Below are 57671 nucleotides of genomic sequence, written 5' to 3' on the forward strand. Positions count from 1 at the left end.
TAAAGAGGGATCAAAAGTTACTGTTACCATTGGAGATAAGAATTTTGACTTTTTTACAAAGGATTCATCTGCTTGGTTAACGTCATCAGGAATGGAAAAACAGCTTGTTGCGGCTATGCGTTCAGGAGCAAATATGACAGTGAGAGCTATCTCAAAACGAGGGACTCATACTACCTATACTTATTCTTTAAAGGGAGTAACTGCTGCGTTAAATATGGCGCAAAAATGTCACTAAACATTTGTAATTCTAAAATAGCTGATAAAATGGAAAACCATGGCTATTTCATATGACCTTAGATCTGTTGAAACAGATCAAATACTAAAAGCAAAGAATACTATAGTAACGAAACAACCTAAATTACCTTTAATTGGTTTATCGCAAGATGAAATGGCACAGGTTTTACGGGTGGTTGGTATTCCAGAACATCAAACGCGAATGCGTGTACGTCAACTTTGGCATTGGCTTTATATACGTGGGGTTTCTCATTTTGATGAGATGTTAAATATTTCTAAACCAATGCGGGAGATGCTTAAAGATCATTTTTCTATTGCACGTCCCGAAATTGTTGCGGAACAAATATCACAAGATGGTACTCGTAAATGGCTTTTACGATTTCCAGCTTATGGAGCTGGGAGACCTGTTGAAATTGAAATGGTTTATATCCCTGAAGAAGGGCGTGGTACTTTGTGTGTGTCATCTCAGGTAGGATGCACATTAACGTGTTCTTTTTGTCATACGGGAACACAAAAACTTGTTCGCAATCTAACAGTTGAAGAGATTTTAGTGCAATTATTGGTTGCTCGTGATTGTTTAGGTGATTTTCCTGATAAAAATACACCTGATGGTGCGATTATTCCAATTGAAGGACGTAAAATTACTAATATTGTTATGATGGGCATGGGAGAACCGCTTTATAATTTTGAAGCAGTTAAAAAAGCTTTATTAATTGCTTCTGATGGCAATGGACTTTCTTTGTCGAAACGTCGAATTACCCTTTCAACCAGTGGAGTGATTCCTGGAATTATACGAACAGGAAAAGAAATTGGTGTTATGTTAGCGATTTCACTCCATGCAGTGCATGATACATTGCGAGATATACTTGTTCCAATTAATAAAAAATATCCTCTTGCTTTGTTAATGGAAGCTTGCCGTAATTATCCTGGCCTTTCGAATGCTAAGAGAATTACATTTGAATATGTTATGCTGAAAAATGTAAATGATAGTTTAGATGATGCGAAAAAATTAATTCAATTGCTTAAAGGTATTCCTGCTAAAATAAATCTGATTCCTTTTAATCCATGGCCTGGAAGTAATTATCAATGTTCTGATTGGGAACAAATTGAACGTTTTGCTGATATCATTAATAAAGCAGGTTATTCTTCACCTATTCGTATGCCACGTGGACGTGATATTTTGGCTGCATGTGGGCAGCTTAAATCAGCTTCAAAGCGTTTATGTAAATCTGAACGTATGCGACTTGAAAATATAATTGATAATGTATAGATTCAATTTTTTCAGATAAGTAAGAGTAGAATAAAACTGGTAAAAATTCCTACAATAAATCAATTAAGAAAACGAATGCAAAAAGGATTGTGCAGAAAATTTTTAAAAAGTTTATTTGTCATAAAAACCATAGAAATTATAATAGGAAAAGAAATAGGAATATTAAGAAATTCCTTAAATAAGTAATTTTTGTGTAACCATAGGATCATTAACATTGATGAATTGTGGCAAGAAAGTTACTTTAAAAAACAACTTTAGGATTTAAGAGATTCATTCCAATACCGGTTAATTAATTGCGTTTAAGATTATAGCGTTCTGAAAATGTTTTTTTAAAGAAAATATTGAATATTAACGCAAAATTTGAAAAGTAAGCCATAAAAGCGCGTAGTAATGTGAAAAGAAGTGCTGATAAGCTGTAACTGCAACGATAACTTGGATAGTAAAACCTATTGCACTTCCGAAAGCGCATATCATTTCAGCTTATTTAGCTTATGCAATGATAAGCTCCACTGAAAAAATAATATCAGATTCTGGAATAATAACCAAAACTAACATTGCTAGGGCCAAATTGTACAACAATAGACCATTCTCGAGTAAAAATGATATACTAATTTCTTTTATGCTTAAAAATAAGTGGTCGTGACTTATATCTTTTATAGACTTTTTCTTTACACTTTTTCATTTTTTTGCATCTTTTGTATGTTGATTTAAAAAAGTTGTTTTAGCTTATTCAGGGGGATTAGACACATCAATCATTCTCAAATGGTTGCAAAGTCAACTAGAGGCTAAAGTTGTAACTTTTACGGCAAATTTAGGTTAAAGAGAAGAACTAGAACTTGCACATCGTAAAGCCGAAATGCTTGGTGTTAAAGAAATTTATATTAAAAATTTATGGGAAAAATTTGTGCGTAATTTTGTGTTTCCGATGTTTCGAGAAAATGCAGTTTATGAAGGAGTTTATCTTTTAGCAATGTCGATTGCTCGTCCACTTATTTCAAAATGTCTTGTTGAAATTACCAAAAAACCCAATGCAGATATTAGCGCTCATGGAGAAACGGGGAAAGGCAATGATCAAGTACGTTTCGAACTTTCTGCTTATGCTCTTAATCCTGATATTAAAATTATTACTCCTTGACGTGATTGGAATTTTAAAAGTCGAACAGATTTAATTGAATTTGCACATGCGCATCAAATTCCGGTAGAGAAAGATAAACAAGGTGAAGTGCTTTTTTCAGTGGATGCAAATTTATTGCACTCATCATCGGAAGAAAAAATTTTAGAAGATCCAGAAATTTCTGCTCCTGAATATTTCTATATGCGTACTTTTTCACCAGAAGCTGCACCAGTTCAAGCAACCATAATCACGATTGGTTTAAAAAAGGATATGCTATTTCAATTAATGGAGAAGTTTTATTTCCGCGGATTTGTTAAATCAATTAAATAGTTATGGGCGTGAAAATGGTATTGGCTGATTAGATTTAGTAGAAAATCGCTTTGTAGGTATAAAATCACGTGATATCTATGAAACACTAGGAGAAATTATTCTTTTAACAGCTCACCGAGCAATAGAATCCTTGACATTGGATCGTGGTGCAGCTCACTTAAAAGATGAATTAATGCCACGTTATGCGGAACTTATTTATTAAGGTTTTTTGTTTTCACCTGAGCGTAAAATATTACAAGCAACTATTGATTTATTTCAAGAAAATGTTGAAGGAGAAATAACACTAAAATTTTATAAAGGAAATGTGATTATTGAAGGTCGCTAAAGCAAAAAATCACTTTATTCTGATAAGCTAGTGTCTTTTGAAAATGACTAAGGTGCTTATGATCAAAAAGAGGCAGCAGGCTTTATTAAATTGAATGCATTGCGCTTACGAACATTAGCAGCGCGTTCCTCAAAATTATAAAATCCAAGTTTTATAAAAAAGGTTTTATATAAAAAACCTTTAATTCAGTGTTTTCTTTAACTTATTTTTTAGTAAATGTGTCATTATCCGATTTTTAGTTTGATGCTAGAGGATTTATTTCTTTTTTCATAAATATAATAGGAAAACTAAGATAATGATAATTAAAACATCAATAATTAAAATGAGTAAATTATGATTTATAATGCTTTAAGTTACATAAGATAAGGAAGCTATAATTAAAAATAGGGTATGTATTGATCATAATAAAAGTAAAATGAGAAGATTTTTGCTGCTTTTAAATGACTATTATTGACGAAAAAGTTTAACAATCATACACCTTGTCATTAAGTAATTTATTTTTAGGATAAAGATGATGGATAATCCGTATGGTACCTATAACCTTCCACTTGAATTAATAGATTCAGCAGCTCAATCAAAAGCTTGGCCGTTTGAAGAAGCGCGTAAGCTTATTAAGCGCTACGAAAAAACCGGCTATCCAGAGCATATTTTATTTGAAACAGGTTATGGACCTTCTGGTTTACCACATATTGGAACTTTTGGAGAAGTTGCACGTACAACTATGGTGCGTCATGCGTTTCATATTCTTACCGAAAACAAAATTAAAACAAAACTTCTTTGTTTTTCTGATGATATGGATGGTTTGCGCAAAGTTCCTGATAATGTGCCTAATCGAAAAAAAATGGAAGACTATCTTGGTCAACCGCTTAGCCGTGTCCCTGATCCTTTCGGAGATGTGTATCCTTCTTTTGGGGCTGCTAATAATGTACGTTTACGTACTTTCCTTGATCGTTTCGGTTTCGACTATGAATTTGCTAGTGCTACTGATTATTATAATTCAGGCTGTTTTGATGAAACACTTTTAAGAATACTTGCCTATTATGATAAGGTTATGGAAATTATTCTACCAACATTGGGTGAGGAACGGCGAACAACTTATTCACTTTTTTTACCTATTTCTCCATTTTCTGGAAAAGTATTACAAGTCCCAATGATTGCTCGAAATGTTGAGAAAGGAACTGTGACCTATATCGAACCTGAAACAGGTGATCTCATTGAAACAGAAATTACAGGTGGAAAAGTTAAGTGTCAGTGGAAAGTGGATTGGGCAATGCGCTGGACTGCACTTGGAATTGATTATGAAATGGCGGGAAAAGATCTTATCGACTCAACAAATCTTTCTTCTAAAATTTGCAAAATTCTTGGTGGAAAGCCTCCTGAGGGATTTAATTATGAGCTTTTCTTGGATGATAAGGGACAGAAAATTTCCAAATCTAAAGGAAATGGTTTGACTATTGATGAGTGGTTAACTTATGCACCAACAGAAAGTTTAGGACTCTATATGTTTTTAAAACCAAAAACAGCAAAACGGCTTTATTTTGATGTTATTCCAAAAGCTGTTGATGAATATTATGCACATCTTTCAGCTTATGAGCATCAGCAATGGAAAGAGCGTCTTAATAATCCCGTATGGCATATCCATCATGGGTGTCCTCCTCAGGTCAACTTACCTGTTTCTTTTGCTATGCTGTTAAATTTGGTCAGTGCTTCTAATGCTGAAAATAAAGAAGTGCTTTGGGGATTTATTTCTCGTTATGCTAAAGAAGCTAACGCGCAAATACATCCAATACTTGACCAGTTAGTGGAATTTGCTCTTAAATATTTTGATATTTTCGTAAAACCAAATAAAAAATTTCGTATACCCGATGAAAATGAACGTTCAATATTGATTCAAATTGATGCAAAATTGGCTAGTTTGTCAAAAACTGTTGATGGAAATACCCTTCAAAATGCACTTCTTGATATCGCACGCTTGACGGAACGTTATCAAGATCATAGCAAAAAAAGTCCAGAAGGAGGGCCTGGTGTTTCAAGTGTGTTTTTTCAAATGCTTTATGAAGTGCTTTTAGGACAGGAACGAGGACCACGACTTGGATCATTTATAGCGCTGTACGGAATTGATGAGACACGCGCACTCATTGCTTCAGCACTCGCGCGATCGGTGGAGGAATAATGGAACGTAGAGTGCAAGAAGTAAAACGACGACGTACATTTGCGATCATTGCGCATCCTGATGCGGGAAAGACAACCCTAACAGAAAAGCTGTTATTATTTGGTGGTGCTATTCAGCTGGCTGGTGAGGTAAAAGCAAAAAAAGACCGTATTCAAACCCGTTCTGATTGGATGAACATTGAACGTGACCGTGGTATTTCTGTTATCACATCAGTAATGACATTTGAATATCAAAATCATATTTTTAATTTGTTAGATACCCCAGGTCATGAAGATTTTTCTGATGATACATATCGTACTTTAACAGCTGTTGATAGTGCGATTATGGTACTCGATGGGGCACGCGGAATTGAATCGAGAACACTCAAACTGTTTGAAGTATGCCGAATGCGCGATATTCCTATTGTTACTTTTGTTAACAAAATGGACCGTGAAGCACGTGATCCCTTAGAAATTTTAGACGAAATTGAAGAAAAACTTGCGCTTGATACTGCTCCAATTACTTGGCCTATTGGTATAGGAAAGAATTTTGTTGGCACTTTTGATCTTCATCATAATTGTTTTCGCCAACAAGACCATGAGGTTATTTCACAAACGATTTCTGATCTTCATGAAGTCGCAAATTTGCTTCCTGAAAATCAGCAATCACTCTTTGTTGAAGGAGTAGAGCTTGCTCGCAGTGCTTGCAAAAAATTTAATCTTAGAGCTTTCTGTGAAGGGCATATGACACCTGTTTATTTCGGCTCAGCTTTACGAAATTTTGGTGTTCGTGATTTGATTAATGCATTAGTTGATTTTGGTCTAAGCCCTCGTGATCAGGTAGCTGATCAACGTAATGTAATGGCTACTGAACCCAAAATGACCGGTTTTGTCTTTAAAATTCAAGCTAATATGGATCCCAATCATCGTGATCGTATTGCATTTTTGCGGGTGTGTTCAGGAACACTTGAACGCGGCATGAAGACGAAGTTAGTGCGGACAGGAAAATCAATGACAATTTCAACACCGCAGTTTTTCTTTGCTCGTTCACGCCAAATTGCTGATAAAGTGTATGCTGGTGATATAGTAGGTATCCCTAACCACGGAACTTTGCGTATTGGAGATACCTTGACTGAAGGAGAGGATATTCTCTTTAAAGGTGTACCAAATTTTGCACCAGAAATTTTACGTCGCGTTCATTTAAGCGATCCCATGAAAGCAAAAAAACTAAAAGAAGCTTTGCAACAAATGGCTGAAGAGGGAGTAGTACAATTATTTATCCCTTATGATGGTTCGCCCGCTCTTATTGGTGTAATTGGTGCTTTGCAAATTGATGTTTTGACAGAACGGCTTAAAGCAGAATATTCTCTACCTGTGAGCTTTGAATTATCGCGCTTTAACGTATGTCGTTGGATTTCTGCAGAAAATAAAGAAGAACTTAAAAATTTTCTTACTTGTCATCAATCCGCTGTTGCACATGATTTGGACAGTGATCCAGTTTTTTTAGCAGAAAATCATTTTTCGTTAAATTATGAAGCAGAAAGAGCGCCAAAAATTAAATTTGTAGCTTTTAAAGATTATCAGGTACGTTATAAATAAAAAAGGTGCTTTGATTAAAAAAATAAATTATTATAAATAAAAAAAGTCAAAAATGAGCTATTTGAGCTATTATTTTTTTGTTAAGTTTAAAAAGTTTATAATTAACTAGACTATTATTTTTCTAATCTTTATGAAACACTGACACTTTATACGACAATACTTTTATTAATTTTAACATTTTAACGATAGCATCACGATTTCTTACAAAAATATATATTTATATTGCTTCTATTAAAACAGAATAAAGTCCCCATTAAAATCAATAAATACTATTGACTACAACAAAAAATTGTATCCATTATAAGATTTTTAAATTTGAATATTCTTCAGAAACGGAAAACTAAAGAGAAAACTGATTTCCCAAATAAATTTTACGAACATCAGCATTATTGATAATGTCGTCCGGACAACCATGAACTAATACTTTTCCTGCGTGAATAACATAAGCACGATCAACAAGCTCCAATGTTTCGCGCACATTATGATCCGTTACTAAAACGCCGATACCACGTTGAGTTAAATAACGAACAAGCTGTTTAATATCAGAAATAGCGATGGGATCAATTCCTGCAAATGGTTCATCAAGTAACATAAAATTAGGGCGAGAAGCTAAAGCTCGTGCAATTTCAAGACGCCTGCGTTCACCTCCCGATAAAGAAAGAGCTGGCATTTTGCGTAAATGATCAATTTTAAATTCATGCAAAAGCGCATTCAACTCTTCACAGCGTTTAAAGCGATCCTTTTGAATCAATTCCAAAACAGCTTTAATATTATTTTCTACTGAAAGACCACGAAAAATTGAAGCTTCTTGAGGTAAATATCCAATCCCTAAACGAGCACGCCGATACATTGGCAAATGGGTAATGTCAAACCCATCAATCTCGATTGAACCGCCATCGGATTTAACTAAACCTGTAACCATATAAAAACAGGTTGTTTTGCCAGCACCATTAGGACCTAAAATACCGACAATCTCTCCAGCACAAATATTAAAAGAAACACGATTAACAACCTGTCTTCCTCGATAAACTTTAATTAAATTATGAGCAACTAAAGTCCTATGTGAGTTTTTTTTTAAAGCCTTATTCATAAGGTTGTGTTTAATTGTCTGCTTTTCTCTTTTGATTCCAAACATGAAATGTTAACGACCATTCTTGCTTGATTCTAAAATAATCGAAACACGATTCTTCTTTCCAGGCTCCTTACATCCTTCAAGAGAAGCTTTTCCTGTTTTCATATTAGCTGTTAATATGCACCCTTCAGCTACATTATCTCCATCAGTTAACACAACATTATTACCTGTTAAGATTATCATATTCGATTGTCCATCAAAAATAGCTTTATCACCCTTAGCAATTTGTGTTGCCATTTTGATGTAAACTTCACCTGAAGCTTCTACTTTTTTAATATCTGTCGAACCAATTTTTTCAGGAAAAATTGATTGTGTTCTCAACTGATCTATACCACCTGTTATATGCGCTTTATTATAATAAATAGCTAATTTTGACGTTTGTAAAAGCCGCTCACCCTGCATCACTGAAACATTGCCATTAAAAATAGCAATGCCTTCTTTATCACGTATTTCTAAAGAATCTGCGTAAAGCTCCATTGGCTCTTTTCCATTTAATCGATCAATTGCGAAATGAGTTATTGCGGCATATCCATTAATTGGTCCCAATATTGCCAAACTTAAAGCTAAGATACTTACTCGCTCTTTACATGATTTGTTTGTCTTCATTCTTGATTTTTTTTCTCGTATAAACCTACATATGCCTTCTATAAACACTACTCCAAATTCCTTCTGTTATTTTTCCTTCTGATCAAGAACAATACGTACTCCTTTTTGAAAATACATAATTTGCTCTTTCTCACAAATTTGCAGAGCATTCGCCATAAGATGAAAACCCGCACTTTGAATATTTACAGGTTGATCTGTATTAAATTGACTTTTAGATAAATCAATTTTTGCAGCTGTAAATTTTGCAATTATTCCATCTTTCGTTGTAACCGTAAAAGGTTCATCCAATTGTAAATGACTCCTAATATTATCATAAACTCCTTCTTGTGCATCAATAAAAATTTGCCCCCGTCCCTTTGTAGGCACTTCAGCTGTAATATTCTTTAACCCAATAATTCCAGAAGACTTATGATTTTGAAACGCTTTTTCTGCTTTAATCCTGTAAGGCTTATGAAAATTTGTATAGCCTTCTAATCTCGGATTAAGCATTGTTAATTGTGTTATTTTCTCTTCTTCATGATTCAAAAGCGCCTTATCAAAAGAAACAAAAATAGAAAAAAATGTAAACCAGCAAAAAATTAACGCTATAATCAATGCAAGAAGTGGTAAACAAATTTTTAGCAAGCGAACTTGATGGGAATGAAAATATGTTTTTTTTAAAACATCGCTAAAAGATGATTCTATCGAAAAAAATTCATATTGGTTATGCACAGTCATGTTTTTAATTTCTCAGATATTTCGTTTTTTTTATTTATAGAGTTTTTATAAGACATATTTTAAATTTTATTTATTGCAATCTTCCTTTTACTGGCTTTATTTTACTTTTAATGATTTATATATTGGAATATGCATATTATATATATGTAACGTGCATATATGAAACACACAATTGCAATAAAAAATCTTTTTTCGTATGAATATGAAAGAGAGGCTATTTTGGTTAAATCGGAACTTGTACAAATCATTGCTCGTCATAATCCGCATCTTATGCAACGCGATGCAGAAAATGTTGTAAGTGCTATTTTTGAAGAAATTTCAGCAGCTCTTGCTAATGGTCAACGTGTTGAACTACGTGGTTTCGGTGCTTTTTCTATAAAAGCACGTTCAGCCCGCAATGGTCGCAATCCACGAACAGGTGAAACTGTTATGATTGAAGAGAAATGGGTTCCTTTTTTCAAAACAGGAAAAGATTTACGTGACCGGCTTAATAAATGAGCAAATCCATGATCATTAAACGCTTTCTCTTAGCGGTTATTTTGGTGCCTATTACAGCTTTTTTGATTGGCTTCATCGTTGCTAATCGCCAAACCGTTACATTAACCCTTTATCCTTTTCAAAACAACTCTGAATATTTTACTTATCAAGCCCCTCTTTTTGTTTGGCTTTTTATTTTTTTTTGTTTCGGTATTTTGTTGAGTAGTATAACCAATTGGTTTGCACAACATAAAAACCGCAAAGCCTTAAAAGAAAGCAAAACTGAGATAGAGAAATTAAAAATATCAATTGCTAATAAATCTAATATAACGGCACTCTAGGAAAATTTCCTCTATAGTACCCGAAAGATAACAAATCTAGAGATATTTTCTCTTGTTTCCTGTACATAGTTTAATTAACTTACAGCTCTTAACCTTATAAGGACTTTAGCAAATATTTAAAATAATCCTTTTTTAGAACAATATATTACGACACTCAATATGCTTGCACAATGTTTCCAACCACGCTTTAGTAAAGTATACTCACGAGAGAAATTACCTTTTATTTTAGAAACAAAAACGAGCCCAGATTATGCTTTAATTGATTCTGGTAATGGAAAAAAACTAGAGCGTTATGGTTCCTACCGTATTATTCGACCAGAAAGTCAAGCACTATGGCAACCAGCTTTATCACAAAAAAATTGGGCTAATGTCGATGCAATTTTTACAGGTAACCGAGATGAAGAAGGAATTGGTCGTTGGTATTTCCCTAAAAAGCCTCTCGCTGAAACATGGCCACTTTCTTGGAATGGTTTATCTTTTCTAGGACGTTTTACTTCCTTTCGTCATGTCGGTGTTTTTCCTGAACAAGATGCTCATTGGCGTTCACTAGAAGAACAAATTATTAAAACCAACCGTCCTGTCAAACTGTTAAATCTCTTTGGCTATACAGGCATTGCTTCTCTAATTGGTGCACGTTCAGGCGCAATTGTCACCCATGTTGATGCTTCTAAAAAGGCTATCATTTGGGCGAAAGCTAATCAAGAAAAAGCAGGATTATTAGATCGTCCCATTCGTTGGATATGCGACGATGCAATAAAATTTGTTGAACGTGAATTACGCCGTCAAAAAAGCTATGATTTGATTCTCCTCGATCCTCCTGCTTATGGACGCGGACCTAATAACGAAATTTGGCAATTGTTTGATCACTTACCAACCATGATTAAAAACTGCCGCAAACTCTTATCGAACAAACCGCTTGCTGTCGTTCTCACAGTTTATTCTATTCGTGCTTCCTTTTATACATTTCATACTTTAATGCGTGATGCATTTACAAATCTTGGTGGTACAATAGAATCAGGAGAATTGATTTTGCGTGAAGAATCGGCTGGACGTGCTCTTTCTACTTCTCTTTTTAGCCGTTGGATTGCTTGAACATGTGTAAACAAAAAATCGGCAAAGTCAAAGAAATCACATCCCTTAGCAATCCTATCATTAAAGATCTTAAAGCGCTAAACAAAAAGAAAAATCGCAATCGAGAAGGTATCTTCATAGCAGAAGGACTAAAACTGGTCATTGATGCTTTAAATCTTGGTTGGACAATTCACACACTTATCGTTTCTAAAAATTCACTGAGTAATTCCATCATTGAAAATACCGCTGCAAACACTATAGCCAATGGTGGTTCTGTAATTAAAGCCTCACAAAAGGTTCTAGAATCCATTACCCACCGTGACAATCCACAAACAGTTGTTGGTATTTTTAAGCAACAATGGCACTCTATTGAAAAAATAATAAGACGAGTCGACGATGTCTATATCGCACTTGATCGTGTGCGTGATCCTGGAAATCTTGGGACTATCATCCGTACTGCTGACGCAGCAGGAGCAAAAGGAATTGTTTTGATTGGAGAAACAACAGATCCTTTTTCACCAGAAACAGTACGTGCAACGATGGGATCTATATTTTCCATACCACTTTATCGTTGTAATGAAAGTACTTTTCTAAATTGGTCTACCCATTTTAGAGGTATGATCGTTGGTACGCACCTTAAAGGACCTGTCGATTACCGCACAATTGATTTTAAAAATGGTCCGATTATACTTTTAATGGGAAATGAACAACAAGGTTTATCGGACGTTCTCGTAAATCACTGTAATAATCTGGCGCGCATCCCACAATGTGGACATGCAGATTCACTTAATTTAGCAGTCGCAACAGCTATTATGCTCTATGAAATTCGCCGTTCTTATTTAACTTTTGAATCATACAAGGATAAAAAATGACACGCAAGTCATTGCTCTTTCTTTTTTTCACCTTAATCTTTACAGTGGGGCTTGATCAGGCAATTAAATATTGGATTATGCATACCTTACAATTAGGGGCAGAAATACCGATTTTTTCTTTTATTTCTCTCTATCATGTCCGAAATTCTGGCATTGCATTTTCATTTCTTTCTTCGTATCCTCATTGGGGAATTGTTGCTCTTACGCTCATTATTATTGTTTTTCTTTTATGGTTGTGGAAAAATACTGAAAATGACAAATTTTTATCGCATTTTGGTATTACTCTTATCATTGGCGGAGCGATTGGTAACCTAATTGATCGCGTTCGCTTTCATTATGTCATAGATTACTTATTATTTCATATTAGTGATATTTTTTCTTTTGCTGTTTTCAATCTTGCTGATACTTTTATCACGCTTGGTGCTGTTGCTGTTTTAATTGACGAATTTTGTATACGGAATAAAAAAAATTAGATTCTTTAAATTCTACATTATCAGTTCCTGGCGTTTTTTAAAATTCTATGGGATTATAACAACGTAGGAAAGAGTTGTTTTTCAATGTTAGTGCGTAAACAGAAGTAAATAGAAAGGGTGTACTTTCTCGTAGATTTGTTAAGCTTCTTATGATTATAGGATATAGATAAAAGCTATTTAAAACCCTTTTACAAATTCTAAAACTAAAGATTAATGCTCACAGAAATCATCATTACAACTAATTATAAAAATTAATAGAGTTTACTTAAAAGAAAAAGAATTTAAAAGCGTTCTTTCCCCTTTGAATTGTATTGTATTCACTTTTTTCATTTTACAAGTGGTATAGAAAACATCAACCATATTATATTTATTTGATTATCCATTTTATTTTTCTTTAGGCATTAAAACTGACAAAATCCGTATCATTATCATGATATCGTTTTTTACATCAAGCACATTATAATTTAGACAAAAATAACCTTTCACTACTAATTTTTAAACTTTATTTCCAACAAAAAACTCTTGTAATTTTCAAATAAATCCCCATAATAGGGAGAAGTGTGCTAGAATTCCGCTAGGCCTTTAAGAGTATTTATATTTGCTTAATAAATAAAGGCTTATATTAAGAGCATAAAGGAGTGTAAGCTTCTTTTAACTTGAGTGCCTTACGGAAAATATGCTAAAGGACTTATATTATGGCTGATTTTAAAAATTTACGTTCGGCGTCTGTTTCTCATGCCGATGCATCAATTGATCAAGGGTTGCGCAGTTACATGCTGGGCGTCTATAACACGATGGCCATTGGTTTGCTTATTACAGCTGTTGCCGCTTACGCAATTGCGTCATTGGCTACAACAACAAATATGAGTCAAGCTGCAGCTCAAATTAATGGAAGTGTTTATTTAACATCATTTGGTGTGACGTTTTATATGTCACCGTTTTCTTATGTTATTATGTTTGCACCGCTTGTAGCCGTATTATTTCTCAGTTTTAAAATTAATACACTTAGTACTGGTGTTGCACGAAGCCTCTTTTTTGGCTACGCTACTCTTGTAGGACTCTCGCTATCGTCGATTATTCTGCGTTATACACCAGAAAGTATTGTACAGACATTTGTTATTACTTCTGCTGCTTTTGGTTCTTTATCACTATACGGTTATACTACAAAACGTGATCTCACAGCTGTAGGATCATTTTTGTTTATGGGTTTAGTTGGTTTAATGCTTGCTGTGGTTGTGAACATTTTTCTTGAGTCAAGCGCCTTGCAATTTGCGATCTCTGTAATTGGTGTTCTCGTTTTTGCTGGTTTAACGGCTTACAATACACAAAACATAAAGTTGATGTATTATGAAGGAGATGGATATGATACTCGTGGCCGTAAAATTATCATGGGTGCGTTGAATCTGTATCTTGATTTCATTAATATGTTTGTTTTTTTGTTGCAATTTCTTGGTTCAAACCGCGATTAATAAAAATTATAATTTAATCTAAAAGCCTTGTTTTCTTGGGAAAGCAAGGCTTTTTGTCTTTAATACTAAATGCTGTTTTTAAGCATACTAACACGACTAAATACTAGAAAATAAAATTTTATTGGCTTTTTACATTGATCCAGAAAAAATTTCATAACTCTTTATTAAGAACAACTTATAATCACTCTGGTTATCATAAAAATGTAATCAATCGTAATGATAACTACGATCTTACTGTAGCCTCTTATAATATTCATAAATGTGTTGGTGTTGATAAAATTTTTAATCCAACTCGTATTGTGCGTGTTATCACTGAATTACAAACAGACATTCTTGCTCTTCAAGAAGCCGATAGGCGTTTTGGAGAACGCACGGGTTTGATTGATCTTCAACTCTTAAAAGCTGAAACAGGGTTAATTCCAGTACCTCTAAAGACTATGTCACCGAATGGCCATGGTTGGCACGGCAATGCTCTTTTTTTGCGCCAAGGACGTATACATAATATCTCACAAATTACTTTACCTGGTTTTGAACCCCGCGGTGCTATAATTGTAGAATTAAAAATGAAATCAGGTTTTATTCGTGTTATAGCAGCTCACTTTGGTTTGTTCCGCCATTCTCGTAATAAGCAAGTAAAAATGCTTCTTGCGCTTCTTAAAAAATATTCTGTTATGCCTACACTTATCATTGGTGACTTAAATGAATGGCGTAAAGGTAAAGGCTCATCATTGAATTTTTTTTCCCCTTACTTTGATATCACATTTGGTAGCGTACCAAGCTTTCCTTCTCTCTTTCCTTTTTTAGCTCTTGATAGAATTTTTGCTTTTCCTCATCAATTAGTAATAAATGTTGAAAGCCATTATTCACCACTCGCGCGTATTGCCTCTGATCACTTACCCATCAAAGCATATCTTAACCTTTCAAAAGCAATGGCTACTCTTAAACATAAAATAAATGAAACAAATTAATGTGCTTCATCCCAATTTTGAGCCGCTATAACTTTCACTTCAAGCGGTACAGATAAAGATAGTGCCGGCATTGTAGCATTTTCCATAACTTTTCTAACGAGAATCGCAGTTTTTGTACTTTCGGATTTGGGTACTTCGAAAATGAGTTCATCATGTACTTGCAATAACATTTTAGCCGATAATTTTTCTTTTTCTAAAGCATTTTCTATTTGAATCATAGCACGACGAATAATGTCTGCTGCTGATCCTTGGATTGATGCATTGATAGCAGCTCGCTCATTAAAGGCACGAATTTGTGGATTAACTGCTTTTATTTCAGGATAGTGGATACGACGTCCAAAAATGGTCTCTACATAACCATGATGACGTGCAAATATTTTTATTTTTTCCATATAATCCTCTATTCCCGGAAATCTTTCAAAATATAGCTGAATATAATGGCTAGCTTCCTTGCGCGAAATTCCTAATTGATTTGCTAATCCAAAGGGCGAAATGCCATAAATAATACCAAAATTAATAGCTTTCGCACGCCGACGTATCTCTGAGGACATTCCTTCAACCGCAACTCCAAACATTTGCGATGCAGTCATAGCATGAATATCCTGACCTTGTGCAAATGCTTCTTTTAATGCCGTTATATCAGCAACATGTGCAAGGATACGTAATTCAATCTGACTATAATCAGCTGATAATAATAAATGTCCTTTTGGAGCAATAAAAGCTGTTCGGATTTTTCGTCCCTCAGCAGTTCGTACTGGAATATTCTGCAGATTAGGTTCTGATGATGACAATCGTCCTGTCGATGTCGTTGCTAGAGAATAATTTGTATGAACACGACCAGTTTTGGGCAAAATATAAGAAGGTAAAGCATCTGTATAGGTAGATTTTAGTTTTGTAAGTTGACGCCAATCAACAATTTTTCTTGGTAAAATATGGCCTTCAGCAGCTAACTCTTCTAAAGTTTGCGCCGATGTTGACCATTGGCCACTTTTCGTCTTAGCACCGCCAGGTAAGCCTATTTTACCAAAAAGGATATCTCCTAGTTGCTTTGGTGAAGCAATATTAAACTTTTCACCAACGAGCTGATAAATTTCCTCCTCTAAATTTAAAGCAGCCTGTGCCAACTCTCCTGAAAGGCGTGATAAAATCTGTCGATCAACAAGAATTCCACGTTCTTCCATTCTTGCGAGAATTTCTATTAATGGACGATCAAGACGTTCATAAATTTTTGTCATCTTTTGTGCAACAAGCTGTGGTTTTAATACTTGCCATAAACGAAGTGTTATATCAGCATCTTCTGCTGCATACAGAGTTGCCTGTTTCAAATCTATTTGTGCAAAAGAGTTTATTTTTCTTCCATTATAAGTCAAATCTTTATAAGTGATTGGCTTATGTTCAAGCCAACGTTCAGATAAAATATCCATACCATGTGTTGAAATTCCAGCCTCTAAAGCATAAGATAAAAGCATTGTATCGTCAAAAGAATGCATTACAATATCGTATTGTTTCATCACTAACCAATCATATTTTATATTTTGGCCAATTTTTAATACGGCTTGGTTTTCCAATATAGGTTTTAAAAGTGCTAAAGCTTTTTGTGTCTCAATTTGTGGAACAATACGCCCACCTCCCAAAAGATCATTCTCTCCTGCAACATGTTCAAGTGGAATATAGGCTGCTTTTCCAGGCTGTAAGGCCAATGAAAAACCAACAAGTTTTGCTTGCATAGGATCGAGAGAAGTTGTTTCTGTATCAAAAGCAAAATAACCTTGTTCTTTTGCTTCTAACAGCCATTCTTTTAGAGTTTCCTCATCAAGAATAGTCTTATAGGCATCTCTTGCAATTTTTTGAGTGAGAACTTGATCTTTGCGTTTTTGTGCTAAAATCTGTGGGGAATTCTCAGAAAAATCGTGAAATAAGGCTGTATCATCTTCCTTGGCACTCAAATCAGCCTCGAACGTAGTTTTTTTCCACTCAATATCTATCTCTAACGCATCAATAACCGCAGCATTACATGATGTCTCTTTTGCTACACGACGTGTTAGTGCTGTAAACTCCATAGCTTTCAAAAAGGCGATCAAACGCGGACCGTTTTGTGGTTCCAAAATAAAATGATCTAAGTTTTTATCTATAGGAACATCTGTTTTAAGTTTAACTAGTTCACGAGAAATTTTTGCTTGCTCACTATAAGCTTGGATATTTTCACGTCGCTTTATTTGCTTAATTTCTGTCACACGTTGCAGTAAAAGATCAAGAGAACCAAATTGATCTAATAATTGTGCTGCAATTTTTGGACCAATACCTGGTATACCTGGTATATTATCTGTTGGATCTCCAGTTAAAGCCTGCAAATCAATCATTTTTTCAGGAATTACACCCCATTTCTCTATGACTTCAGAGACACCTATATGCTTATCTTTCATGCTGTCATATAAAGACACATGCATGTTTACTAATTGCATCAAATCTTTATCAGAAGAAATAATAGTTGTTTTTGCTCCAACCTGTGTTGCTAATTGCGCATAGGTGGCAATTAAATCATCTGCTTCAAATCCTTCTTTTTCGAGACAAGGTAAATTAAAAGCTTCTGTTGCTTGTCGGATTAGTGCAAACTGAGGAATAAGATCCTCTGGAGGTGCTGCTCTATTGGCTTTATATTGAGGATAAATTTGCTTACGAAAAGTGTTAGATGAATAATCAAAAATGATAGCAATATGGGTTGGGACAATACCAATAGCGGTATTACGAGCATCACAGAGTAATTTCCATAGCATATTACAAAAACCAGCCACGGCTCCTACAGGAAGCCCATCCTTTTTGCGTTTTAAAGGTGGTAGAGCATGATAAGCACGAAAAATATAGCCTGATCCATCAACTAAAAAAAGGTGATCACTTTCTTTCATAACGATTTTATCTCTCCTTTTTCATACAAAGAAAATATACTTTTATGTTTTTGTTGATCCTATTTTAAAATTTGCTGGTTTTGCCTCTAAAAAGCCATTTTTTATTGTCATAGGTTTAGAATATCGTTGCGTTTTATGTTCAGTACCTAGAGCTTTTCTTTGCTGTTACAGGATATAATAGCTTTGTTTTGTTCCTCCTATGATAGCTGGGGTACAATGTAGCGATGAGGTCGTTGTGGTGTTCCCCTCCCCACAACGGCCGTATTTTTTTGAGAAATTTTTTGACAAAAACGCAGAACAGTTTTTGTTTTAAATGATTTCGAAGCGATTCCACAAAGCCTTATCACCTATCTTTTTAATTAAATTAGCATGCATATTTTTTTCCTGTTTACTTAATCTTTGAGGTAAAGCTTGAGAGCGAATTTTGACTGTATGAAAAGCATTCTTGCTATCTTGAACACTCATAACATCAAAACTTTCATAATTATCAAAACTAAATATACCTTGTTTTCCACCAATTAACTCAATATATACATCAGCGAGAATTTCTGCATCAAGTAGAGCCCCATGGAGTACACGATGACTATTATCAATTCCAAAACGTTTACATAAAACATCGAGGGAATTAGGTCCCATAGGAAATCTACGCCGTGCTATAGCTAATGTATCAATGACATTATCACTACTGACAAGAGGTTTATTAATTCGTTCTAATTCTGCGTTAAGAAAACCGATATCAAAATTTGCATTATGAGCAACGATTGTTGCATTATCAATAAAATCCAAAAGCGCATCAACGATATCATCAAATTTTTTTTCATCTTTTAAGCGTTCATTAGTTAATCCATGAATAGCGATAACTTCATCAGGAATGACAACTCCTTGTGGATTTAAATAAACATGAAATCGGCGTCCTGTAAGATAACGGTTGATCATTTCTATACAACCGATTTCAATTATGCGATCACTTTCTTTATTTAATCCTGTTGTTTCAGTGTCAAAAATAATCTCACGCATTGCTTTAGCTCTCTTTAGAAGCATCTTTTAATAGACTTTTTATCACCTGTAAAACTTGTTGACGAGTATCTTCTAAATCTTTCCCCGTATTAATAACAAAGTCAGCGTATTTTCGTTTTTGTTTATCAGATACTTGTCTAGTATTGATAATTGAAAATTTTTCTTCGTTCATATTTGGGCGATTCATTGCACGTGCCTTTTGTATTTCTGGTGGAGAAGATACAACAACTATACTATCAACACGGTTTTCACTCTTTGTTTCAAAAAGAAGAGGAATATCAAGAACAACTAATTTTTTTTTTTGTCGACGTGCTATATTAATAAATTCCTTTTCTTTTTTTTGTACCAAAGGATGAATTATTTTTTCTAAAATCTTTAATTTTTCACTGTTATTGACTAAAATCTCAGAGAGTTTTATACGATTAACCACGCCGTTTTCAATAACACCAGGAAAAGTGCGTTCTATAAGAGACACCGTTGGTTCACTGTTATAAAGTTGGTGTACAGCTTCATCTGCACTGAAAACAGGAATACCTGCTTGTTTAAAAAAATCAGCCGCTGTTGATTTTCCCATTGCTATTGATCCAGTTAATCCTATAATTTTCATAATTTATCTTCACACATGTTTTCTAAAATCGCTTTCCTCAATTTCTTTGTTATCAATGGTTTCATTCCAAACTATCGTATCAGTAACAACTTAATGTAAGAGCATTCTAAATCCATCGACTATTTTTATTTACTTGTTGTAAAGGATGTTATTAATAGAGTATGAACAATACCTGTTACCAATATTATTGGATAAGTTTTATAAAAATCACAATTTTTTTTCATTTTCACAAATGCTTGGCATAGTCTATATACTTCCCAAAATACTAACCAAATCCTCTGCATGTTGTTTTACACTACTAAGTAAAAAATTTGTTCAATTTTATGTTTTTTAAGAGTTACAGAATAGCATTTGCAACCACTACCTGTACTAAAAACGAAAGCTGTTTCTCCAACCCATTTAGGAAGAAACCGTAAGTATCATAATTTGTGGTGTAAAGTCTTTTTCTTAAAACTATATTGTATTAACAACACTGGCAATTACAGCTATCTGATCTTTATTAAGTTATTAAATTGAAAGCATTCTACTTATATAGTAAAGTAATATTACTTTCATAATAGTTTCTTCTTTTTATAGATAACAAGGGAATCTTTGAATTTTCCAAAGATTATCTTTTTTCCAATATATTCACTTATCAAATAGTATTGCTTGAGCCAAAAACTTTGAGATTTTAGTGATTTTGAATGATAAATTAAATAATCAACAGTAAAAACACTTAGATACATTTCCTTTTTATAATTTATTACCAAATTAGGCATCAATAATTCCTAAATGGCGTAGTTTTGTTAATAAAGGTAGTAAAGGTAAACCAACAATAGTAAAAAAATCTCCTTCAATTTTTTCAAAAAGGCGGATTCCTTCTCCTTCAATCTGATAGATTCCTGTACTTCTTAAAACATCTATTCCTACAAGTGCTAAATAACTTTCAATAAATTTTAGTGAAAGAGAACGTACTGTCATGTAAGCACTAAAAACATCGGACCAAATTTCTTCACCATTTTGAACTAAAGCAATAGCACTATGAAGAGTATGTTTTTTTCCTGATAAAATAAGTAAACGTTGATGTGCTTCCTTATCGTTTTTTACTTTATGAAGAATTTTACCTTCAAAATCAAAGATTTGATCACAACCAATTACTAATGCATTGGGAAAACGATCAGAAACATTTTTCGCTTTCATATTTGCAAGAAAACAACTGAGTTTTTCAGGATTCTTTATTTTTGTTGTTTTTTCTATTTCTCTTTCGTCAAAAGAAGCTCCTTCAACAGAAAATTTTAAACCAGCTTTTTTTAATAGTTGGGCGCGATAAGGACTAAGAGATGCTAATATTAATGTTTTTTTTATCATTTTTTTCTTTTTTTCCTTCGCGAAATTGTGATAAAAGTCCAAGAACAGCTGCGGCTGTCTCTTCAATGGAACGCCTTGTAACATCAATAATAGGCCAACAAAAACGTTCACAAATACGTTTTGTATAAATAAGTTCTTCTGCTATACTAATACGATTAGTATAACTCTCTATAAAAAAATCATCTCCTAAATCTCTATTTTCACGAATATGTGAAATTCTTTCAGCTGAAGCAATAAAACCAACAATTAAAGAATTACTTGCTTCAAAAATGGTTTTGGGTAAATCAATTCCTTGAATAAGAGGAATATTAGCAGTTTTTATTCCACGATTTGCTAAATAAATACTTGTTGGTGTTTTAGAAGTCCTTGAAATACCTATAAGAATTACATCCGCATCTAATAAACTATTAGGAGATTGTCCATCATCATGCTCTATTGTAAAATCTAAAGCTTTAATACGACGAAAATAATCTGCATTAAGTTCATGTTGTGCACTCACACGTAAATTTTTAGGTGTTCCAATATAAGATTGAAAGACGTTAAAAATAGGATATAATATATCAACACAAGGAATAGATATTTTTGCGCAAGTCTCATCAATCAACTGTTTAATTTCTTTATTTATAATCGTGTAAAGAACAATCCCTGGTTCTTTTTTTATCTCATTAATAACTCGCTGCAACTGCATTTTACTGCGAATCATCGGATAAACATGTTCTATAGCTTGCCTTATCTTATACTGCGATGCTACAGCTCTTCCAGCAGAAATTAGTGTCTCTCCCGTTGCATCAGAAATCATATGCAAATGGAAAAATTTTTTTTCACCCACAGAAAATTTAATCCCTTGTTAATCAATGTGTATAAAAATTTATAAATTTTTTAAAATTAAAATTTAGAAAAATATTATTATTATTATGCACAAATTCAAAAAAAATAATAAATAAATCTACCCTGTGGGAAAAAACAAGGATAATACTCTTAAAAGTTTATTTATTATTGTTTTTTTTTATTTTTCCCTGTTAATCAATCTGAGGATAAATAATAATTCACACTAAACACAGGTTTTAATAAGAAGAATCCTTTTAAATTTCAAGTTTATTTATTAAATGATATAATTACCTAAAATAACTTATGAAAAAATATTTTTAAAAGACAAATCTGTTTTTTCCTTAATATTTATGATTGAGTAATGCTTGCAGTTTAAAAGAGTTGAGTATATAATGTCTTTGTCTATAGGAATATTCTTTTCCTTTTAAAATTCTAGAAACATTTCCCCCATTAATCAAAGAGCATATTTTATGCAAGAAATGAAACTACAAGAACTCAAAAGTAAAAACCCAGTTGAACTTGTTTCTTTTGCTGAAACATTAGAAGTTGAAAATGCTTCATTAATGCGCAAACAAGAATTAATGTTTGCTATTTTGAAAAAACTTACCTTACAAAAGGTAGAAATTATAGGTGAAGGTGTTGTTGAAGTTTTACAAGATGGATTTGGATTTCTTCGATCTGCTGATGCTAATTATCTTCCTGGACCAGATGATATTTATCTTTCACCAACACAGATACAAAATTTTTCATTAAAGACAGGAGACACCGTTGAAGGGCCAATACGAGGGCCAAAAGAAGGAGAGCGTTATTTTGCTCTTCTTAAAGTTAATACAATTAATTTTGAAAATCCTGAAAAAATTCGTTATAAAATTCATTTTGATAATCTTACTCCTCTTTATTCAAATGAGCGTTTCCAGATGGAAGTACAAAATCCTACAGATAAAGATATGTCATCGCGAGTAATTGATTTGATATCTCCTTTAGGAAAAGGACAAAGAGGTTTGATTGTTGCACCACCGCGAACAGGAAAAACAGTTTTATTGCAGAATATTGCTCATTCTATTACAACGAATCATCCTGAATGTTATCTTATTGTTTTATTAATAGACGAGCGTCCAGAAGAAGTTACTGATATGCAACGTTCTGTGAAAGGAGAAGTTGTTTCTTCTACTTTTGATGAACCAGCAATACGTCACGTACAAGTAGCCGAAATGGTTATTGAAAAAGCTAAGAGATTAGTTGAATATGGACGTGATGTCGTTATTCTTCTTGATTCAATCACACGTCTTGGACGTGCATATAACACTGTTGTTCCTTCATCAGGAAAGGTTTTAACAGGTGGTGTGGATGCGAATGCTTTACAACGTCCTAAGCGTTTTTTTGGTGCAGCTCGTAATATTGAAGAAGGAGGATCTTTAACTATTATAGCAACAGCTTTAATAGATACGGGAAGCCGTATGGATGAAGTTATTTTTGAAGAGTTTAAGGGAACTGGTAATTCAGAAATTGTTCTTGATCGTAAAGTTGCTGATAAGCGTACTTTTCCAGCTATGGATATTCTTAAATCAGGGACACGTAAAGAAGAACTTTTAGTAGCTCGTCAAGATTTACATAAGATTTTTGTTCTTCGTCGTATATTAGCACCTATGAGTGTAACAGATGCTATTGAATTTTTAATTGATAAATTAAAACAAACAAAAAATAATAGTGAATTTTTTGATTCAATGAATACATGATTTTTAAAAATTAGGATTAAACTTGTGGATACAATCTTTGCTGTCTCAAGTGGGTTGTTACCTTCAGGAGTTGCAATTGTTCGACTTTCTGGTCCTCATGTTAGGAATATTGTTAAGACACTTTGTGGTTGTTTGCCTAAAGCGCGATTGATGCATTATGGAGATCTTATTGCTCATGATGGAAGCTTTTTAGATTCTGCTCTAACAGTTTTTTTTCCTGCACCTCATAGTTTCACAGGAGAAGATTGTGCAGAATTTCATTTACATGGAAGCAAAGCAGTTGTTAATCGTTTTCTTGATGAATTAACTACTTTTAAAAACTGTCGTCTTGCAGAAGCGGGAGAATTTTCACGTCGAGCATTTATTGAAGGTAAATTAGATTTAATACAAGCAGAAAGTCTTGCTGATTTAATACAAGCAGAAACGGAAAGTCAAAGACGTTTAGCTATTATAGGGACAAATGGTACTTTAACGAAACTTTATCGTGATTGGCGCCAAAAACTCATAACAGCACGTGCTTTAATAGAAGCAGATCTCGACTTTTCTGATGAAAGTGATATTCCTAATTCCGTATCTGATAAGGTTTGGCAAGATATAGAGAAACTTCGTCATTCACTATATGAACATATTTCTGCAGGAGAGCGTGCAAGTGTTTTAAATGATGGAATCAGAATTGCTATAGTAGGTGCTCCAAATTGTGGAAAATCAAGTATTATCAATCGTCTTTCTGGAAGATCTATTGCTATTGTTTCGGAAGAAGAAGGAACAACACGTGATGCTTTAGAAGTTAGATTAATACTTGGTGGTCTGCCTGTTTTTTTTACCGATACTGCTGGTTTAAGAAAAACAGAAAATAAAATAGAATTATTGGGAATAGAAACTGCAAAAAAACACATTATAGAAGCTGATTTAGTTATTTTTGTTTATGATATGAATAATCCTCAAGAAGTTAATTTACCAAAGACTTCAGCTGAAATTTGGCATGTGGGTAATAAACTTGATCTTTGTGAAGGGGATAAAACACGCTGGCCAATACAATTTTCGACATTAAATGGTTTAAATTTTGATTATTTTATAAAAGAAATTGAATTATTTTGTCTACACCGTAGCACTGAAATTGGAAATGTTATTCCAGCAAGAAAAAGGCAACTTCAATTATTGAAGGAGGTTTTTGAAGAAATTAATGCATCATTGAATTCTTTTTCTCTTGATTTAAGTTTACGTGCAGAACACCTTCGTCGAGCGAGTCATGCGCTTGGACGAATTACAGGTGATATAGATATTGAAGATTTACTTGATACTATTTTTTCACGATTTTGTATCGGTAAATAATGATTCACGTGAAACATTTTAATTTGTCTGTAATTATTTGATAGACAGATTTATGATATAATATTATGTATTTTATAAATTACTCTTTTATGTTAAATTTAAAATTAATTCTCTATGGAATGAATTAAATGCAATCATATGATGTCATTGTTATAGGAGGTGGACACGCTGGTTGTGAAGCAGCTTCAGCTTCAGCACGTGTTGGAGCAAGGACAGCACTTGTTACATATCAAGTATCAACACTTGGAGCGATGTCATGTAATCCAGCTATTGGTGGACTTGGAAAAGGACATTTGGTTCGTGAAATAGATGCTTTGGATGGTTTGATGGGGCGAGCTGCAGATGCTGCTGGAATTCAGTTTAGACTTCTTAATAGACGAAAAGGACCAGCAGTGAGAGGTCCACGTACACAAGCTGATAGAGAATTGTATAAAAATAAAATTCAACAACTTTTACAGGAACAAGATAATTTAATTCTTATTGAAGATGAAGTTATTGATTTAATTGTTAAAGATGGCCATATATCAGGAGTTTTTTTAAAAAAACAAGGAAGAGTTTTTTCGAATGCAGTTGTTTTAACAACGGGTACATTTTTACGCGGATTTATCCATATTGGTAATAAAACATGGCCTGCTGGTCGCATGGGTGAAAAATCAAGCATACAACTTGCTGAACATCTGGAAAGTTATGGTGTGAATCTTAGACGATTAAAAACAGGAACACCTGCTCGCCTTAGCAAAAAAACAATTTCTTGGAATAAACTTCCTAAACAACAGGCTGATGAAGAACCTACTCCGTTTTCTTTACTAACAGAAAAAATTGAGCAACCTCAAATTGAATGTGCAATAACACGAACGAATGAAAAAACGCATCAAATTATTCGTGAAAATATTCATAAATCAGCGTTGTATTCAGGAGCTATTGAAGGACTAGGACCACGATATTGTCCTTCAATTGAAGATAAAATTATCAAATTTGGTGATCGTGATGGACATCAAATTTTTCTAGAGCCAGAAGGATTAAATAATGATACGATTTATCCAAATGGTATTTCCACATCTCTTCCTGAAGAAATACAACTCTCTTTTTTGAGGACGATTGAAGGACTGGAAAATGTCGAAATTTTACAACCTGGCTATGCAATTGAATATGACTTTGTTGATCCTAGACAACTTTCCAAAACTTTAGAATTACGATCTTTGCCAGGTTTATTTTTAGCAGGACAGATTAATGGTACAACAGGCTATGAAGAAGCGGCTGCTCAAGGTCTTTTAGCTGGGTTAAATGCTGCTCGTCAAGTTGGTGGTTTGGAAGAAATTATTTTAAGTCGTTCTATAGCTTATATAGGTGTCATGATAGATGATTTAGTTTCACGAGGTATTTGTGAACCTTATCGAATGTTTACATCACGGGCTGAATTCCGCTTATCACTTCGAGCTGATAATGCGGATACTCGTTTAACACCTTTAGCCCAAAAATGGGGAATTGTTAGCCAGACTCGTTGGATTTGTTATCAACAAAAACAACAGCTTCTTGATCAAGCACGTTTAATGTGTCAAAAACTTTTTTTAACACCTAACGAAGCATCTATTCATGGTTTGCAAATAAATCATGATGGAATTAGACGTTCTGCTTATGATCTTTTAGCACGTCCTCATATGAGTGTAGCACGTCTTGCACATTTTTGGCCACAATTACGTTCAATTGATGCTAAAACAGTTGAAGCTTTGGAAATTGAAGCTCAGTATGCGGTCTATTTAGAAAGACAAACACAAGATATTATAGCTCTTCAACGAGATGAGCGTTTAGAAATACCTTCTTCTCTTAATTTTCAAGAAATTTCGGGTCTTTCGAATGAGTTAAAAACAAAAATTCAACAAATATCACCGCGGTCAATTGCTGATGCACAGAAAATCGATGGAATGACACCAGCAGCATTATCACTAATTCTTACATATATTCAACGCCAACGACGTGAAAAAGCAAAATTAGCTTAATGGTTATTTCTACTGAACAAAGATATCAAGATACTTTAAAAATAATACCCTCCGTTTCACGTGAAACGATAAAACATTTAATAGAATTTGAATCTCTGGTAATTCAATGGAATATACATATTAATTTGGTCTCTGCTACAACAATACCAGTTTTATGGAAACGTCATATTTTAGATTCTGCACAAATTTATCCTTTAAAAAGTCAATTTTTACATTGGTGTGATTTTGGATCAGGAGGAGGTTTTCCTGCTATTGTTATTGCTATTTTTCTCAAAGAGAAAAAAGGTGGACATATTGATTTAATCGAAAGTAATGGAAAAAAAGCAGCTTTCTTACGAAATGTTATTGCACAACTTAACCTTCCAGCAACAGTTCATCATTGTAGAATCGAAGATGTATACAAAAAAATAAAAACACCGGATATCTTAACAGCAAGAGGTTTAGCTTCATTAGACACTCTTTTACACTTTATGTCACCTTGGTTAACGCAAAAAACAATTGCTCTTTTGCAAAAAGGTAGGGATTATGTTAAAGAAATAAAAAATGCTACTGCCAATTGGCACTTTGATCTGCTAAAACATGAAAGTAAAATTGATGAAAATTCTGTTATCTTAGAAATTTCTCATGTTCGATCATGTAAAAAGGGTAAAGCAAAATGAGCGAAACACGAATTATCGCTATTGCAAACCAAAAAGGCGGGGTAGGTAAAACAACAACAACAATTAATCTTGCAACAGCTTTGGCTGCTGTTGGTAAAAACATTCTTATTATGGATATTGATCCGCAAGGAAATGCAAGTACAGGATTGGGAATCGATCGTAATAGTCGTCCTTTATCATCTTATGATGTTTTAGTTTCTGGAATTTCAGTTGCAGATGCTGCTTTGAAAACAGCTGTACCTAATCTGCATATTGTTCCGTCTACACTTGATTTATTAGGCATTGAAATGGAAATTGCTTCTTCACAAGATCGTATTCAACGATTGCGTAAGGCTCTTTGTCATGATTCCAAAATAACCACAAAGTTTAATTATATTTTAATTGATTGTCCTCCTTCTCTTAATCTTTTGACATTAAATGCTATGGGAGCCGCAAATTCTGTTCTAGTGCCAATGCAATGTGAATTTTTAGCTCTTGAAGGCTTAAGCCAATTACTTGAAACTGTGAGACAAGTACGGTCTGTTTTAAATACATCTTTAGAAATTCAGGGTATTGTTTTAACAATGTATGATGGGCGAAATAATCTTTCAAATCAAGTTGTTGAAGATGTTCGCTCTTTTATGGGAGAAAAAGTTTATCGTACCGTTATTCCACGTAATGTACGTGTATCTGAAGCTCCTTCTTTTGGTAAACCAGTACTACTTTATGATCTCAAATGTGCTGGCAGCCAAGCCTATTTGCGGTTAGCATCAGAAGTTATTCAACGTGAAAAACAAGGGCAAGCTGCAGCTTAGAAAGTGTAAAAAATAATTGTAAAAAATTAAAGAGAAAAATTATGAGTGATGATCAATCAAAAAAAAGACTAGGACGTGGGTTAGCAGCATTGATTGGGGATATCAACTTAAACGGCAATCCTGCATATTCAGCAAGTTTTGACAAATTCACGTCGAAACCAAGTGTTGCTCCTATCGCTTCTGAAAGGTTTATTCCTATTGAATTTATTTCTCGTAATCCAAATAATCCAAGACGCCAGTTTACTGATTCGGAACTTGATGATTTAGTACAATCAATTCGCCAACATGGTATTGTCCAACCAATTATCGTTAGACCTTCACGTACTCACCCTAATCAATTTCAATTAATTGCTGGTGAACGAAGATGGCGGGCTGCACAACAGGCCAATTTAAATCAATTACCGGTTATTATTCGCGATGTAGATGACAAAACTGCTTTGGAATTAGCAATTATCGAAAATGTTCAACGGACTGATCTTAATCCTATCGAAGAAGGAATGGGATATGAACTTTTATTAAATGAACATGGATATACTCAGGCGGATTTAGCAGAAATTATTGGAAAAAGTCGTAGTCATGTTACAAATACTCTCCGCTTGTTAAAGTTACCGCAAAAAGTGCAACAATTTTTGATAAGTGGTCAAATTTCGGCTGGTCATGCACGTTGCCTTATTACTGTTGAAAATCCACAAGAATTAGCTGAAAAAATTATTCGTGAAGGACTCTCTGTACGTCAAACAGAAATACTTGCACAAGAATATGGAAATTCTAAGATAAAAAAACAAATTCCAGTAAGAAAAGATATAGAAACACAATCCTTAGAAAAATTGCTTACCGATGTGATCGGAATGAAAGTCATCATTCGACATGGTAAAAAAGGTGGTGATTTAAAGATTCATTATTCTTCATTAGAGCAATTAGATGATATTTGTCGACGTTTGCAAAGCTAATCTAAAGATGTAAATCCAATTAGATGTATTTAAAACTGAATTTCAGATTGTTCTGTTTTAAGTAAGGGAGGATAATTATCATAAATATAGCTAAAAATGATCTTTTCTTTTACGGATTTCAGCAAAAACTTCTTCATCTGTTGCGTTTTCCATTGCAAGATTTTTTCGTAAAATAGAAGCATCCCAACGAAGAAATGGATTTGTTTCTTTTTCTTGTCCTAAAGTTGTTGGTAAGGTCATAGCATTTTGTGCACGTAAAGAAAAAACCTCTTCTACTCTTTGATGGAGCTTTCTATTTTGGGGGTCAATAGTCAATGCGAAAAGAGCATTTGTTTGGGTGTATTCATGTCCGCAATAAAGGGTTGTTTCGTCAGGAAGTTGACGGAGTTTTTTTAAGGATGTTAACATTTGTAAAGGTGTTCCTTCAAAAAGACGCCCACAACCGAGCGAAAAAAGTGTATCTCCAGCAAAGAGTAAATTAGCTTGAGGAAAATAATAGGATAATGCTCCTAATGTATGGCCAGGTGTTGAAAGAGCCGTAAGAGTGTATGTCCCAAAACAAAAATTTTCATCAGGTTGTAGTGCATAATCAAGAGGGGTGATTTTTTTTCTTTCTGCTTCTGGTCCAATAATCACAGCATTATAAGCTTGTTTTAATTCTGCCAGTGCTTCTATGTGATCATGATGATGATGAGTGACAAAAATAAATTGAAGTGTCCAATTACGCTGCTTTAACATGTCGTGAATTGCGTTGCCTTCAGGCGCATCAATCGCAGCTGTATAACCGCTTTTTTCATCATGAATGAGAATACCGAAATTATCTTCTCGACAGATAAATTGTTCAATTAACATCTATCTTCTCTACAGTATATGTTAAGCTTATGAAGCAATTCATTGTGATGAATTCGTGATGTAAAAATAAGATTGTTAATCTTCTTTTGTTAAATTTTTTGAATGTTTTATGATAAGAGGCATTTGTGTAAGCATAAACAGAAATGTTATAGGCATAACACCAAATACTTTAAAATTGGTCCAAAAATTATCACTAAAATTGCGCCAAATGATTTCATTTAAAACAGCAAGAAAAATAAAAAAATATGCCCAACGATAGGTAAGTTTATTCCATCCACAATCATCAATTTTCAGACCGGAATCAAAAACATAACGCAAAAGTGGTTTTTTAAAAAATAAGCCACCAAACAAAATAAAAGAGAATAAGCTATTAATGATCGTAGGCTTCATCTTAATAAAAGTATCATCGTGAAGCCAAAGAGTTAGAAAACCAAAAACAAGAATGAATATTCCTGAAATAAGTGGAATTACAGGAATTACACGCGCAAGAAACCACGATAAGCTTAAGGCAAAAGTGATTGCTATCATAAAAAGAGCTGTTGCGGGAAAAATCGGTTTATCAAAGTTTTTAAAAAGCTCGATATTATTTATCAACCACTCACCTTTATAGTTCGCAAGGAAAAAAACAACTAGTGGTCCCATTTCTAAAATGAATTTAAGAATTGGCAAAGAGGCTTTTTTTTGAGTGTTATCATTTTTTTTAAAATTAGAGTCATTAGATGAATTCGGTTTAAAAAGAGAAGTTTTCATACATATTTTCCTATAATAGCCTTTGCAAAGTCAGAGGCAGAAAAAGGCTCAAGATCCTCCACATTTTCGCCTATACCAATAAAATGAACAGGTAGTTTATATTTAGATGCAATGGCAACAAGAATTCCCCCACGGGCAGTACCATCAAGTTTTGTCATAACTAAACCATTCACACCAGCAATATCACGAAAAACATTTACTTGGTTGAGTGCATTTTGCCCAGTGGTTGCGTCAAGTGTTTGAAGAACTGTATGAGGTGCTTGAGGATTATGTTTACCTAAAACACGAATAACTTTTGCCAGTTCATCCATTAATTCAATTTTATTCTGCAAACGTCCTGCTGTGTCAATAATTAAAACATCACTATTTTCTTTTTTAGCTTTTTCATAAGCATCAAAGGCTAAGCTTGCAGCATCTGCACCAAGTTTGGCTGAAATAACAGGAGCTTTTGTGCGTTCACCCCAAATATGTAATTGTTCAATAGCTGCAGCGCGAAATGTGTCTCCAGCAACAAGCATAACTTTTAGGCCTCCTGCAGTTAGTTTAGCAGCTAATTTTCCTATGGTTGTGGTTTTTCCAGTTCCATTTACGCCGACTAGTAAAATCACATGGGGTTTATGATTAAGATCGATTTCTAATGGAAATGCAACTGGTTCGAGTACTTTTTTGATTTCGTCAGTTACAATAGTATAAATATCTTTTGGAGAAAAATTTTTTTCATAACGACTAGTAGCTAAGATATCAATAATACGTGTGGTTGTTTCTATACCAAGGTCTGCTTGAATGAGGATATCTTCTAATTCTTGTAGTGTGTTTTCATCGAGTTTTTTCTTGACAAAAAGTGTACCAATTGAATCACTTAATTGCTGTGAAGAGAGAGATAATCCTTTTTTTAGGCGTTCAAACCACGCTACTTTTTTTTGTTCAACAGTTGAGATGGATAAAGACGCTTCAATTTTTTTTTCTATAATCGTATCAGAAACAATCACTTTACGAGGAGATTCCTCAGAAGGAAATTTTTTTTTGCTAGGTTTAGTGAGTGTGGTCTCTTCTATTTTCTTTTTCTCTTGTTTTTCTTTTTTTACATCTATGGAAGAAGCTTTGCTTTTTATGTTTTTATTTTTATATTCATTTTGTTTTTCCTCATCGATTTTATGAGGGGTAAGAATCTGCTCTTTTTCAATTGTTTTTTCTTTAGATGTATTAAAGGAGAATATTTTTTTTATAAAAGATTTTGTCATGAAGACTTTCCCGCTTTTAGGCTGCATTCGATTCAGGAAGTACGGCAATTAATTTATTTCCATCGTGATCAATAATGAGAGCTTTAACAATTGTTCCAGGTTTAGCACCTTTTATTTGTGTAAGTGTATAATCCTCTGTTCGTCCAATTTCGTCTTTTTCAACAAGAATTGTTTGTTGACTATTTTTTAGATGAATAAGATGTTTTTTGTATGCTTTTTCTCCCTCTTTACGTAATTTTTCTGCGCGAATTTTGATTGTTTCATGGTTAATTTGTGGCATACGCGCAGCTGGTGTTCCCTCCCTTGGGCTGAAAGGGAATACATGGAGATGCGTCAAACTACATTCATTAATTAAATTTAGGCTATTTTGAAACATTTCTTCTGTTTCAGTAGGGAAACCAGCAATTAGATCAGCACCATAAACTATTGTGGGACGTTTAGTACGTAAGTCTTGGCAAAACTGGATAGCATTTTCACGCAAATGTCGTCGTTTCATTCTCTTTAAAATCATATTATCGCCTGCTTGTAAGGATAAATGCAAATGTGGCATTATTCTTTTTTCATAAGCTAAAAGATTAATCAACTCTGGATCGACTTCAATGGAATCAATGGATGAAAGACGCAATCTTGGTAAATCGGGAACATGGTGTAAAATAGTTGAGACTAGTTTTCCTAAAGTAATTTTTCCAGGTAAATCAGGGCCATAACTTGTTAGATCAACTCCTGTTAAAATAATTTCTTGAATACCATTGTCTACGAGCTTTTTAATTTGTTCAATAATGACTCCCATGGGGACAGAACGTGATGGTCCGCGGCCATAAGGGATTACGCAAAATGTACAACGATGATCACATCCATTTTGCACTTGGACAAAGGCACGTGTACGTCCTTCTAATGCATTAATCATATGTGGAGCAATTTTATGGACTTCCATAATATTATTGACGCGGAGTTTCTCATCATGATTAATACCAAAATCAGGAAGTTGACGGTAGGAATCAGCGTGGAGTTTTTCTTCATTGCCTAAAATCAGATCGACTTCTTTCATAAGAGCAAAATTTTTTGCTTCTGTTTGTGCTGCACATCCCGTAACAATAATGCGGGCATGAGGGTTTTTACGTCTCGCTTTTCGAATTGCTTGTTTCGCTTGTCTTACAGCTTCAGCGGTGACTGCGCAAGTATTGAAAATAATGGTGCCATCTTTAAGTTTATCAAGACCAGCGGAAGTACTTTCTTTGCGTATGATCTCCGATTCATAACTATTGAGTCGACAACCAAAAGTCATAATTTCTATTGTCATTAAAAAGAATCCTTTTTGTAGTCTCCCGTTAAAGGGTTTAAAAGACCGCTAAATTCATGTTCTACTGGGCCTGTCATAATGATATGATTATTTTCTTGATAAAAAATAGAAAGATTTCCTCCCAATGAATTAATATCAATACAGCGTTCTGTTAATCCGCGGCGATAGGCCGCTACTGCACTAGCGCAGGCTGCACTGCCACATGCTTTTGTTAAGCCTACTCCACGTTCCCATGTTCGTAAAATTAAACTGTTTCGTGATGTTACAAAGGCAATAGAAATATTACACCGTTCTGGGAAAAGTGGATGATGTTCGAGTTTGGGTCCGTATTTTTCTAAAGGAATATGCTGAATGTTGTTTTCAACGAAAAAAATAGCATGAAGATTTCCAATAGAAATAAGAGAAGCATCTTTTAAAGGTCCAGCTGTTATTTCTACGTGATTTGTATCAGCTATTTCATGAGCAATAGGCATGCTTTTTGCATCAAAATTTGGGCACCCCATGTTAACAGAGATCAGACCATTGGTTTGACGTTTTCCTTCAACAATACCAGCAGGTGTTTCTAATTGAAAACTTTCACCAAGATTATGATTCGTAAGCCATTCGATAACGCAACGCGTACCATTACCACAAGCTTTTGCTTTTGAACCATCGGCATTCCAGATTTCAATGCGAAAATTAGTTTTACTTTTGGTTGACGGGTGAATCGTCATGATTTGATCAAAGTGAGTTTGTGGATTTTTAGCTAAAGTGAGAATTGCTTGCAGTGTAATATTATGTGTGCTTCCACGCATATCAGCAACAATAATTTTGTTTCCAAGACCGTTCATTTTGCTGAATGGTGTTTCCATAATATTTCTCTATTTTTTATGCAAGAGTAAGTCTAGTAGAAAATATAATGACTGAAAATTTTCAAAATTACCAGCATTGACAGAAATAAAATGAGTAGGAGTGAATATGTTATTAAAGATGAACAATTTTCGTTGTGATCACATATTTTTTATTAGGTTTTTCTAATTTATTAATTTATCTTTGTAAAATGGCATATTTATATAAAATATGCTCACTTAATTTTTTTGAGTGAGTTGGTTGTTGTCATGAGAAAGAGTAAAAATATGACATTTTCAAAAATTTCATTTTTCGTTGCATTGTCGATTATAGCGATCTTAAGTGGTTGTTCAACGTCAAGGTTCGGTAAAAGTGATAGAAATAATGTAGCGGAAGTTTTTTATCCTGTTCAGCAATTATTAGAACCTGAAACATCTGATACATTAACATCTGATACATTAAAGTCTGAAGTGCTAACTTCCTCAGGTTATGAAAAGGAATATACTCAAACTGATGCACAGTTAACTCGCTTTGAAGTACCAGACAATGCGGTTGATTTGTTGCCTGCAAATATTGGCGGTGTATGGAATCTCTCTATTGGTGGTAAGTCTTGCCGAATAGCAACCCCACAAACAAAGTTTGGTTTAGGGTATCGTGCTGGTCCTTTAAATTGTCCAAGAATATTTGCTAAAGTTAATTCATGGGCTGTTAAGGGAAAAAAATTATATTTTTATGATCGATCTGGAAGTGTTGCTGCAGTTCTTTATTCCTTTGGGAGAGATTCTTTGGAAGGACATACGTTCGATAATCAACCCGTTGTTTTAGATCGTTAAATTCTTTATAAAAAGGGAAGTATATGTACACAAATTTGTATCATTTAATCACAGAATGATGCAAAAGGAAATGTTTATGTCTATGAAATTTGTATTTGTTCAGAATGATTTGAAAAAAGGATGTTTGGATGGTTTTAGTTTCAGAGCTTTATGAAGAGCTTGTTTCCAAAGGAGAAATTAGTTTTGATGCAGCTCAACGGAATTTAACAAAACATTTTGATTATTTATTACAAGAAATTTCAGCACAAAAGATTTCTCGACCTTGGATGTTCTGGCATTTTTTCAAAAAACAAACGCATTCTCATGGCTCAAAACAATGTGGTACTGATGATTTTGTTCCGGGATTGTACATTTATGGTGAGGTTGGGCGAGGTAAAACCATGCTCATGGATTTGTTTTTCTCTTGTTTGCCAGAAGGGAATAAAAAACGCGCTCATTTTAATGATTTTATGGCTGATGTACATGAACGTATTAATGCACATCGGCAAGCGCTTAAACATGCAAAATCCGGGCAAAATGATCCTATTTTAGTGGTTGCAGAAAATCTTGCACGAGAAGCACGTGTTTTTTGTTTTGATGAATTCACAGTAACAGATATTGCGGATGCGATGGTTCTAGGTCGTCTAGTTACCGCTTTATTCAAGCAAAGAGTTATTTTTGTTGCTACGTCAAATGTCGCTCCTGATAATCTTTATTACAATGGTTTGAATCGAGAGCTTTTTATACCTTTCATTCAAATTTTGAAAAAACATGTTCGTGTTATTAATCTTAATGCAAGGACGGACTATCGTCTTGAAAAATCAAATCCACAACATGTGTATATAACCCCATTGGGGAAAGCAGCAGATGAAAATATGGATCAAGCATGGACATTAGTTTTACAAGGTCAAAAAGAAATGTCTGATGATCTATCTGTAAAAGGACGTTCTATTCATATTCCACGTTTTGGTGCAGGATGTGCACGCTTTGATTATCAAGATCTTTGCGCAAAGCCTTTAGCGGCAGTAGATTATTTAGCGTTAGGAGAGCATTACCATACGATTTTTATTGATCATGTTCCTGTTATGGATGATGCACATCGCAATGAAACTAAACGATTTATCTTGCTCATTGATGTTCTTTATGAACGCCACATAAGACTCTTTATGTCGGCGGAAGCAGAACTTGAGCAGTTATACAAAGGGCAGGCACAAACAACAGAAACATTTGAGTTTCAAAGAACGCAATCACGTCTTTTTGAAATGCAAAGCCAGAGTTATCTCAATATTTGGGCAGAACAATTTTTAAAGGAATAAATGAATCTTTACTTTACCTTTACGTAAACTGCTAAAGTAATAACCCATTGAATTTAAAAATGTTGTAATAATTCTGTTGTATTTTTTTTTAATTCATTTTATCGATATGATTGTAATCAGTCACTAACTTTAATATTCAGGAATGGATTTCTAGCAGTTAAAAGGGAGTTTGATGAATTTTGATCATCTTATTTCTAAGTTTATTCTTAAGTGGTCTTATTAAAAAAGGATTAGATTTAAGGGAAAATATTTAATCTGTTAGCGCAGGGGATTTTGCGTTTAATAAAAGGAAATAAAATGGCACGAAAGAAAATAGCTTTAGTCGGCTCAGGTATGATCGGTGGTACTTTAGCGCATTTAATAGGACTCAAGGAACTTGGAGACGTTGTTTTATTTGATGTCGCAGAAGGAATGCCGCAGGGTAAATCTTTGGATATTGCGGAATCATCACCAATTGAAAATTTTGATGTAAATTTAACAGGGACCAGTACTTATGAAGCTATTGCAGATGCTGATGTTGTTATTGTAACGGCAGGTGTTGCGCGTAAACCTGGTATGAGTCGTGATGATCTTTTGGCTACTAATTTAAAGGTTATGGAGCAAGTTGGTACCGGAATTAAGAAATATGCGCCTTCAGCATTTGTGATCTGTGTTACCAATCCTCTTGATGTAATGGTGTGGGCATTACAGAAGTTTTCTGGTCTTCCAACACAAAAAGTTATTGGTATGGCTGGTATTCTTGATTCAGCACGTTTTCGTTATTTTTTATCTGAAGAATTTAAAGTTTCTGTTAAAGATGTGACAGCATTTGTTTTGGGAGGTCATGGTGATTCGATGGTACCTCTGATTCGTTATTCCACTGTTGCTGGTATTCCTTTACCCGATCTTGTGAGGATGGGCTGGACAACACAGGAAAAGCTTGAGCAAATTATTCAGCGTACAAGGGATGGAGGGGCAGAAGTCGTGAATTTGCTAAAAACAGGTTCTGCTTTTTATGCACCGGCTTCTTCTGCTGTTGTGATGGCTGAGGCTTATTTAAAAGATACTAAGCGTGTTGTTCCGGTTGCTGCTTACCTTTCAGGTGAATATGGAGTTAGGGATATGTATGTTGGTGTTCCTGTTGTTATTGGTGCTGGTGGTGTTGAACGAGTTATTGAAATTGATTTTAATGACAATGAAAAAGCTGCTTTTGAAAAATCAGTGAATGCAGTGCACGAGCTTTGTAAAACATGTACTGCTATCGCACCTAATCTCGGATGACTCAAAAGAATTTTGCTAGGTAAGGTGTCTTAAGTGTTTTTAGGATCAATTTAGTTTTTCATAGAAGAAAAGGACAAATAAATGAATATCCATGAATATCAGGCCAAACGTCTGCTTCATGAATATGGTGCACCAATAGCGAATGGTGTTGCTATTTATTCTATAGAACAGGCTGAAAAATGGGTGAAAAAATTACCAGGACCACTTTATGTGGTTAAAAGTCAAATTCATGCTGGAGGTCGTGGGAAGGGGAAATTTAAAGAACTTGGTCCTGATTCGAAAGGTGGTGTTCGGCTTGTAAAATCAATTGAAGAAGTTATTACTAATGTAAAAGAAATGCTTGGTAAAACTTTGATAACTAAGCAAACAGGTCCAGAAGGTAAACAGGTTAATCGTCTTTATATTGAAGATGGAGCCAATATTGAACGGGAGCTATATCTTTCACTTTTAGTTGATCGTACAATTGGTCAAGTTTCTTTCGTTGTATCGACAGAGGGGGGAATGGACATTGAAACGGTTGCTGAAGAGACACCGGAAAAAATATTCACTCTTCCCATTGATCCTACAAAAGGTGTTACTTCTACTGATTGCACGAAACTTTGTGACTCATTAAAATTATGCGATAGTGCACGTGAAGATGGCGAAAAGCTGTTTCCAATACTCTATAAGGCTTTTTATGAAAAAGATATGAGCCTTCTTGAAATCAATCCGCTTATTGTAATGGATAATGGCCGTTTACGTGTTCTTGATGCGAAAGTTTCTTTCGATAATAATGCTTTATTTCGTCATCCAGATATTTTGGAGTTACGCGATATTTCAGAAGAAGATCCAAAGGAAATTGAAGCATCAAAGCATGATCTTGCTTATGTTGCTCTTGATGGGACGATTGGTTGTATGGTGAATGGTGCTGGTCTTGCTATGGCAACAATGGATATCATCAAACTCTATGGGGCTGAACCAGCAAATTTTCTTGATGTTGGTGGTGGTGCTTCGAAAGAGAAAGTAACTGCTGCTTTTAAAATTATTACCGCTGATCCGAATGTAAAAGGCATTTTGGTCAATATTTTTGGTGGGATTATGCGTTGCGATGTTATCGCTGAAGGTGTGATTGCTGCTGTTAAGGAAGTTGGTTTAAAAGTTCCTTTAGTTGTTCGCCTTGAAGGAACTAATGTTGAACAAGGTAAAGCAATTATCAGTGAAAGTGGTTTGAATGTTATTTCTGCTGATGACTTAGATGATGCTGCTCAAAAAATTGTTGCAGCAGTGAAGGGAGCTTAAGCCATGTCAATTCTTATTAATAAGGATACAAAAGTTCTTGTTCAAGGACTTACGGGGAAAACGGGGACATTTCATACAGAGCAAGCGCTTGCTTACCATGGTACACAAATGGTTGGTGGCATTAATCCCAAAAAAGGGGGAGAGATATGGAAGGGGTTAAAAGGTGAAACTCTTCCTATTTTTGCTAGTGTTGTGGAAGGTAAGGAAAAAACTGGAGCTGATGCTTCTGTTATTTATGTTCCTCCTGTGGGGGCTGCTGATGCTATTATAGAAGCTATTGAAGCTGAAATTGGTTTAATTGTCTGTATTACAGAGGGTATACCGGTTATGGATATGGTTAAGGTTAAAGCTAAATTAGAGCAATCAAAATCACGTCTAATTGGTCCTAATTGTCCAGGTATTCTCACTCCTGATGAATGTAAAATTGGTATTATGCCAGGTTCTATTTTCAGAAAAGGTTCTGTTGGAGTTGTGTCGAGGTCAGGAACTCTAACGTATGAAGCGGTTTTTCAAACGAGTCATGAAGGACTTGGGCAAACGACAGCTATTGGTATTGGGGGGGATCCTGTTAAGGGAACTGAATTTATTGATGTGTTAGAAATGTTTTTGGCTGATGATGAAACCCAATCTATTGTTATGATTGGTGAAATTGGTGGTTCTGCTGAAGAAGAAGCGGCACAGTTTTTAAAGGATGAAGCAAAAAAAGGCCGTAAAAAACCAATGGTTGGTTTTATTGCTGGTCGTACAGCTCCTCCGGGACGAACAATGGGACATGCTGGTGCAGTGATTTCTGGTGGTAAAGGTGGTGCAGAAGATAAAATTGCGGCAATGGAAGCAGCAGAAATTCGAGTTTCTCCTTCACCATCACAAATAGGCAAGACTTTAGTTGCAGTGTTGAAAGGTTAAAGGAAAATTTTATCTGAATGGGTAATATCCATTGAGATAATATAGATTAAAAATAAAAACTTTTTTATAATTTTCCGGTTCTTATTTTAAAAAGGAAAGCCGGTATATTAAGGAGACGGAACAGTTGTTCCGGAAATATATATGGCAAGGCAGGATGAGAAGAATGATCTTTTTACACAAACATCGTTTTTATATGGTGGAAATGCGGATTATATAGATCAACTTTATGCTGAATATAAAAAAAATCCTACCAATGTTGATCGACAATGGCGTGATTTTTTTGAATCTTTTCAAGATAGTAAAGAAGATGTGTTCAAAAATGCTGAAGGAGCAACATGGCAACGGAATCATTGGCCATTAAAAGAAAGTGGGGAGCTGGTTTCTGCTTTAGATAACGATTGGTCTGCGCTTGAGAAACATTTTGGGGATAAATTAAAAGAGAAGGCAGCTGTTAATGCTGTACAAAATGGAAAGACGTCTTGCAAAGAAGATATTATTCAAGCAACACGTGATTCTGTTCATGCACTTATGATGGTTCGTGCTTTCCGAACTCGAGGACATCTTCATGCGCAGCTTGATCCGCTTCAACTAGCTGAAAATTCAAAAGACTGTAAAGAATTATCTCCAGAAGCTTATGGTTTTAGTCCTGCTGATTACGAACGTTCGATCTTTATTGATAATGTTTTGGGATTAGAGTACGCAACCATCCCGCAGATGCTTGAAGTTCTTAATCGTACATATTGTTCGACGATTGGTGTAGAATATATGCATATTTCAGATCCTGCTCAAAAAGCATGGATTCAGGAGCGTATTGAGGGACCAGATAAACAGATTGCTTTTACACAAAAGGGTAAAAAAGCTATCCTCAACAAGCTTATAGAAGCGGAAGGCTTTGAACAATTTTTGGATACAAAATATAAAGGAACAAAACGTTTTGGCCTTGATGGGAGTGAAGCACTTATCCCAGCTCTTGAACAGATTATTAAATGTAGTGGTGCTTTGGGGGTACAAGAAATAGTTTTTGGGATGGCTCACCGTGGTCGTTTAAATGTTCTTGCTCAAGTTCTTGAAAAGCCGCATCGGGCTATTTTTCATGAGTTTAAGGGTGGTTCTTATAAACCTGATGATGTGGAAGGATCAGGTGATGTAAAATATCATTTGGGGACTTCTGCTGATCGTGAATTTGATGGTAAAAAAGTTCATTTGTCGCTTTTGCCTAATCCATCTCATCTTGAGATTGTTGATCCAGTTGTGATTGGAAAAACACGCGCTAAGCAAGATCAACTTGTTGGTTCTGAGCGTACGGAAGTTATACCGTTAAGTGAACGTTCAAAAGTTTTGCCGCTTCTTATTCATGGTGATGCAGCTTTTTCAGGACAAGGCGTTATTCAAGAAATGTTTGGTCTTTCAGATCTAAGAGGTTACCGTGTTGCTGGCTCAATTCATGTGATTATCAATAATCAAATCGGATTTACAACTGATCCACGCTTTTCACGCTCGTCACCTTATCCATCAGATGTCGCGAAAATGATCGATGCACCAATTTTTCATGTGAATGGAGACGATCCTGAAGCTGTTGTGTTTGTAGCAAAAGTAGCAACAGAATTTCGTCAAATCTTCCATAAACCGGTGGTTATTGATATGTTCTGTTATCGTCGTTACGGACACAATGAAGGCGATGAACCTTCTTTTACACAGCCGCTTATGTATAAAGCGATTCGTAATCATAAAACAACAGTTCAACTTTATAGTAGTCAGCTAATAGCTGAAGGAGTCAGTGATTCTCAAGAAATTGAACAAAAGAAAAAAATGTGGCGTGATAAGCTTGAAAGCGAATTTGAAGCCAGTGCTTCTTATAAACCTAATAAGGCTGATTGGCTTGATGGGAGCTGGACAGGTTTTAAAGCTGCCAGTAATAGTGATGAACAGCGCTGTGGAACGACAGGTGTTGAATTAAAAACTTTAAAGGAGATTGGACGAAAACTTGTCGAGGTTCCATCAGGTTTTCATATACATAAAACGATTCAACGTTTTTTAAATAACCGTGTTCAAATGTTTGAAACTGGTGAGGGTTTTGATTGGGCAACAGCTGAAGCTTTAGCTTTTGGTTCTTTGTGTTTAGAAGGGTCACCTGTTCGCCTTTCTGGTGAAGATGTTGAACGTGGAACTTTTTCGCAACGTCATGCGGTTCTTTATGATCAAGAAAATGAAGACCGTTATATTCCTTTAAATAATTTACAACAAGGGCAAGCTATTTTTGAAGTTGTAAATTCCATGCTTTCCGAAGAAGCTGTTCTTGGTTTCGAATATGGATATTCACTTGCTGAGCCACGTGGTTTAACACTTTGGGAAGCGCAATTTGGTGATTTTTCTAATGGTGCACAGGTTATTTTCGATCAATTTATTTCATCTGCTGAGCGTAAATGGCTTCGTATGTCTGGTCTTGTGTGTTTATTACCTCATGGTTTTGAAGGACAAGGGCCAGAGCATTCTTCAGCACGTTTAGAACGTTTTCTGCAACTTTGTGCAGAGGATAATATGCAGGTTGCAAATTGTACGACTCCTGCGAATTATTTTCATATTTTGCGTCGCCAAATCAGACGTGATTTTCGTAAACCATTGATTTTAATGACACCAAAATCACTTTTGCGTCATAAACGAGCGGTTTCTTTTTTAAGTGAAATGGGGCCCGAAACAAATTTTCATCGTTTGTTATTTGATGATGCAGAATGCCTTAAGAGTTCTGTGATTAAATTACAAAAAGACAATAAGATTCGCCGTGTTGTTCTTTGTACAGGTAAAGTTTATTATGATCTTTATGAAGAACGTGAAAAGAGGGGAATTGATAATGTTTATTTATTACGTGTTGAACAGCTTTATCCTTTTCCAGCAAAAGCTCTGGTGAATGTGTTGTCGCGCTTTTTAAAAGCAGAAATTGTTTGGTGCCAAGAAGAACCCAAAAATATGGGTGCGTGGTCATTTATTGAGCCTTATTTAGAATGGGTTCTAACTCATATTCGTGCACGTTATTCGCGTGCACGTTATGCTGGGCGCCCTGCAAGTGCATCGCCTGCGACTGGTTTGATGTCGAAACATCTTGAACAGCTTGCCGCGTTTCTTGAAGACGCGTTAGGTTCTTAATTTATTATTATATTTATTATTACTCTGATGTATGGAAAAATATTATGGCTACTGAAATCCGTGTTCCTACTTTGGGCGAATCAGTTACTGAGGCAACAATTGGCAAATGGTTTAAGAAAATTGGTGAAGCCGTGGCTATGGACGAACCTTTGGTCGAGTTAGAAACTGATAAGGTAACTGTTGAGGTTCCTTCTCCTATTGCTGGAAAGTTATCTGAAATCATTGCAAAAGAAGGTGATACGGTTGAAGTGAATGCTCTCTTAGGGATGGTTGAAGCGGAAGCTGGTGGTGTTTCTGCATCATCTGAATTGTCATCTTCTGTAACATCTACGCCAACATTTGCTCCTATGGCAGCGTCTGTATCAGCCTTCTCTTTAGGAGGAACAATGCCTCCTACACCTTCAGCAGCAAAATTAATGGCTGAAAATAATATAGAGAAAAGTGATCTTTCAGGTTCTGGAAAGCGTGGACAGATTCTCAAGGGAGATGTTCTTGATGTTTTAGCACAAGGGACAAAGACATCAGCTTCTGTTTCTTCTGTTGCATCTGTGGATGCAGTGAATGAAGAACGTGTTCGTATGACAAAATTGCGTCAGACAATTGCACGCCGTCTTAAAGATGCGCAAAATACAGCAGCAATGTTAACCACATTTAATGAAGTTGACATGTCTACTGTGATGGATTTGCGTAAACGTTACAAAGATCTTTTTGAAAAGAAACATGGTGTTAAGCTTGGCTTTATGGGCTTTTTTACCAAAGCTGTTTGCCATGCGTTAAAAGAACTTCCTGCTGTTAATGCAGAAATTGATGGAACGGATATTGTTTATAAAAACTATGTTAATGCTGGGATTGCTGTTGGAACAGACAAAGGACTTGTGGTTCCGGTTGTGCGCAATGCAGATCAAATGTCAATTGCAGAAATTGAAAAAGAAATTGGTCGTTTAGGACGTCTTGCTCGCGATGGAAAATTGGCGGTCGCGGACATGTTGGGTGGAACATTCACTATTACTAATGGTGGTGTTTATGGGTCGTTAATGTCGACACCGATTTTGAATGCACCACAATCTGGTATTTTGGGAATGCATGCGATTAAAGAACGTGCGATGGTGGTTGGAGGACAAATTGTCATTCGTCCAATGATGTATTTAGCGCTTTCTTATGATCACCGTATTGTAGATGGGCAAGAAGCTGTTACTTTCCTTGTGCGTGTTAAAGAAAGTTTGGAAGATCCGGAACGTCTTGTTCTTGATTTATAAAAAACCAGTTTTTGAGGATGAAAGGGGAGACAAATGTCTTATGATATTGTTGTGATTGGAGCTGGTCCAGGTGGTTATGTAGCAGCAATAAAAGCTACTCAATTGGGTCTCAAAACTGCGATTATCGAAAAACGTGCAACATTCGGTGGTACGTGTCTTAATATTGGCTGTATTCCTTCTAAAGCATTATTACATGCCTCAGAATTATTTGCTGAAACACAACATGGCTTTGATAAGCTAGGTATTTCTGTTTCTCAAGTTAAGCTTGATCTTGATAAGATGATGGCACATAAAAAGGCTGTTGTGACAGCCAATACAAGTGGCATTTCTTTTTTGATGAAAAAAAATAAAATTGATACTTTTCATGGCCACGCAAAAATTTTAGATGCAGGTCAGATTGAAGTTCTTGCCAAAGATGGGAATCAACACAAGATTGCAACAAAAAATATTATTATCGCTACGGGTTCGGATATATCAGGTATTCCAGGTGTGAATGTTGAAATTGATGAAAAGGTGATTGTTTCTTCGACAGGAGCGCTTGCACTTGAAAAAGTTCCTACACGCATGGTGGTTATTGGTGCCGGTGTTATCGGTTCAGAGCTTGGTTCAGTGTGGAGTCGTTTAGGTGCTAAAGTTACTATTGTAGAGTTTCTTGATAAAGTTTTAGGATCAATGGACGGTGAAGTTTCACGGCAATTTCAGAAGTTAATGGAGAAACAAGGAATTGAATATAGGCTTGGTGCGAAGGTAACAGCCGTTACTCAATCTAATTCAGTTGCTAAGATAACTTTTGAAGCTGTTCGAGGTGGTGCTGCAGAGACTTTAGAAGCTGATGTGGTTTTGATTGCCACAGGGCGCTCTCCCTATACAGAGGGGCTTGGTTTGGCTGAAGCAGGTGTTCAGATGGATGAACGCGGTTTTATTAAGATAGATGCACAGTGGCAAACCAATATTCCAGGAATTTATGCGATTGGTGATGTCGTCAAAGGTCCAATGTTAGCCCATAAAGCTGAGGAAGAAGGTGTTGCTGTGGCTGAAATTCTAGCTGGTCAAAGAGGTCATGTTAATTTTAATGCTATTCCCAGTGTTGTTTATACACAACCAGAAATTGCTAGTGTAGGTAAAACAGAAGAAGAACTTAAAGCGGTAGGTATTAATTATAACGTTGGAAAGTTTCCCTTTATGGCAAATGGGCGTGCTCGTGCAATGCAAAAAGATGATGGATTTGTTAAAATTCTTGCTGATAAAAAGACAGATCAGGTTTTGGGTGGGCATATTCTTGGGTTTGGTGCGGGTGAAATGATCCATGAAATTGCAGTTCTGATGGAATTTGGTGGTTCATCAGAAGATTTAGGGCGTTGTTGTCATGCGCATCCTACCTTATCGGAAGCTGTGCGGGAAGCAGCCTTAGCGACGTTTTCTAAACCTATTCATACCTAAAATTATTTTTTGATAGGGTTTCATAGTATTTTTTGAAAGCAGGATGAGAGAGTTTTTCCCCTAATATCTTTATGTTTTGATAAAACCGCCTTTAAAAAAGCGGTTTTATTGTATTTTCGTTATATGAATAAACTAAAATTGTAATTTTTTATCGTCCTGTTGTTCTCTTACATAAGTTGGAAGTCCCATATGATCGAGATATTTTAGAAAAGGATATGATGGTAGTTCTTCCACATTCACCATAGTTTTTACATCCCATTCGCCTGTAGCAATAAGGATAGCAGCAGCAACCGCAGGGACTCCAGCTGTATAAGAAATTCCCTGTGCACCAGTTTCATTAAAAGCTTGTTTGTGGTCAGCTATATTATAAATAAAAACTTCTCTTAGATTTCCATTTTTTGTGCCTTTCACAAGATCTCCAATACAAGTTTTTCCTGTATAATTTGGCGCTAAAGAGGCTGGATCAGGTAAAACAGCTTTCACAACTTTTAAAGGAACAACTTCTTGACCTTCTGCTGTTTTGATGGGCTGTTCGGATAAGAGACCAAGATTTTTAAGAACGGTAAAGACAGTAATATAACGTTCACCAAAACCCATCCAAAAACGAATATTGGGAACATCAAGATTTTTGGACAATGAATGGATTTCATCGTGTCCTGTCATATAAGCTTTTTGTTTTCCAACGATAGGTAAATCCCATTCACGACTGATTTCAAACATTTGGTTAGAAGTCCATTGTCTATTTTGCCATGACCATACTTGTCCTGTAAATTCCCGGAAGTTAATTTCTGGATCAAAATTTGTAGCAAACCAACATCTATGATTTCCAGCATTGATATCAATAATATCAATATCGGTAATCATATCAAAATAATTATCACGTGCTAATGCTGCATAAGCGTTAACAACACCAGGATCAAAACCTGCTCCTAAAATAGCAGTGATGCCAGCTTTTCTGCATTCTTGACGTCTGGGCCATTCATAATTGCCGTACCAAGGGGGTGTTTCACAAATTTTCAAAGGGTCTTCATGAATTGCTGTATCGATATAAGCGCATTTGGTTTCAATACAGGCTGAAAGAACTGACATATTAAGAAAAGAGGAACCAACATTGATAACGATTTCGCATTTTGTTTTTTGAATAAGTTTGACAGTTTCTCCGACATTCATCGCATTGAGTGCATGACTTTTAATTGTGTCCTCTATTTTCATAGCTTTTTTTTCTTGAATGGAAGAAATGATTGCATCACATTTTTTTTGTGTTCGTGAAGCAATATGAATTTCACCAAGAAGATCATTGTTTTGGGCACATTTATGTGCAACAACTTGTGCAACACCGCCAGCACCAATAATGAGAACGTTTTTTTTCATTGTGAGTTCATCTCCTTTTAATATTGCTGCATGATGATTTTTATCTGTTATGTTTATTATGAAAGGCTATTTTTATAGTCGTTATAGCTAAATTTACGTTGAAGTGTTAAGACCCCATTACATTCTTTAATGACAATGGCAGGCATTGCAACACCATTAAACCAATTTTTTTTAACCATTGTGTATCCTGCAGCATCTTGAAAGGATAGTTTATCACCTATTTTCAGAGGTTTAGGAAATTGAAATGTTCCAAAAATATCTCCAGCAAGACAGGATTTACCGCAAACCATAATCTCATAAGGACCATGATTTGGTTCTAATTTGGCATTTTCACGATAGATTAAAAGATCAAGCATATGCGCCTCAATTGAGCTGTCAACAATAGCGAGATTTTTTTTATTATATAATGTGTCAAGAACGCTAACTTCTAATGTGGTGCTTTTGGTAATAGCGGCTTCTCCTGGTTCCAAAAAAACAGTTATACCATAAGTTTGTGAAAAACATTTTAAACGTTCTGCTAAATCTTCTAAAGGATAATTTTCAGCGGTAAAGTGAATTCCCCCGCCGAGGCTAACCCAGTCAACTGCAACAAAGAGGTCTTTAAATTTTTCCTCAATTTGGTTAAGCATTTGATTAAAAAGATTAAAATTACTGTTTTCGCAATTGTTATGGATCATTAAACCGTTAATGAGAGGTAAGACTTCTTTAATAGCATCCTGATTAGTTTCTCCTAAACGACTAAAAGGGCGAGAGGGATTTGCAAGATCAAAATTTGAAGCACTAATCCCTGGATTCAATCTTAAGCCTCGTTGAATAGTTTTTGTTGTGTTAGCAAAGCGTTGCAATTGTTGAATTGAATTAAAAATGATTTTATCTGCATAACTACAGGCTTCGTCAATTTCATCATTGGCCCATGCAACTGAATAAGCATGGGTTTCTTTGCCAAATTTTTCTTTTCCTAAACGGAGCTCATAAAGGGATGATGATGTAGTGCCATCCATATACTGGGACATAATATCAAAGAGACTCCATGTTGCAAAACATTTTAAAGCGAGTAAAATTTTCACTCCTGATATTGCTCGTAAATGGGCAATAGTCTTCATATTTTTTATGAGTTTAGATTTATCGATAAGATAATAGGGAGTCTCAATCATTTGTTATTTGTTCTCATTTGAAGGATCTTATTGTTCATATTAACGTTTAGTACATATAGCAACAGAATGTCTCAAGGAAAAAAAGCAGTGAGAAAATCTATTTTCATTTGGCAGTAAGAAGACTTTCTGTAATTTTTTTTTATTCAGTTGTTTTGAGATGTATATTATGTTTAATATTAAAGACTTATATTCCATTTTGTCTATTGTAATGATTGTCAGTATTTTCATTATAGCGACCGATATTTCTAATGTGGTGTACAAGAATGGTGCTAAGGCAAAAGCAGTTGATGAGCTTTCTGTTCAAAATGACACACCTCTTTTGAAAGTTACTGGGCGTAAGGAATTGAATGGTTTTAAAGGTTATCGTCATTATCGGCATGGTTATCGCAAATATAGCGATGGCTGGTGGTATCCTGAAAAAGCATTTGTTGCGTATACATCTTCAGATGTGAAAAATATGCCCCTAAAAATTATATCAACCCAAAAAGATAAATTCATTACTTCTTTTGCTTTAGAGAAAAAGGAGCTATGGAATGTGAAGGAACATATTGCTTATTGTAAAGCTCATTATCGTTCTTATACTCAAAATGATAATAGTTATCAACCTTTTCATGGGCCCCGTAAGCAATGCTTTTCTAGCTTTTTCAAAGGGTAAAAAATATAAAAGATAAAAACTTTGAAATATTTTATATGGGTTTTATGCGTGAAGTGATCATTTTGTAAGAATTTTTTACATTTTTAAGTTTTATTTAAATCTATTATTGTAAGTGTGAAGGGAAAAATGATTTTACATTTTTTATTTTACCAATGATAGAATATTAAAAATAAAATGGAGTTTAGCTAATGACAACACGGGAAGCAATATTAATATTGCTTGTTTTGCTTCCTTTTAGTGGTAGTGTTATCATTGGTTTTTTTCGTTCAACTGCTAGAAATAATGAAGCCTGGTTTGCTGGAGCTGTTGCACTTTTTAGCCTTCTTTTGACAATTATGCTGTATCCAACAGTTTGTGGAAACGGTGTGGTACGTTTAGATCTTGCTTGGATTCCAGAATGGGGAGTTAATCTAACCCTTCGTATAGACGGTTTATCGTGGCTTTTTTGCCTTTTAATTACAGGGATAGGATTTCTTGTTGTTGTTTATGCGCGCTATTATATGAATCCAGCAGATCCAGTTCCACGATTTTTTTCCTTTTTTCTGGCCTTTATGGGATCAATGACAGGAATAATTTTATCAGGAAATCTCGTGTTTTTGGTGATTTTTTGGGAGCTTACCAGTATTTTTTCTTTTTTATTGATTGGTTACTGGTATCATAATGCCAGTGCACGTGATGGTGCGCGTATAGCTTTAACAATTACCGGTTTAGGCGGTTTTGCACTGCTGATCGGAGTTTTGTTGATTGGCCATATTGTTGGCAGTTTTGATCTGGATAAGGTGTTAGAATCTGGAAATCTCATTCGGTCGAGTTCTCTTTATATTCCGGTTCTTATTTGTGTTTTATTAGGAGCATTAACAAAAAGTGCACAATTTCCATTTCATTTTTGGTTACCCAACGCAATGGCTGCTCCAACACCCGCATCGTCTTATTTACATTCGGCGACAATGGTAAAAGCAGGTTTATTTTTGCTTGTTCGATTATGGCCTGTTTTATCTGGAACAGAAGTTTGGTTTTGGCTTATTGGGATTTCGGGATTGATAACATTGATTCTTGGTGCTTATTGTTCAATGTTTCAGCAAGATTTGAAAGGTCTGCTTGCTTACTCAACGCTTAGCCATCTTGGTTTAATTACCACGCTTTTGAGTCTTGACAGTCCCCTTGCCTGTGTTGCAGCAATTTTTCACATGGCTAATCATGCTACTTTTAAAGCATCATTATTTATGGCAGCTGGTATTATTGATCATGAAACAGGTACGCGTGATATGCGTAAACTGACAGGCCTTTTTCGTTATATGCCTATTACAGGAACTCTTGCTTTAGTTGCGAGTGCTGCAATGGCTGGCGTTCCTTTACTTAACGGTTTTTTATCAAAAGAAATGTTTTTTGCTGAAACAGTTGAAATTCATATGGAATCTTGGTTGAATCGGATCACACCTTATATAGCAACGTTAGCCAGTTTGTTTAGTGTAACCTATTCTATACGCTTTATTTATAGTGTTTTTTTTGGACCTGGTCCTATTCATTTACCCAAACAACCGCATGAACCACCACGTTTTATGCGTTTTCCAATAGAATTATTAGTTTTTATTTGTTTGGCAGTGGGTATTTTTCCTAATTTAACAATGGGATCTATTTTAGATAATGCCATAGTAGCTGTTTTAGGACCAACAACATTTTCTTATAATTTGGCTGTTTGGCATGGTTTTAATGCTCCATTAATTATGAGTTTTGTTGCCTTATCAGGAGGGACATTGCTTTATATTTTAGGGCATCGCTATTTTTTATCATGTGATGAGGGAGTTCCTCTTTTTCGTTCTTTAAGAAGATTGCGTATTTTTGAGCGAATTTTTATGATTATTTCTTGGAAATGGGCATGTGCAGCAGAATCTTTTTTATCAACACGTCGTTTACAAGTTCAATTATGTTGGGTACTTTGCGTGTGCTTTGCGTTTGTTGGTCTTTTACTGTGGCGTGACGGGTTAATTTCAGCAGGACCAGTGCCGCTTTTTCCTCTTGATTTTCCTTTTATTGTTATTTGGTTGATTGGTGGATTTTGTGCATTTTTAGTTGCTTGGCAGGCAAAGTTTCACCGTTTTGTGTCATTAATGCTGTTGGGAGGTGCTGGTTTAATGACTTGTGCAACATTTTTGTGGCTTTCTGCTCCTGATTTAGCGGTAACACAATTGGTTGTTGAAGTGGTGACAACAGTATTGTTACTTCTTGGTTTGCGCTGGTTACCTAAGCGTTTGTATTATTCTACCTCTTCTGTATCTATTGGATCTTTAGTGTACTTACGTCGTTTTCGTGATTTTATCATAGCATTTGTCAGTGGTGCAGGTATAGCATGGTTATCATTTGCAGTAATGACACGTCCACAAAGAATGACAATTTCTGATTTTTTTCTAACACGAGCTTATTCTGATGCTGGTGGGCGCAATGTTGTGAATGTTTTGTTAGTTGACTTCCGTGGTTTTGATACAATGGGAGAAATAGTAGTTTTAGGCGTTGTTGCACTTACTGTTTTTGCACTTTTACGGCGTTTTCGTCCTGCACCTGAAAGCATAACTCCTTTTCAACAATATACGCATATGGCTTTTAATAAAGAACAACTTAATCGTCAAGAGGAGGATACTTTGTTCGATTATTTAGCTGTTCCTTCTGTTATTATGCATTGGCTTTTTCCTATTATTATTACTTTTGCAATTTATCTATTTATGCGTGGCCATGATCTTCCAGGAGGTGGATTTGCTGGAGGTGTTACTTTGGCAATAGGATTTATTTTACAATATCTCGCTACCAATATTCGTTGGGTGGAAAGTCATTTAAGGGTTTTGCCTTTGCGTTGGATGGGTTTCGGTTTGTTATTATCGGTAGCAACAGGGGTAGGTTCTTGGTTTTTTAAATATCCTTTTTTAACGTCTTTTTTTCAATATACGAATCTTCCTTGGATTGGAAAAGTTCCTACTGCATCTGCCTTTTTATTTGATTTAGGTGTTTTTTCTCTAGTAATGGGCGCAACTGTTCTTATTTTAATTGCAATTGCGCATCAATCAATTCGAGTTTATCGAATTAGTAAAAAACCTAATTTGAAAATAGAGGAAAATTAATGGAAGTTGTTCTTTCTTTAGGTATTGGTGTTCTCGTTGGATCAGGTATTTGGCTTCTTTTACGTCCACGAACTTTTCAAGTTATTCTTGGTTTGTCATTAATTTCTTATGGCATAAATCTTTTTATTTTTTCAGTAAGTAGACCTCGTAGCAACGCAGCCCCTATTGTTGATCCATCTCATACGATCAATCCAGCAAATTATGCTGATCCTCTTCCACAATCTTTGGTTTTGACAGCAATTGTGATTAGTTTTGCGACGACAGCTTTATTTCTGGTTATTCTCTTGGTATCACGTGGCTTAACGGGTTCGGATCACGTTGATGGACATGAGGCAAAGTGATGGAAGCTTGGTTACATCATTTACTTATTTTGCCTATTCTTTTGCCATTAAGTACTGGAGCATTTCTTCTTTTTTTTGATGAACGTAATTCAAAGCTTAAGTCGCTTATTAGTCTTTCTTCTGCGGGTTTATTGATTATTATTTCTATTTTGCTGTGTATACGGACTCTTGAGGTAGCGCCGGCTTCAGATGTTTATCGGCTTGGTAATTGGCCTTCTCCTTTCGGTATAATTTTGGTTCTTGACCGTTTAAGTGCTTTGATGCTTTTACTTTCAAGTTTATTGATTGCCGCTACGTTTGTTTTCTCACAAACTTATTGGTGTAAGGTAGGGCCTCATTTTCAGTCATTGATGCAGTTTTTAATAGTAGGGATTAATGGTGCTTTTTTGACAGGTGATTTATTCAATTTATTTGTATTTTTTGAAGTGATGTTAACCGCTTCTTATGGGCTTGCTTTACATGGATCGGGGCAGTCACGAGTTCGTGCTGGTATGCATTATATAGTGATTAATCTTTTTGCTTCATTTTTGTTTTTAATTGGTACGGCTCTAATTTATGGAGTAGTGGGCACGCTTAATATGGCTGATTTGGCAATTAAAATAAAATATATAGCTTCTACGGATATTATTTTATTTGAAATAGGTGCAGCACTTTTGGGTGTTGCTTTATTGCTTAAAGTTGGTATGTGGCCACTTAATTTTTGGTTGGTACCAACTTATGATGCAGCAGCAGCTCCTGTGAGTGCTTCTTTCGTGATTTTGAGCAAGGTGGGCATTTATGTTATTTTACGTTTGACGTTGTTATGGTTTGGTCCTGAAAGTGGATATTTTACCCGTTTTGGTTATACGATTTTATTTTATGGTGGACTTGCGACTTTAACTTTTGGTTTTATTGGAGTATTGGCGAGTCAAGCTTTGGGACGTTTAGCGGCTTATAGTGTTCTTGTATCTTCTGGAACATTGTTAACAGCAATTGGAACAGGGAATATAGTGTTAACAGCGGGGGTACTTTTTTATATTGTTTCTTCAACTTTAGCCCTGGGAGCTTTTTTTCTTTTGATAGAATTAGTTGAGCGTAATCAGGATGTCGCTGCTGATGTTTTAGCTGTTACAACAGAAGTGTATAATGATGATGAAGAGGAAGAGGAGGATGAAGTAGGTACTTATTTACCGGTAACTTTAGCAATTCTTGGTGCTTGTTTTGCTATTTGTGCTATTTTAATTATTGGATTACCACCCTTATCTGGTTTTATTGCGAAATTTATGATGATTATGGCAATTTTTAATCCAAAAGAAGGGGATTCTGCTGCATATATACCAGTTGTGCAAGATTGGCTTTTTATAATTTTTGTTATTATTTCTGGTTTTTCAACTTTAATTTCAATGACAAGAGCCGGTATTCGGATTTTTTGGGTTTCTCTTGAAGGTAAAATTCCACATGTGCAAGTAATTGAATTTACGCCTATTGCTGCTCTTTTAGCTTTGTGTTTTGTTACAACAATTATGGCTGGATCTGTTAGCCATTATATGTATGAAACGGCTAAAGTTTTACATTATCCTAAAAATTATATCAGTAGTGTTTTAACTGATTTTTCTCTACAAAATATGGAGAAAAATTAATGAATTGTTTTTTTGCTTATCCTTTTTTTAGTTGTGCAATTGTTTTAATGTGGATGATTTTAAACGGTTTTAATTTAGGTCAATTTCTTTTAGGCATTATTATTGCTTTGTTAAGTAATTTTATGATGCGGCTGATTGAGATGAAAACAGCCACCATTAAGAATTGGAAAGCGGTTTTTCTATTATTATTTCGGGTATTTATAGATTCTATTTCTTCAAATATTTCAGTTGCTTGGTTGATTTTAACAAAAAGGTGTAAAAAACAAAAATCTGGTTTTGTTGTTATCCCTCTGGTGCTTGAGAGCCAGATAGCTTTAGCTATTTTAGCATGCATCTTGGCAGTAACTCCAGGTACCGTTTGGATTGCTTATAATAGCAAAAATAGTGAACTTTTAATTCATGTCTTAAGTTTAATAGATGGAAATGATTATGAACAGTTGATCAAACAGCGATATGAGCAGTTGCTTTTGGAGATTTTTTCATGAGTATGGTTATTCTTTATTGGGGACTTTATCTTTCACAGCTTTTTTTAAGTTTGGCAATGATTCTAGCATTTTTTCGATTGATTCGTGGTCCAAGAGCACAAGATCGAATTGTTGGTTTGGATGCTCTTTATATGACAGCTATCCTTTTATTTCTGACGTTTGATATTCGCTCAGGGACAACTATTTATTTTGAAGCTGCTCTTATTATTAGCCTTTTAGGTCCTATATCAAGTATCGCTTTGGCAAAATTTTTAATGCGTGGAGAAATTATTGAATGAAGGATGATATTTCACTTTGGAGTGCTATTATAATTAGCATTTTTTTAATACTGGGATCTAGTCTTACTCTCATTGGAACGATAGGACTTGTACGTTTTTCCAATTTTTATGAACGTTTGCATACATCTTCATTGAGTACAAGTTGGGGAGGGAGTAGTATTATTATTGCTTCCTTTTTTTATTCAATGCTTGTGGATCATAAATTTGTTGTTCACGAGATATTGTTGATAATTTTTTTGTTTATGACAACACCAATAACTTCTATGTTGTTGTCACAAACAGCATCTTATCGAAATCAATCAGAGGATTCTTTAAAGAAACCACTTTCTCTTTTATTTCATAAAAAGAAAAAATCATAAAATTTAAAATAATGTAAAACTAATTGATAAAAGCTTATTTTATTGCTTATCTTCTATTGTACAAAAAATAGGTTTCTTTTCTTCTGGATCATTGATAAGGTCAAAAAGTGTAACTCCATTTTTAGATTCCCACCAAATATACTGAGCTCCTGCATATTTTGATCCTGAAGCAGCGATAACATTTGCTCCGATAATGCGCTCGCCTTTCCATTTAAAATCGACTAACGAAATATTATCAGCATTAAGATAAGTTGCTTCAACTTTTTCTTTATTTGTTCCAGTATCACATTGATAAACAACATTTTTTATCATAGGTTCCGGAACATCTGGTACATTGATTACCAAAGAGCCAGCGAAGGCAGTAATTGGGTTGAACAATAATAAACTTAAGTAGAGTTTTTTCATAATGTTTCCTTAATTATTCAAAGTAATAATTGTAGTTTAAGGAGTGGTGTCTACGGCAGGATTCGAACCTACGACCCCAGGATTCATACCACTTCGATTTTCATCGCCAGCTTTATCAGAAAAACTGTTTGTGGTCTGGACTGTCTCTTCACCTTAAAGTTTATGCTTTTTAGGTGCTGCCCGTTCAGTCTCTACACTTTTCTCTTTGATTTAAAAAGAGACTTAGCTCGGGATTGACATACAAATTCTTGTGAAGTTTTCCCCGAATTTGAGCAGATTCACTTTTAGAATTTCTTCTGAAAGTGCCCAATTTTTTAGGAATCCTGTGCTCTATCCTACTGAGCTACGCAGACCCAATCACATTAATTTTATAGCGAAAACGTTAAGGTTAATCAATCATTATAAATATTTATTAATGTGTTTTCATTAATTTTTGTTTTAAAAAATTTAGAATGACATTCGGTGTAATATGTTTTGCAATAAATAATTGACGGAGTTTGCATGTTAGGATGATAGTTAGACTATTTTCTGAAATTTTCTTATCTTGTGCTATAAAAGTCATTAACATTTCAGTATCTGGAATATCCTGTAATTTTATAGATAAACCAAATGTGTTTTAATACGTTGTGCTGTAAGACTGATTAAATTCAGTTGAGCAGAAAATTGATGGGCCAAAATTATTCCAATAGCTAAACTTCAACCATGGATTAAGCGGTCTGAATTGTAAGAAGTTGCTGTTTTAAGCACATGTCCAAATGTGTTGTCAAGATTTAGCGAAGTGTGTGCTCCAGTTTCATATATTTTTTTGTGCAAGGAGCATTGTGCGGATCGTATAATATTTTGTGCTCTTCTACGTTCCCTGTGATTGTTAATCATTAAGTTTGCTTTTAAATGGATAGGGTAGTGTTGTTCTATGAATTCTTGATGATTTTTTTAAGTCTTTTTTTGAAGTAATAGTTCGAGTGGGATACTTTAAAACACATTCAATGAGAATATTAAGATCTGTTTTGAGCCATATATATATCTCGTTTTAATATATGGTTTTGGTATATAAGCTCCTCTGCTTGTTGCTAAAATGAGAGAAATTTTTAAAGGATATTTAAATGATGCTTTGCTCAAGAGTGTGAAACTCTATTTTATTAGCATCATAAAAAAGTAAATTACGCATGATGACAACATGTTTTTCAATGACTGATTTTTCTGCGCCCATGAGACAAACGAATATGAGTGTTCATCGGTTAATATAAAGTAACAGTTGATTTTTTATTTGTGTTGTGAGGATATTTTTAGAATAATTATTATTTATGATTTTATTTTGATATCTATCTATCTTAAAGTCAATACCTGTTAATCTTTATCAGATATGATAGAAAATTAAGATTTTTTTAGAATAGTTTGTTTCATGCCAACATTAACCCGATTTTTAATAATATTTTCCATTTTAATTATTATTCTTTTTAGCATTATGATCGCACTTGTAGTTTATGTTCAACCAGTGATGGTTGATATAAACCTTGATGTGCCTTTAGATTTATTAAAGGAATCTTCGAAAGAAAATACATGAAAAATAATGCTGTCATAGATCGTTTTCTTGAAATGATGAGTGCGGAACGAGGAGCTTCTGTTCGTACACTTTTAGCTTATCAACATGATTTACAATGGGCACAAAATAAATTATCTTCGCGCTCTATTTCATTTTTTTCGGCGCAAAGAGAAGATTTAATCAATCTTTTATCGCTCATGCAGATCGCTGGTTGCGCTGCAACTTCACAAGCACGTCGGTTATCCACTTTACGTCAATTTTTTCAATTTCTTTATGCTGAAGGATTAAGAGAAGATGATCCTTCTAGCGATATTGATTCACCGCGCCAAGGGCGCCCTTTGCCGAAAATTATCAGTGAAGATGCGGTGACAAAATTACTTGATTTTGCACAGTTGGAGACAGATCAAGCGGAGTATGGATCGCAGGATTATTACCGTGCTTTGCGTCTTCAGGTGTTGCTTGAAATGCTTTATGCGACAGGATTACGTATCAGTGAGCTAGTCAGTCTTCCGGTTCAAGCTGTACGAAGAAAAGAGCAATTTATTTTGGTTCGCGGTAAAGGTGAAAAAGAGCGAGTGGTACTTGTATCAGAGAAGGCACGTCAAATTCTGTCGCAATGGTTAATTTTGCGTGATCAGGGAAAAGATGCAAC

49 protein-coding genes and 1 pseudogene (2 of these 50 cut by a window edge) are annotated in these 57671 nt (G+C 34.8%); 34 read left to right on the plus strand and 16 right to left on the minus strand.

Annotated features, from left to right (window positions below):
* The 5 genes and pseudogenes from M4Z11_RS00185 to M4Z11_RS00210 all read left to right on the plus strand — a co-directional run.
* A protein-coding gene (locus M4Z11_RS00185) for an invasion associated locus B family protein (protein ID WP_249674182.1) crosses the window boundary here: on the plus strand, window positions 1-235 show its final stretch. Its footprint begins 269 nt before the window's first position; 235 of the gene's 504 nt are visible here — the last part of the coding sequence; the start codon falls outside the window, past its left edge; the stop codon is at window positions 233-235.
* Window positions 236-274: 39 nt separating this feature from the next.
* Window positions 275-1504, plus strand: coding sequence for a dual-specificity RNA methyltransferase RlmN (gene rlmN, locus M4Z11_RS00190; protein ID WP_249674186.1), 1230 nt, complete (start codon window positions 275-277; stop codon window positions 1502-1504).
* Between the two features lie 751 nt (window positions 1505-2255).
* Window positions 2256-3414, plus strand: a pseudogene (locus tag M4Z11_RS00200) (argininosuccinate synthase).
* A gap of 373 nt (window positions 3415-3787) precedes the next feature.
* Window positions 3788-5446, plus strand: a complete 1659-nt coding sequence (locus M4Z11_RS00205; RefSeq protein WP_409337869.1) for a lysine--tRNA ligase — start codon at window positions 3788-3790, stop codon at window positions 5444-5446.
* Window positions 5446-7023 carry a peptide chain release factor 3 gene (locus M4Z11_RS00210; RefSeq protein ID WP_249674193.1) on the plus strand — a complete coding sequence of 526 codons (1578 nt, stop codon included), beginning with the start codon at window positions 5446-5448 and terminating at the stop codon, window positions 7021-7023. Before M4Z11_RS00205 ends, M4Z11_RS00210 begins: the two co-directional genes overlap by 1 nt.
* A 340-nt stretch (window positions 7024-7363) precedes the next feature.
* Here M4Z11_RS00210 and lptB read toward each other — a convergent pair whose 3' ends face one another.
* The 3 genes from lptB to lptC all read right to left on the minus strand — a co-directional run bounded on the left by lptB (window position 7364) and on the right by lptC (window position 9478).
* On the minus strand, window positions 7364-8158 hold the full coding sequence (gene lptB / locus M4Z11_RS00215; RefSeq protein ID WP_249674196.1) for an LPS export ABC transporter ATP-binding protein: 795 nt from the start codon (window positions 8156-8158) through the stop codon (window positions 7364-7366).
* A gap of 6 nt (window positions 8159-8164) precedes the next feature.
* On the minus strand, window positions 8165-8761 hold the full coding sequence (locus M4Z11_RS00220) for an LptA/OstA family protein (protein WP_249674198.1): 597 nt from the start codon (window positions 8759-8761) through the stop codon (window positions 8165-8167).
* A gap of 66 nt (window positions 8762-8827) precedes the next feature.
* On the minus strand, window positions 8828-9478 hold the full coding sequence (gene lptC / locus M4Z11_RS00225; protein ID WP_249674200.1) for an LPS export ABC transporter periplasmic protein LptC: 651 nt from the start codon (window positions 9476-9478) through the stop codon (window positions 8828-8830).
* 219 nt (window positions 9479-9697) lie between these two features.
* Here lptC and M4Z11_RS00230 point away from each other — a divergent pair, with 219 nt between their 5' ends.
* The 7 genes from M4Z11_RS00230 (at window position 9698) to M4Z11_RS00260 (ending at window position 15149) form a co-directional block, all read left to right on the plus strand.
* On the plus strand, window positions 9698-9976 hold the full coding sequence (locus M4Z11_RS00230; protein ID WP_249674966.1) for an integration host factor subunit beta: 279 nt from the start codon (window positions 9698-9700) through the stop codon (window positions 9974-9976).
* Between the two features lie 8 nt (window positions 9977-9984).
* Window positions 9985-10296, plus strand: coding sequence for a LapA family protein (locus tag M4Z11_RS00235; RefSeq protein ID WP_249674203.1), 312 nt, complete (start codon window positions 9985-9987; stop codon window positions 10294-10296).
* Window positions 10297-10455: 159 nt separating this feature from the next.
* Window positions 10456-11388: a class I SAM-dependent rRNA methyltransferase gene (locus M4Z11_RS00240; protein WP_249674205.1), complete on the plus strand. Its 933-nt coding sequence runs from the start codon at window positions 10456-10458 to the stop codon at window positions 11386-11388.
* A gap of 2 nt (window positions 11389-11390) precedes the next feature.
* On the plus strand, window positions 11391-12239 hold the full coding sequence (locus M4Z11_RS00245; protein WP_249674207.1) for a TrmH family RNA methyltransferase: 849 nt from the start codon (window positions 11391-11393) through the stop codon (window positions 12237-12239).
* The gene (gene lspA, locus M4Z11_RS00250; protein WP_249674208.1) at window positions 12236-12712 is read left to right on the plus strand and encodes a signal peptidase II; all 477 of its coding nucleotides are present in this window, start codon (window positions 12236-12238) and stop codon (window positions 12710-12712) included. Before M4Z11_RS00245 ends, lspA begins: the two co-directional genes overlap by 4 nt.
* Before the next feature lie 695 nt (window positions 12713-13407).
* Window positions 13408-14181 carry a Bax inhibitor-1/YccA family protein gene (locus tag M4Z11_RS00255; RefSeq protein ID WP_249674210.1) on the plus strand — a complete coding sequence of 258 codons (774 nt, stop codon included), beginning with the start codon at window positions 13408-13410 and terminating at the stop codon, window positions 14179-14181.
* A 134-nt stretch (window positions 14182-14315) separates the two neighbouring features.
* Window positions 14316-15149, plus strand: coding sequence for an endonuclease/exonuclease/phosphatase family protein (locus M4Z11_RS00260; protein WP_249674212.1), 834 nt, complete (start codon window positions 14316-14318; stop codon window positions 15147-15149).
* Here the strand turns inward: M4Z11_RS00260 and polA are convergent.
* The 5 genes from polA to M4Z11_RS00285 form a co-directional block, all read right to left on the minus strand.
* A complete protein-coding gene (gene polA / locus M4Z11_RS00265) occupies window positions 15146-18052 on the minus strand; it encodes a DNA polymerase I (protein ID WP_249674214.1) in 2907 nt (968 codons plus the stop codon). The two genes, M4Z11_RS00260 and polA, sit on opposite strands and share 4 nt — an antisense overlap.
* 309 nt (window positions 18053-18361) lie before the next feature.
* A complete protein-coding gene (gene dnaQ / locus M4Z11_RS00270; protein WP_249674217.1) occupies window positions 18362-19069 on the minus strand; it encodes a DNA polymerase III subunit epsilon in 708 nt (235 codons plus the stop codon).
* Window positions 19070-19073: 4 nt separating this feature from the next.
* Window positions 19074-19676 (minus strand): dephospho-CoA kinase, encoded by a 603-nt coding sequence (gene coaE / locus M4Z11_RS00275; RefSeq protein ID WP_249674219.1) that lies wholly within the window; start codon window positions 19674-19676, stop codon window positions 19074-19076.
* Between the two features lie 750 nt (window positions 19677-20426).
* Window positions 20427-21023, minus strand: coding sequence for a Maf family nucleotide pyrophosphatase (locus M4Z11_RS00280; protein ID WP_249674221.1), 597 nt, complete (start codon window positions 21021-21023; stop codon window positions 20427-20429).
* Window positions 20989-21852 carry a pyruvate, water dikinase regulatory protein gene (locus tag M4Z11_RS00285; RefSeq protein ID WP_349628726.1) on the minus strand — a complete coding sequence of 288 codons (864 nt, stop codon included), beginning with the start codon at window positions 21850-21852 and terminating at the stop codon, window positions 20989-20991. The genes M4Z11_RS00280 and M4Z11_RS00285 overlap by 35 nt, the downstream gene beginning before the upstream one ends.
* A gap of 469 nt (window positions 21853-22321) precedes the next feature.
* Between M4Z11_RS00285 and rho the strand changes: the two genes are divergently transcribed.
* The 6 genes from rho to M4Z11_RS00315 all read left to right on the plus strand — a co-directional run bounded on the left by rho (window position 22322) and on the right by M4Z11_RS00315 (window position 29319).
* Window positions 22322-23587, plus strand: a complete 1266-nt coding sequence (gene rho / locus M4Z11_RS00290) for a transcription termination factor Rho (protein ID WP_249674224.1) — start codon at window positions 22322-22324, stop codon at window positions 23585-23587.
* Window positions 23588-23611: 24 nt separating this feature from the next.
* Window positions 23612-24919, plus strand: a complete 1308-nt coding sequence (gene mnmE / locus M4Z11_RS00295) for a tRNA uridine-5-carboxymethylaminomethyl(34) synthesis GTPase MnmE (protein ID WP_249674226.1) — start codon at window positions 23612-23614, stop codon at window positions 24917-24919.
* Between the two features lie 128 nt (window positions 24920-25047).
* Entirely contained in the window at window positions 25048-26916 is a 1869-nt protein-coding gene (gene mnmG / locus M4Z11_RS00300; protein WP_249674228.1) for a tRNA uridine-5-carboxymethylaminomethyl(34) synthesis enzyme MnmG, read from the plus strand.
* On the plus strand, window positions 26916-27575 hold the full coding sequence (rsmG, locus tag M4Z11_RS00305; RefSeq protein ID WP_249674230.1) for a 16S rRNA (guanine(527)-N(7))-methyltransferase RsmG: 660 nt from the start codon (window positions 26916-26918) through the stop codon (window positions 27573-27575). The genes mnmG and rsmG overlap by 1 nt, the downstream gene beginning before the upstream one ends.
* The gene (locus M4Z11_RS00310; RefSeq protein WP_249674233.1) at window positions 27572-28369 is read left to right on the plus strand and encodes a ParA family protein; all 798 of its coding nucleotides are present in this window, start codon (window positions 27572-27574) and stop codon (window positions 28367-28369) included. Before rsmG ends, M4Z11_RS00310 begins: the two co-directional genes overlap by 4 nt.
* A gap of 41 nt (window positions 28370-28410) precedes the next feature.
* Window positions 28411-29319, plus strand: coding sequence for a ParB/RepB/Spo0J family partition protein (locus M4Z11_RS00315; RefSeq protein ID WP_249674235.1), 909 nt, complete (start codon window positions 28411-28413; stop codon window positions 29317-29319).
* Window positions 29320-29409: 90 nt separating this feature from the next.
* On the opposite strand, the gene gloB is transcribed toward M4Z11_RS00315, so the two are convergent.
* From gloB to dapF, 5 genes are all read right to left on the minus strand, one after another.
* Window positions 29410-30171, minus strand: a complete 762-nt coding sequence (gene gloB / locus M4Z11_RS00320) for a hydroxyacylglutathione hydrolase (protein ID WP_249674238.1) — start codon at window positions 30169-30171, stop codon at window positions 29410-29412.
* A 75-nt stretch (window positions 30172-30246) separates the two neighbouring features.
* The gene (locus M4Z11_RS00325) at window positions 30247-30921 is read right to left on the minus strand and encodes a septation protein A (RefSeq protein WP_249674242.1); all 675 of its coding nucleotides are present in this window, start codon (window positions 30919-30921) and stop codon (window positions 30247-30249) included.
* Window positions 30918-32162 carry a signal recognition particle-docking protein FtsY gene (gene ftsY / locus M4Z11_RS00330; protein ID WP_249674244.1) on the minus strand — a complete coding sequence of 415 codons (1245 nt, stop codon included), beginning with the start codon at window positions 32160-32162 and terminating at the stop codon, window positions 30918-30920. The genes M4Z11_RS00325 and ftsY overlap by 4 nt, the downstream gene beginning before the upstream one ends.
* A 16-nt stretch (window positions 32163-32178) precedes the next feature.
* Window positions 32179-33462, minus strand: coding sequence for a tRNA (N(6)-L-threonylcarbamoyladenosine(37)-C(2))-methylthiotransferase MtaB (gene mtaB / locus M4Z11_RS00335; RefSeq protein WP_249674246.1), 1284 nt, complete (start codon window positions 33460-33462; stop codon window positions 32179-32181).
* Window positions 33462-34313 (minus strand): diaminopimelate epimerase, encoded by an 852-nt coding sequence (gene dapF, locus M4Z11_RS00340; protein WP_249674248.1) that lies wholly within the window; start codon window positions 34311-34313, stop codon window positions 33462-33464. The genes mtaB and dapF overlap by 1 nt, the downstream gene beginning before the upstream one ends.
* A 264-nt stretch (window positions 34314-34577) precedes the next feature.
* Between dapF and M4Z11_RS00345 the strand changes: the two genes are divergently transcribed.
* The 8 genes from M4Z11_RS00345 (at window position 34578) to lpdA (ending at window position 45699) form a co-directional block, all read left to right on the plus strand.
* Window positions 34578-35123 carry an AprI/Inh family metalloprotease inhibitor gene (locus tag M4Z11_RS00345; protein WP_249674252.1) on the plus strand — a complete coding sequence of 182 codons (546 nt, stop codon included), beginning with the start codon at window positions 34578-34580 and terminating at the stop codon, window positions 35121-35123.
* A gap of 128 nt (window positions 35124-35251) precedes the next feature.
* Window positions 35252-36418, plus strand: coding sequence for a cell division protein ZapE (gene zapE, locus M4Z11_RS00350; protein ID WP_249674255.1), 1167 nt, complete (start codon window positions 35252-35254; stop codon window positions 36416-36418).
* Window positions 36419-36715: 297 nt separating this feature from the next.
* Entirely contained in the window at window positions 36716-37678 is a 963-nt protein-coding gene (mdh, locus tag M4Z11_RS00355; protein WP_249674258.1) for a malate dehydrogenase, read from the plus strand.
* A gap of 81 nt (window positions 37679-37759) precedes the next feature.
* On the plus strand, window positions 37760-38956 hold the full coding sequence (gene sucC, locus M4Z11_RS00360) for an ADP-forming succinate--CoA ligase subunit beta (RefSeq protein WP_249674260.1): 1197 nt from the start codon (window positions 37760-37762) through the stop codon (window positions 38954-38956).
* A gap of 3 nt (window positions 38957-38959) precedes the next feature.
* Entirely contained in the window at window positions 38960-39862 is a 903-nt protein-coding gene (sucD, locus tag M4Z11_RS00365) for a succinate--CoA ligase subunit alpha (protein ID WP_249674263.1), read from the plus strand.
* Window positions 39863-40003: 141 nt separating this feature from the next.
* Window positions 40004-43003, plus strand: a complete 3000-nt coding sequence (locus M4Z11_RS00370) for a 2-oxoglutarate dehydrogenase E1 component (protein ID WP_249674266.1) — start codon at window positions 40004-40006, stop codon at window positions 43001-43003.
* A gap of 44 nt (window positions 43004-43047) precedes the next feature.
* The gene (odhB, locus tag M4Z11_RS00375) at window positions 43048-44259 is read left to right on the plus strand and encodes a 2-oxoglutarate dehydrogenase complex dihydrolipoyllysine-residue succinyltransferase (protein ID WP_249674268.1); all 1212 of its coding nucleotides are present in this window, start codon (window positions 43048-43050) and stop codon (window positions 44257-44259) included.
* 33 nt (window positions 44260-44292) lie between these two features.
* Window positions 44293-45699: a dihydrolipoyl dehydrogenase gene (gene lpdA, locus M4Z11_RS00380; protein WP_249674270.1), complete on the plus strand. Its 1407-nt coding sequence runs from the start codon at window positions 44293-44295 to the stop codon at window positions 45697-45699.
* A gap of 132 nt (window positions 45700-45831) precedes the next feature.
* Here lpdA and M4Z11_RS00385 read toward each other — a convergent pair whose 3' ends face one another.
* Window positions 45832-47070 carry a saccharopine dehydrogenase family protein gene (locus M4Z11_RS00385; RefSeq protein ID WP_249674273.1) on the minus strand — a complete coding sequence of 413 codons (1239 nt, stop codon included), beginning with the start codon at window positions 47068-47070 and terminating at the stop codon, window positions 45832-45834.
* 56 nt (window positions 47071-47126) lie between these two features.
* Window positions 47127-48224: a carboxynorspermidine decarboxylase gene (locus M4Z11_RS00390; RefSeq protein ID WP_249674276.1), complete on the minus strand. Its 1098-nt coding sequence runs from the start codon at window positions 48222-48224 to the stop codon at window positions 47127-47129.
* A 166-nt stretch (window positions 48225-48390) separates the two neighbouring features.
* Between M4Z11_RS00390 and M4Z11_RS00395 the strand changes: the two genes are divergently transcribed.
* The 7 genes from M4Z11_RS00395 (at window position 48391) to mnhG (ending at window position 55071) form a co-directional block, all read left to right on the plus strand.
* On the plus strand, window positions 48391-48879 hold the full coding sequence (locus M4Z11_RS00395; RefSeq protein WP_249674280.1) for a BA14K family protein: 489 nt from the start codon (window positions 48391-48393) through the stop codon (window positions 48877-48879).
* A gap of 188 nt (window positions 48880-49067) precedes the next feature.
* Window positions 49068-51989, plus strand: a complete 2922-nt coding sequence (locus tag M4Z11_RS00400; RefSeq protein ID WP_249674284.1) for a monovalent cation/H+ antiporter subunit A — start codon at window positions 49068-49070, stop codon at window positions 51987-51989.
* Entirely contained in the window at window positions 51989-52330 is a 342-nt protein-coding gene (locus M4Z11_RS00405) for a Na+/H+ antiporter subunit C (RefSeq protein ID WP_249674287.1), read from the plus strand. The genes M4Z11_RS00400 and M4Z11_RS00405 overlap by 1 nt, the downstream gene beginning before the upstream one ends.
* The gene (locus tag M4Z11_RS00410) at window positions 52330-53949 is read left to right on the plus strand and encodes a monovalent cation/H+ antiporter subunit D (RefSeq protein ID WP_249674289.1); all 1620 of its coding nucleotides are present in this window, start codon (window positions 52330-52332) and stop codon (window positions 53947-53949) included. Before M4Z11_RS00405 ends, M4Z11_RS00410 begins: the two co-directional genes overlap by 1 nt.
* On the plus strand, window positions 53949-54434 hold the full coding sequence (locus tag M4Z11_RS00415; RefSeq protein WP_249674292.1) for a Na+/H+ antiporter subunit E: 486 nt from the start codon (window positions 53949-53951) through the stop codon (window positions 54432-54434). The genes M4Z11_RS00410 and M4Z11_RS00415 overlap by 1 nt, the downstream gene beginning before the upstream one ends.
* The gene (locus M4Z11_RS00420) at window positions 54431-54712 is read left to right on the plus strand and encodes a K+/H+ antiporter subunit F (protein ID WP_249674295.1); all 282 of its coding nucleotides are present in this window, start codon (window positions 54431-54433) and stop codon (window positions 54710-54712) included. Before M4Z11_RS00415 ends, M4Z11_RS00420 begins: the two co-directional genes overlap by 4 nt.
* Window positions 54709-55071: a monovalent cation/H(+) antiporter subunit G gene (gene mnhG, locus M4Z11_RS00425; RefSeq protein ID WP_249674297.1), complete on the plus strand. Its 363-nt coding sequence runs from the start codon at window positions 54709-54711 to the stop codon at window positions 55069-55071. The genes M4Z11_RS00420 and mnhG overlap by 4 nt, the downstream gene beginning before the upstream one ends.
* A gap of 39 nt (window positions 55072-55110) precedes the next feature.
* Here the strand turns inward: mnhG and M4Z11_RS00430 are convergent, their stop codons facing one another.
* A complete protein-coding gene (locus M4Z11_RS00430) occupies window positions 55111-55476 on the minus strand; it encodes an MliC family protein (RefSeq protein WP_249674299.1) in 366 nt (121 codons plus the stop codon).
* A 1560-nt stretch (window positions 55477-57036) separates the two neighbouring features.
* Here M4Z11_RS00430 and M4Z11_RS00440 point away from each other — a divergent pair.
* Window positions 57037-57671: the 5' portion of a site-specific tyrosine recombinase XerD gene (locus M4Z11_RS00440; protein WP_249674302.1), read on the plus strand. Its footprint extends 304 nt past the window's final position; 635 of the gene's 939 nt are visible here — the first part of the coding sequence; the start codon lies at window positions 57037-57039; the stop codon falls past the right edge of the window.

This window comes from Bartonella bilalgolemi, from assembly GCF_023500045.1.
In the GTDB taxonomy this organism is placed as follows: domain Bacteria; phylum Pseudomonadota; class Alphaproteobacteria; order Rhizobiales; family Rhizobiaceae; genus Bartonella; species Bartonella bilalgolemii.

Bases quoted from the DNA above. Each gene is read 5' to 3' on its own strand.
- rlmN (WP_249674186.1), top strand. From the start codon at position 275: ATGGCTATTTCATATGACCTTAGATCTGTTGAAACAGATCAAATACTA.
- M4Z11_RS00205 (WP_409337869.1), top strand. From the start codon at position 3,788: ATGGATAATCCGTATGGTACCTATAACCTTCCACTTGAATTAATAGAT.
- M4Z11_RS00210 (WP_249674193.1), top strand. From the start codon at position 5,446: ATGGAACGTAGAGTGCAAGAAGTAAAACGACGACGTACATTTGCGATC.
- lptB (WP_249674196.1), bottom strand. From the start codon at position 8,158: ATGTTTGGAATCAAAAGAGAAAAGCAGACAATTAAACACAACCTTATG.
- M4Z11_RS00220 (WP_249674198.1), bottom strand. From the start codon at position 8,761: ATGAAGACAAACAAATCATGTAAAGAGCGAGTAAGTATCTTAGCTTTA.
- lptC (WP_249674200.1), bottom strand. From the start codon at position 9,478: ATGACTGTGCATAACCAATATGAATTTTTTTCGATAGAATCATCTTTT.
- M4Z11_RS00235 (WP_249674203.1), top strand. From the start codon at position 9,985: ATGATCATTAAACGCTTTCTCTTAGCGGTTATTTTGGTGCCTATTACA.
- M4Z11_RS00240 (WP_249674205.1), top strand. From the start codon at position 10,456: ATGCTTGCACAATGTTTCCAACCACGCTTTAGTAAAGTATACTCACGA.
- M4Z11_RS00245 (WP_249674207.1), top strand. From the start codon at position 11,391: ATGTGTAAACAAAAAATCGGCAAAGTCAAAGAAATCACATCCCTTAGC.
- lspA (WP_249674208.1), top strand. From the start codon at position 12,236: ATGACACGCAAGTCATTGCTCTTTCTTTTTTTCACCTTAATCTTTACA.
- M4Z11_RS00255 (WP_249674210.1), top strand. From the start codon at position 13,408: ATGGCTGATTTTAAAAATTTACGTTCGGCGTCTGTTTCTCATGCCGAT.
- polA (WP_249674214.1), bottom strand. From the start codon at position 18,052: ATGAAAGAAAGTGATCACCTTTTTTTAGTTGATGGATCAGGCTATATT.
- dnaQ (WP_249674217.1), bottom strand. From the start codon at position 19,069: ATGCGTGAGATTATTTTTGACACTGAAACAACAGGATTAAATAAAGAA.
- coaE (WP_249674219.1), bottom strand. From the start codon at position 19,676: ATGAAAATTATAGGATTAACTGGATCAATAGCAATGGGAAAATCAACA.
- M4Z11_RS00280 (WP_249674221.1), bottom strand. From the start codon at position 21,023: ATGATAAAAAAAACATTAATATTAGCATCTCTTAGTCCTTATCGCGCC.
- rho (WP_249674224.1), top strand. From the start codon at position 22,322: ATGCAAGAAATGAAACTACAAGAACTCAAAAGTAAAAACCCAGTTGAA.
- mnmG (WP_249674228.1), top strand. From the start codon at position 25,048: ATGCAATCATATGATGTCATTGTTATAGGAGGTGGACACGCTGGTTGT.
- rsmG (WP_249674230.1), top strand. From the start codon at position 26,916: ATGGTTATTTCTACTGAACAAAGATATCAAGATACTTTAAAAATAATA.
- M4Z11_RS00310 (WP_249674233.1), top strand. From the start codon at position 27,572: ATGAGCGAAACACGAATTATCGCTATTGCAAACCAAAAAGGCGGGGTA.
- M4Z11_RS00315 (WP_249674235.1), top strand. From the start codon at position 28,411: ATGAGTGATGATCAATCAAAAAAAAGACTAGGACGTGGGTTAGCAGCA.
- gloB (WP_249674238.1), bottom strand. From the start codon at position 30,171: ATGTTAATTGAACAATTTATCTGTCGAGAAGATAATTTCGGTATTCTC.
- M4Z11_RS00325 (WP_249674242.1), bottom strand. From the start codon at position 30,921: ATGAAAACTTCTCTTTTTAAACCGAATTCATCTAATGACTCTAATTTT.
- ftsY (WP_249674244.1), bottom strand. From the start codon at position 32,162: ATGACAAAATCTTTTATAAAAAAAATATTCTCCTTTAATACATCTAAA.
- mtaB (WP_249674246.1), bottom strand. From the start codon at position 33,462: ATGACAATAGAAATTATGACTTTTGGTTGTCGACTCAATAGTTATGAA.
- dapF (WP_249674248.1), bottom strand. From the start codon at position 34,313: ATGGAAACACCATTCAGCAAAATGAACGGTCTTGGAAACAAAATTATT.
- M4Z11_RS00345 (WP_249674252.1), top strand. From the start codon at position 34,578: ATGACATTTTCAAAAATTTCATTTTTCGTTGCATTGTCGATTATAGCG.
- zapE (WP_249674255.1), top strand. From the start codon at position 35,252: ATGGTTTTAGTTTCAGAGCTTTATGAAGAGCTTGTTTCCAAAGGAGAA.
- mdh (WP_249674258.1), top strand. From the start codon at position 36,716: ATGGCACGAAAGAAAATAGCTTTAGTCGGCTCAGGTATGATCGGTGGT.
- sucC (WP_249674260.1), top strand. From the start codon at position 37,760: ATGAATATCCATGAATATCAGGCCAAACGTCTGCTTCATGAATATGGT.
- sucD (WP_249674263.1), top strand. From the start codon at position 38,960: ATGTCAATTCTTATTAATAAGGATACAAAAGTTCTTGTTCAAGGACTT.
- M4Z11_RS00370 (WP_249674266.1), top strand. From the start codon at position 40,004: ATGGCAAGGCAGGATGAGAAGAATGATCTTTTTACACAAACATCGTTT.
- odhB (WP_249674268.1), top strand. From the start codon at position 43,048: ATGGCTACTGAAATCCGTGTTCCTACTTTGGGCGAATCAGTTACTGAG.
- lpdA (WP_249674270.1), top strand. From the start codon at position 44,293: ATGTCTTATGATATTGTTGTGATTGGAGCTGGTCCAGGTGGTTATGTA.
- M4Z11_RS00385 (WP_249674273.1), bottom strand. From the start codon at position 47,070: ATGAAAAAAAACGTTCTCATTATTGGTGCTGGCGGTGTTGCACAAGTT.
- M4Z11_RS00390 (WP_249674276.1), bottom strand. From the start codon at position 48,224: ATGATTGAGACTCCCTATTATCTTATCGATAAATCTAAACTCATAAAA.
- M4Z11_RS00395 (WP_249674280.1), top strand. From the start codon at position 48,391: ATGTTTAATATTAAAGACTTATATTCCATTTTGTCTATTGTAATGATT.
- M4Z11_RS00400 (WP_249674284.1), top strand. From the start codon at position 49,068: ATGACAACACGGGAAGCAATATTAATATTGCTTGTTTTGCTTCCTTTT.
- M4Z11_RS00405 (WP_249674287.1), top strand. From the start codon at position 51,989: ATGGAAGTTGTTCTTTCTTTAGGTATTGGTGTTCTCGTTGGATCAGGT.
- M4Z11_RS00410 (WP_249674289.1), top strand. From the start codon at position 52,330: ATGGAAGCTTGGTTACATCATTTACTTATTTTGCCTATTCTTTTGCCA.
- M4Z11_RS00415 (WP_249674292.1), top strand. From the start codon at position 53,949: ATGAATTGTTTTTTTGCTTATCCTTTTTTTAGTTGTGCAATTGTTTTA.
- M4Z11_RS00420 (WP_249674295.1), top strand. From the start codon at position 54,431: ATGAGTATGGTTATTCTTTATTGGGGACTTTATCTTTCACAGCTTTTT.
- mnhG (WP_249674297.1), top strand. From the start codon at position 54,709: ATGAAGGATGATATTTCACTTTGGAGTGCTATTATAATTAGCATTTTT.
- M4Z11_RS00430 (WP_249674299.1), bottom strand. From the start codon at position 55,476: ATGAAAAAACTCTACTTAAGTTTATTATTGTTCAACCCAATTACTGCC.